The sequence below is a fragment of the Mycolicibacter algericus DSM 45454 genome (assembly GCF_002086455.1).
Lineage (GTDB): Bacteria > Actinomycetota > Actinomycetes > Mycobacteriales > Mycobacteriaceae > Mycobacterium > Mycobacterium algericum.
This window is the reverse complement of the sequence record NZ_MVHC01000011.1, coordinates 1-57671: the sequence shown is the minus strand read 5'-3', so window position 1 is coordinate 57671 and position 57671 is coordinate 1. Positions and strand designations below refer to the sequence as shown.

The window sequence follows — 57671 nt, the reverse complement described above, 5'->3', positions numbered from 1 at the left end:
GGATGCCCAGCGTGAACGCCGCGCAGATGATCGCCAGCGCCGCCGGGGTCAGCCTGCCGGAGATGATCGCCCGCTCCACCAGCACCCAGGTGATCAGCGCGCCGACCGCGATGATTCCTTCGGGCCGCAGGCCGTTGTTGAACGGCATCCACGCGGCCAGCAGCACCATTCCGGCCGCCCACAGCGCGGGCTTGCTGGCGGCCACCGCCGGGCCGAACCGGGGGAGCACCTCGCGGCTCAGCAGCAGCCAGCACACCAACCCGGCCACCAGATCCGGCAATCGGATCCAGATGCTGGCGTCGGAGACGTGCGTCATCAGCGCCAGCAGGTTGTAGTACCAGCCGAACGGGTCCTCCGGGCTGCCGAACCAGCGGAAGTAGTTGCTCATGTAGCCGGCGTGATCGGCCACCCGGGCCATGCCGAGGATGTAGCCGTCGTCAGAGGAGTTCGCGCCGATCACGTACCAGACCACGAAGCCGAGCACCACCGCGACGTCGGCCAGCGAGAAGAACCGCCACCGCGACGGGATCAGCCGGTGCATCCGGCGGCCGTCGAGCCGGTCGAGGCGCCACAGCGCCAGCACCGCGATCACGGTGGCCAGGATCGCCGCGAAGATCGCGGCTCGCTTCAAAGCCGTCGGCTGGGTGGAGAACCGAGTGTCGATGTCGGCGGTCAGCGAAAGACCTTCCGGCGCCGGGCCGCTCAGATCGGAGAACACCCCGACGATCTGCGGGCGCAGGTTCGGGTCCGCCCAGCCGTAACGTTGCGTGACCCCGCCGATGGTGGCGAAGGTGCCGTCGTGCGACGACGTGACCTCGATGTCGGTACAGCCGGGGCCTTCCACCTTGGCCCGCGGCGCGGTGGCCAGCACCACGTTGCGGTCGGTGACATCCACCCGCTTCTCGGTGACGGTGATGAACAGTCCGTTGAGTGCGGCGTCCTTACCCTTGGCCGGTGCGGTCGACAGCAGCGTGCCGCCCTCGGCGGGCAGCTCGCGCACCAGCGCGCACGGCGCCGTCACCGACATCGAGATCGGGGTCTGGGAGATCAGTGGCGCGGTGACGCTGTGCAACTCGCCGTGCTGCGGCCAGTTCAGCGTCGCGGTGGTCTGCACCACCGGCAGCAGCGGGGTGGCCACCGACAGCAGGAAGCCGACCAGGCCGGCGATGATCGCTACCAGGCGCGTGGTGCGAATACTCATGGCAGTGCTCGAATCGGTCCGGGCCGGCTCCAGCCGGTAACGGTCATGGTGCCCTGGTCGATGACGGCGTCGGGCGCGGTCTTGGCCGGGATCAGCCGGTGGTAGGCCTCTACCGCACCCCAGTCGCGATACCAGTCGTCGCGCAGGTAGGTCGGCACCGTGGTGGTCCACAGCATCGCCTGGGTGATCATGAACGGCCCGCCGTCCTCGGCGGACTGCCACAGGTTCGACGACGCCGCGGTCTGCTTGTGATCCGGCATGATCCGGTACTCGGGCAGCTCGGCGATGCCCAGGTGTTCGGCGAAGGGCCGTTGGCACGGGAAGTTCGCCGCGACCGCGATGTCCATCAGCACCGGGGTCTGTGATCCCATCAGCTCACCGATGGTCTGCACCACCGGCACCCGCGGCGGGGTGAACGCGATCCACTGTTCGGTGGACAGGTTCGGGTCATTGGCGACGATCCGCACGGTGTCGGTGCCCGGCGGCGCCCACGCCAGCGGGAAACGCAGGTTGCGCCAGGAGTTCTGCGGCCCGATGTCGATGGGCTCCACCTCGCCCAATGACGTGACGGCGCCGTCTTCGGCGGAGCTGCCCCATTCCAGTTTCAGCGGCTGGCCGTAGTCGAGCTTGCCGTCTTCGCCGTGCGACCAGATGGCGCCCGCGGCGCTGACGACGACGATCGGCGCCCGCTGCGGGCCGGGCTCGGGCAGCCGGTACCAGACCGACGTGGCGTGTGCGGCCACCTGCTCCTGGTACGACCCGAGCACCGGTGTGACGGCCGGGTCCAGGCCGAACGGCAGCGCCACCCGGGAACCGTTCACCCCGTCCGGGGCGTCGTCGGGAATCTTGCCGCCGGCGGTGCCCGCGGCGTCGCTCTGGTTGGCGCTGGGCTTGTTGGGGGAGGCGTCGGCGTTGGGCACACCGGGCTTGGCGATCACCGCCAGCGAGGTGAGGTCGTCGTCGACGGCGTTGGGGTCGAAACCGTACGGGTCGTCGCCGCCGAGCGGTCCCAGCTCGCCGTAGCTTTGCCCTGGGATCGGTTGCAGCAGACCGGCATTAGTGTCCGGTTCGGCCAGCACGTCATCGGCCATCCCGCAGGAGGACAGGCCGGAAAGGATAGCGTCGGCGTTGGCCCGCGCGGTGGTGTAGGCCGGGTAGCGGCCCGCGGCGGCCTTGGCCATCGAGCCGACCATCAGCAGCACCATCAGGCTCGAGACGACCAGCAGCGGCGTCGACGCCAGGATCCGGTTGCGCCGGGTGGGTGCCACCTCGGTGTGGCCGGCGTAGTCCAGCCGGAAGTGCTGCCAGCCGGCCAGCAGGCCGGTGGCGATCGAGGCCGCCAGGAACATCGACGTCACCGGGCGGCTGGCGATCACCGGCGGGATGTCGAACCACGGCACGCCGTAGCCGCCGACGTAGAACCAGCCGTTGACCCCCGAGGTCGCCCAGGCGACCAGGAACAGCAGCGCGGTCACATACAGCGTCATGTTGCGTCGGCTGTGCAGCCCGACGCGGGCGAAGGTGAAGGCGGTGACCGCGGCCAGCGCCCCGGCCAGCCCGGCGAACCCGCCGAACTGCACCGCCCACTTGGTCGGGGTGAACGTCAACAGCAGCAGGCCCACCGCCGTCGTCCCGATCAGCCGCCAGGCGGGCCCGCTGGCCACCCCGGCGATCCGGCCGCGCCGCAGCAGGATCACCAGCATGGCGAACATGCAGAACAGCAGCACCAGCACGGCGAACCGGCGGGTCATCGAGGCGTCGACGTTCTCCTCGACGGTCAAGAAGTAGTAGCGCAGGAACTCCTGATACCAGGCGATCGTCGGCCCGACCACGTATTTGATGCGGGCGGACTCGGCGACCGCGGCCAGCGTCTGCGACCGGCACACCACCACGGCGATGGTTGATGCCGCCGCGGTCAGCACCGCCAGCGGTGCGACAAGTCCGTCGAGAGTCCGGCGCTTGCGGATCACCGCTTCGATGGCCCGCGATCCGGTCAGCAGCGGAGCCAGCGCGATCAGCCCGTGCGGGGCCAGCGTGACGGTGAGGACGGCCACCAGGATCGCGCATGCGGTCGGCACCAGCCGGCGGGTGGCGATGGTGTGCTCCACCAGCACCCAGACCACCAGGGTGCCCAGCGCGATCAGCGGTTCGGGGCGCAGGCCGTTGTTGAACGGCAGCCAGGCCGCGGCGAACATCATCGCGGCGGTGAACACCGCGATTCGGTTGCCGGACAGCCGGCCCAGCCGCGGCAGAATCCGGCGGCTGATGATCAGCCAGCAGGCCATGCCGGCCAGCGTGGCGGGCAGCCGCATCCACACTCCGGCGGTGCTGAGGCTGCTCAGTTGGCCCAGCAGTGCCGGATACCAGTCGAAGGGGGCCTCGCTGGCGCCGAAGAACCGGTAGTAGTTGGCGACGTACCCGGCGTGCGCGACGTTGCGGGCCATCGTGAGGTTGTAGCCGTCGTCGCTGGAGATGGCGCCGATGACGTGCCACAGCGCCAGGGTGCCCAGCACGCCGATATCGGCCAGCCAGGTTATCGGGTTGGCCTTGAACCAGTGCCGCCAGCTGCGCGGGGTGCGGTGGGTGTGGCGGCGGTCCAAGACCGCCAGCGCGATGATCGACGCCAGCACCGCCAGCACACCCAGGGCCATCACGGCGGCCTTGAGCGTCGTCGGGTTGGTGATGAAGCGGGTGTCGACGGCGATGTGCGCGCTCAAGCCCGGCTCCGGGCCGATCTTGAGCTCGGTGAAGATGCCGCCGATCTGCGGCTTGTTCTCCGGCGGCAGGCTGCCGGACGCTCCCGGTATGCCGACGAATTCGGCGCCGACGTCACCGGGGTTGGCCCACAGGCGCAGTTGGCTGCAGTCGGCGATCTTGTCGCGGGGGGCGGCCGCGGCCACATGATCGCGGTAGGCGGCGAACACGGTGGTCTTGTTGGCCCGCACGAACAGGCCGTGCGCGGTGGCGTCGACGCCGCCGGCCGGCACGGTGGACAGCACCAGGCCACCCTTGGCCGGCAACGTGGCGATGGCCGAGCAGGGAATGGTGATGTCCAGGCCGCGTGGTGCTCCGGAGACCAGCGGGGCGGTGACGTCGGTGACGTGGCCTTGCGCGTCGACGCCCTGCGGCCAGGCGATGGTGGCGGTGGTCTGCCGGGCCGGGAGCAGCGGCGTGATGCCGCACAGCAACACGCCGGCGATGCCGGCGACCACCGCGATCAGCCGGGCGAGTCGATAGCGGGGCTGGTCCTTAGGCTGCGCGGAGGGGGAGGACACGAGCCTCGATGTTATGCGACCGGGGTCCCGAAGCCGGGGACCCCCGTCCCGCCCGTCGGGCGCGGAAGCACCTCACCGCCGCGCGGCCGGGAGATAACTGTCCATATGGTCCGGAGCCGCGACGGCAGGCAGGTCGGATCAAAGCTCGATCACCTGCAGCACCGCGTCCAAGCCGGCGAAGTCGGCGGGGTTGCGGGTTGCCAGTGCGGCGTTGTCGGCGACGGCGACGGCCGCGATCATCACATCGACCCGGCGCCTTCTGCCGGTCGTTCGCCCGGAGGCAGCGATGATCGCACACAGTTCGCGGTACACGTCCGCTTCACGCTGGGTGAACCCAACGCCCTCCCCGTAGGCGTGGCGTAACCGGGTGAGGTCCACCCGTGCCCGCGCGGCGATCTGCGGATCCGGGTGGGTCGTACCCTCACTGAATTCGGCGAAGGCAATTGCCGACACCAATAGTTGGTGGGTCCCGGGCGGAAGGCGCTCCCAATGCGGGCGTTGAATCAACAGATTCGTGTCGAGGTGGATCTTCACGGGCCGCCGACTCGACCGGATTGATCCCGGCCGCTTTCGACGAGTCGCAACATCTCGGCTTCGTAATGGTCTGGCCTGGGACTGTCATACAACCCCGAGGCCATGATCTGTTCGGGACTGGCGCCGGTACGTTCGGGGGCGGCGCGGGAGGGTTGCTCGGGCGACGGGTCCTGCTCCTTGACGATCACCACACCAGTGGCCGCGCCGTGGTTGGTGACCTGGAATGTCGTTCCCTTCGCCGCCGCGTCGATGACCCGCGAGGCGTTCTGTCGAAGTTCACGAATCCCCACCGACTCCACTTCCATGACGACAGGGTAGCACCGTTGTAGCTCATATGTAGCACATTGTGGGCCGAGGTGCCGCGCGGAGAAACCCAGAAACCGCCAGGAAACTCAGTGCCGCAGCGGCGCCGGGCTCCACAACCCGGACCGGACCGCCGTGCCCAGCTCCAGCTCAGCCGGTGTCGCCGCAGGGTAGTACGGCGTCAACTGCTGCAGCGCACCCCAGTCCCGGAACCAGTCGTGGTTCAGATAGCTGGGCACCGTGGTCGCGCGCACCAGCAGCTCGGTGATGCCCAGCGGGCCACCGCCGTTGTTGTCCATCACCGGCGAGTTCGCCTCGGCGCCGAAGCGGTCCGGCAGGATCCGCCACTTGGGTACCTCGGTCACCCCATTCTGGTGGCCGAACGGCCGCTGGCACGGGAACGCCAGGCCCACCAGCCAGTCCAGCAGCACCGGATCGGACGACCCGACCACCTCCTGCAGGCTGCGCAGCTGCGGAACGCGCGGCGGCGTCACCGCGATCCAGTGCTGCGGCGCCAGGTCGTCGTCGCGGACCACCAACCGGATCCGGGTGGCCTCGGCCGGGATCGCCGACATCGGCGTGCGCAGGTTGCGCCACGCTGGCACCGCCCCGATGTCACCGAAGTCGATGGTGCCGCCCGGCTTGTCGTTGGCGGCACCGGCGTCGGTGGCCCACTGCGCGGTCACCTCACCCCGGTCGAACCGGCCGGCGGCCGCCACCACCAGCAGCGGCCCGGCGTTCGCCCGGTCGGCGGGCAGCCGGTACCACGCCGAGCGCAGTTGCGCGGGCACCTGCACCCCGGGACGCCAGCTGCCCAGCACCGGCACCCGGGCCGGGTCCAGCTTGTAGGGCAGCCGGGCCCGCGAGCCGTTGATGCCCTCGCGGGCGGTGGTGCCACCTTCGGTGCCCGCTTCGCCGCTGGTCTCGGCGCCGGTCTGCGCGTCGTCGTCGGCCAGCCGGCCCAGCCCGGGCGGGCCGATCACCTGGTCGGCGGAGACGTCGGCGGGAATCCCGTTGGGCGCGAACCCGGCCGAGAACGTCGCGCCGAGTGCGTCGGCGACGGGCGTGTCGACCGGCTCGAGCATCCCGGCGTTGGGGTCCTGTTCCACCAGTACGTCATCGGCCAGCCCGCACGTCTTGCCGGAGCCCAGCACGGGAATGGCGGCCAGGTTCGACCGGCCCACCGTCCACGCCGGGTACTGGCCGAGCATCGACACCGTCAGCGACACCACCTGGAAGACAATCAGCGCCCAGGAGGCGATGGCCAGCGGGTAACCGGAGAGCGCCGCCCAGCGCGGCGGTCGGTCCTCGTCGTTGACGAAGTGGAACCACGCCGCGACCAGCAGCGCGAGCACCGTCAGCCCCACCCCCATGGTGGCGAACGCCAGATGCCACTTGGGGAATGCGTTGGACCACGGCACCCCGAAGTTGGAGACGTACCACCAGCCGTTGACGCTGGCGAACGACAGTGCGGTGATGAACAGCACCAGCGCGGTGAACAGCGTCCGGTTGCGCCGGGAATGCATCGCCGCGGCGCCCACCGCGACGGCGGCCAGCGCGCCCAGCGAACCTGCCAGCCCGGCGAATACCCCGAAGTGATGCGTCCACTTGGTGGGGGTGAACATCATCGCGATGAACGAGATGATGGTGATCCCGATGATGCGCCGGCTCGGCCCGGCCGCGGTGCCGGGAATCCGGCCCTTGCGCAACGCCATCGCCACGCTCACCGCCAGCGCGACACCGAGCGCCAGCACCGGGAACCGCCGGGCCACCGAGCCGTCCGGGGTGGCCAGGAACAACCGCTCGTAGCGGACGTGCTCCTCGAACCAGGCCAGGCTGGGCCCGACTGCGGACTTCAGCGTGCTGGCCTCGATCTCGCCGGCCAGCGTCTGGTCGCGGAAGATCACGATCGCGGTGATGCTGATCGCGGCGGCGATGGGTGCCAGCAGCGGCGCCAGCCCGAACTGTGCCGAGCGCCGGTGCAAGATGGTGCGCAGCGGCCCGATCGCCACCAACAGCGCGCCGATGGAGGCGATCCCGGTCGGCCCGGAGAACAGCGTCAGCGCGCCGATGATGCAGGCGACCGCCAGTGGCAGCAGCCGGCTGGTGGCCACCGCTCGTTCCACCGAGCACCAGGTCGCCAGGATGCCCAGCGCGATGATCGGCTCCGGGCGCAGCCCGTTGTTGAGCGGCAACCAGAACGCCAGGAACATGCCGGCCGCGGTCCAGGCCGCCGCCGTGCTGTGTTTGACGGCGTGGCCCAGCCGGGGCAGCACCTCACGGCTGATCAGCCACCAGCACGCCAGTGCCATGCCCAGCGTGGGCAGCCGCATCCAGATGCTGGTGGTCGACACTTGCGACCACACCGCCAGCAGGTCGTAGTACCAGCCGAATGGCGCCTCCGGGGTGCCGAACCAGCGGTAGAAGTTGGCCATATAGCCGGCGTGCTCGGAGATGCGCGCCATGGTCAGGATGTAGCCGTCGTCGCTGGTGTTGGCCCCGACGAAGTGCCACCACACCAATACGAGGGTGACGAGTGTGTCCAGCGGCGACATCGACCACCAGCGGGCCGGCAGGAACCGGCGGTGCCGGGTGCCGTCGGCGGTGTCCAGCACGTGCAGGGCGATCAGCGCGATGACCGTCAGCGCCACCCCGAGGAGCATCGCGGCCAGCTTCAGCGGGGTCGGTGCGCTGGAGAAGCGGGTGTCGACGGTGGCGGTGAAGTCCAGTCCGGCCGGCGCCGGCCCGGACAGATCGGTGTAGACGCCGACGATCTGCGGCCGGAAGTCATAGCCGCTGCGGGTTCCGGTCAGCGGCGAGCCGGGGTGCTCGGCGTTGGGGCCGTGCTTGAGGCCGACGAACTCGGCGGTGACGCGGTCGGCGTGCGCGGTGAACGTCAGCTGCTGGCAGTCGGGGCCGAGCACCTGCGACAGCGGCGCCACCACCACCGGCACGTTGCGCACCACCAGAACCAGGTCGTCGTTGACGCGTTCGATGAGCAGCCCGCGGTCGACGGCCTTGGGCGCCTGCTTGGGCACCGTGGACAGCAGCACGGTGTTGGTCTTGGTCAGGCCCGCGGCGGCCTGGCACGGCACGGTGATGTCCAGGTCGGTGGCCACGTAGCTGATCAGTGGGGCTTGCACGCTGGCCCACGCGCCGTTCTGCGGCCAGTTGAGTTCCGCGGTGGTCTGCTTGACCGGCAACAGCGGGGTGAGAATCGCCAGCAGGGTGCCCAGTACGCCGGCGACGACGGCGACGGCCCGAGCGATCCGGAAGTCGGCGCGCGTATCGGTCACGGACCTAGATGCTATCGGGGTGCTTTGCGGCCCCGCGGGGTGTGTCTGGCCGGGCAGACTTGGACTATGGAGACTGTCGAGTACCGCCCCGGCCGGCTGGCCGATTTGTTCGGTGAGCGCTCGCGGCGAACCGCGCTGCTGTGGCACGGCAAGCAGCCCGACGCCCGCACGGCGCTCCGGCCGCTCGCCGAACGGGTGGCCGCCCACGGCGTGCACGTGGTGGTGCCCGACTGGAATTCCCACCACGACGACGGCGGGCGCACAGATCTGCTGGCATCGGTGGGGTTCGCGCGGGAACGGGCCGACGACGCCGACGGCCTGATCCTGGTTGGGTGGTCGATGGGCGGCCTCGCGGCGGCCGGGCTGGCGCTTCACGCCGGCCGGTACGGCGCCGGCTTCTCCCACGTGGTCTGCCTGGCCGGCGCGTTCCTGGTTCCCGACCCGATCAGCGGCCAGCACCCGGTTGCCGCGCTGCCGGGCGGGCGGCGCTGCCCGATCACGTTGCTGCACGGCACAGCGGACGACGTTGTTCCGGTGACGGCGAGCCGCGAGTTCGCCGCTGCCCTGGCGCACCACCGGTGGCCGGTGGAGTTGGACGAGTTGTCCGCTGATCACGGGTCGATCGCCGGGGCCAGTTATGACCCCGAGGCCGACCGTTATGCGGCCGCCACCGACCGCCGCACGTTGGCGGTCGCCGCCGAGGTGGCCGAGCGCATCACCGCCGCACCGCCAGCACGAACGGGCCGATCTTCTCCACGCTGAATGCCGGGCCGTCGAACAGCGCCGCATCCAGTTCCACGGTGTAGCGCTTCACGTTGGGGTGGTTGGGATAGACGTCCTTGGCCAGCCGCAACGTGTAGGTGTCCCCGGCACCGGGCCGCAGCAGAAACACCGTCGGCGCCGGCCACGGCAGGTCGTCGAGGGCGCGGGTGAACTGCGCCGAGGTCTCCAGTTTCGACCACGCCTCGATCGCGGCGGCGCGCGCGGAGAACTGCGCCAGCGGGTTGGCGTAGTGGCTCGTCAGGCCCTGGAATCCCCAGTAGGGGTAGTAGGACAGGAAGCTGTAGTCGGCGGTGAGCACCACGATCTCGTCGCGCGCCTTGCCGGTGGCCTTGGTGATGGCGGCGTCAACCGCTTCGTAGTACTTCGCCGCGCCGGGCGGGCGCCGGTCGCCGCGCTGGCCGTGACCGTCGGTGTCGGTGTAGGCCACGGTGATGTCGGGGCGCAGTACCTCGGGGATGTCCTGGGTGAACGCCAGCGCCCCGGCCAGCCCGACGGCCGTGGCCACCGGATGAACCACCCGGTGCCAGCCGGTCGCGGCCTCGCCCAATGCCCGGGCGCCCTCGACGAAGCCGAAGACTCCGGCGGTGGCCAGCAGCACCGTCAGCGTCGGCTGCAGCCGGAAGCTCAGCAGTGTGGTGCGGGCCAGCGTCGACAACATCGACAGCAGCGACCAGGCGTAGACGCCGACGACGCCGATCGCCAGCGCCCCCGCCCGGGTGGAGCTGCGGGCTTTGACCACCAGCCATCCGGTGCCCAGCAAGCACAGCGCGCCGAGCAGGGTGAACTGCAGCATCGGGAAGCTCAGCTCGGCGCCGTCGCCGGGCAGGTAGTGCCGGGCGCTGCCGGTGTCGCTGGTCGGGTTGCCGGCGGCGCGCAGCAGATACGGCGTCCAGGTGATCGCCGCGATCGCCAGCGCGATCACACCGATCACCAGCAGCCGGACCAGCGGGCTCAGTGCCGCTTTGAGGCCGTCGCGGAGACGTGATGCGGCCAGCAGCAGCGCCATCAGCACCACGGTGAACGCGCTGTAGGCCACCAGCAGGGTGTAGAACGTGGCGGCGAAGCCCAGGAAGATCCCGGTGCCGGCGACCGCGCCCCAGCCTCGCCCGGTTGCCCCCAGGCCCGACCAGGCCAGGATCAGCACCGGCGGCAGCAACACGGTGATCATCGCCGCGTAGGGCTCCGGGGAGCTATAGGCCAGCGTGACCGCGGCGCCGGCGATGGTGGCGATCAGCGCGTACTCGAAGCGGATCAGCTTGTTCCACAGCACCAGCGCGACCGCGACCGCCACGGCCATCGAGGTGATCGCCCACGGCTTGTACATCTCCCAGCCCGGGGTGCCGGCCAGCGCCGCGGCCCGGCCGCCCAGCCAGAACCAGCCCGGCGGATAGAACGACGGCAGGCCCTGGTAGGTCATGTCGGCAAGCGCCGGACTGTCGGTGAAGCGGGTCAGGTATTCGGTGCGGAACTGCTGGTCCACCGAGATCCCGAACAGATACAGCTTGGTGGCGCCCAGCGGCATCGCCAGCGTCACCACCGAGAAGGCGCTGGTGAACACCACCGCCGCCAGCCACGCCAGGACCCGCCGGCCGCGCCGCCACAGCAGGCCGGCGCCGGCCAACCCGGCCAGGCAACCGACCTGCCCGACGGTGGTCAGCGCGTGCAGCTGGTTCGACGATGGGTACGCCGGCCACTCGACCCGGGCGATCGCCACCAGGGCGATGACCGCGACGACGACGGCGATGAGGCCCGCCAGGATCATCTGGCCGACGGTCGTGAGCGCGGTGCGCATCAGCGGCGGCCTGTCGAGTCGGCGGCGGCGGAGGGGGGGTGGCTGTTGCCCGCCTTTGAGCGACAGCGGGCGATCGCCTGGGGGTGGCAGCGCGCCGAGTGTGCGGTTTGGGCGCGATATGCCGGTGATTTCATGCCAAAACGCACACTCGGCGGGGGGCGGTGCGGCGTGGGCGGCATAGGGGAGGCGACCGGGATCAGATGGGCAGTCGGCGGAAGATCGCCCGCGGGACGTGGCGCAGCACCATCATGACGTAGCGGAAAGCCCCTGGCGCCCACACCAATTCCTTGCCCTTGGCGGCCGCGGTCACCGCCAGCTCGGCGACGTCCTCCTTGTCGACGGTTAAAGGGGCCTCCTTGACGTGCGCGGAGAAGCGGGTGCGCACCTGGCCGGGCCGGATCACCAAAACCCGAACCCCGTCGTCGCGCAGCGCCTCACCCAGACCGAGGTAGAAGCCGTCGAGCCCGGCCTTGGTGGAGCCGTAGACGAAGTTGGTGCGGCGCACCCGCTCACCGGCCACCGAGCTCATCGCGATGATCTGCCCGAAGCCCTGGGCGCCCATCTTGTTCGCCAGCAGCACACCGACCGAAACCGCTGCGGTGTAGTTGATCCCGGCGACCTGCACGGCCTTGGCCTGGTTGTGCCAGAGCTCCTCGGCGTCGGCGTCCATGCCGAACGCCACGATGGCGACGTCGATATCGATGGGGCTATCGCCGTCGCTGAAGGCGGCGTCGATCATCGCCGGGTGAGCGGCGGTGTCGAGGGCGTCGAAGTCGATCACCCGCACCGACTTGGCGCCGGCGGCCTCCATCGCGGCCACGGCGTCGTCGCGGCCGGGATCGCCCGGCAGGCAGGCCAGGATCACCTTCGCCGAGGCGTGGCGCAGGTAGCGCGCGCAGATCGCCAGCCCGATCTCGGACGTACCGCCGAGCAGCAGGATGGACTGGGGATTTCCGGTGGCGTCAAGCACCATCTACAGCAGCTCCAAACGTCGGGCCATGTCGGAGGCGAAGACCCCGTCGGGATCGACCTTGCGGCGCACCGCAATCCACTCGTCGATGCGCGGGTACATGGCATGGAAATTCTCCGCGGTGGTGCGGGAATCCTTGGCGGTGTAGAGCCGGCCGCCGAACTCCATCACCCGGCGGTCCAGCCCGTTGAGGAACTCATCGACCCCGGGCCGCATAGGGAAGTCCATGGCGACGTTCCAGCCGGCCATCGGGAAGCTCAGCGGCGCCTGGTTGCCGGGTCCGAACAGTTTGAACACGTTCAGCGCCGACGAGTGCCCGCTGGCCTGGATGTCGCGGATGATCGCCTTGAACTCCTCGACCGCCTCGGTGGGAACCAGGAACTGGTACTGGGCGAAACCCGCCGTGCCGTAGGCCCGATTCCATTCCCCCAGCAGGTCCAGCGGGTGGTAGAACTGCGTCAGGTTCTGCACCTTGCCGCGGTAGTGCCCGCCGCGCCGGTAGTACAGCTCGCCGATCACGCTGGCCGACAGCTTGTTCATCAGCCCGTTCGGGAAGATGTCAGGCACCGTCATCAGCTGCGGCGCGTCGAATTTCAGCGGGTCGCGGGCCAGCTTCTTGGGCAGCTCGTCGCGCCGCGCCAACCGGCCCCGGGTGATGGCCGCCCGGCCGAGCTTCGGCGGCGCGCTGACGGCGTCGAACCAGGCCGAGGAGTAGGTGTAGTCGGCCTCGCTGCCGTCGCTGTGGAAGGCGATGGTCTCTTCAAGAGTGGTGGTGTTGTCGCCGTCGTTGATGAAGTACGCGGTTTCGGTGGGGGTCATCGCGATGACGGCGCGCACGATGATCCCGGTCAGCCCGTTGCCGCCGACGGTGGCCCAGAACAACTCGGCCTCGGTGCCGTCTGGAGTCAGATGCCGCACGGAACCGTCGGCGGTCAGCAACTCCATGGACACCACATGGTTGCCGAAACTGCCCTCACTGTGGTGATTCTTGCCGTGGATGTCGCAGGCGATTGCGCCGCCGATGGTGACCTGGCGGGTGCCCGGCAGCACCGGTACCCACAGGCCGAACGGCAAGGCGGCCTTCATCAACTGGTCCAGGCTGACGCCGCCGTCGACGTCGACGACGCCGTCATCGGCGGAGATCGAGTGGATCCGGTTCAGCGCGGTCATGTCGACGACCAGGCCGCCGCCGTTCTGGGCGTTGTCGCCGTAGGAGCGACCCAGGCCGCGGGCGATCACGCCGCGCCGGTTTGCGAGGGATCCGTGATCGGATGCGCGCGCCACGGCTTTGGCGATGATCTCGACGTCCGGGGTGGACAGCACCTGCGCCACGCTCGGCGCGGTGCGGCCCCAACCCGTCAGCCGCCGCGTGGTCGTCTGCAACTCGGTGCTCAACATCGCAAGTGAGGGTACCGCCAACGCGCCCGCAAACCGGTTCCGCGTGACTAATCGGATGACTACCGTTACGATCGCGCAATGCCTGAGACTCCCCCCACAGATTCCGCCTCTTCGGCCAAGCCCGCCAAGCCCAAGACCGCGGGTTTTCCGAAAACTTCCACTTCGTCCTCGGGACTGTCGGTGCCGACGATCGCCGCTCTCGCGTTGTCGGTGCTCGCCATCGTGTTGGCCGTCTTCGGCTGGTTCTACCCGTCGACGGGCCAGAAATTCTCCGGCGATCAGCGCCAGGAAGCCAAGGGCAAGATCTGCGACGCGCAGGCCGTGGTGCGCCAAGGCACCCAGTTCAACACCAACCTGCAGAACCCGGTGCCCGGCGACCTGGCCGGTGACCTGGCGGTCGGCACCAACGCCCGGCTGTCGTTGTTCGCCGGCGGTGCGTTCCTGCACCAGCGCCTGGAGGCCAATCCGGCCACCCCGGATGACCTGTCCAAGGCCGTCGGCGACATGGCCGACACGCTGGAGGCGCTGAGCATCAACTACCTGGCCGGGCACTCGCCGGACGACTCGGTGCAGCAGCCGCTGCGCGACCAGCTGCGTGGTCAGATCGACGTGCTCGACAACCTCTGCCAGCCGGAGTAACCCCCTTCAGAATCCGTTATCCGATCTCAGCACCGGTTGCGCCAGTCGCGCAGCCGGTGCTGAGTCGTTTCCGGGGCAGCACGGGAGGTCCGCGGGCGATGGCAAGCTCAGCGGAGTTCGCGGACCTGAAAGTCGCTCCGCACCTTGCTGATCCGCTGGTAATCGCGGTCGCGATGCAAGACGCCGGCCCCGTGGTACAGCGCTGTCTCCGCGATGAACAAGTCGGGTAACGGCGTTCGATGCCACATCCCGCGATGATGGGCCAGATCACGCTGAAGGCGGCGAACCCGGTCGAAGATGTCGGCCGGTGCGGACAGCACCGGGTAGGCGTCACGAACCGCGGCGGACTGGCTGTCGTAGTCGGCGCCGGACCGCGCCGAGTACAGCCACTCGAGTTCGCTCATCTCACAGAGAGCCACGTCGGCCAGGTCGATATCGTCCGGCAACGCCGCACCGCCCACAAGCCGCACGTGCGCGCTCTTGTCGAGCAGCCAGAGGGTCATCGCCACGCCTGGTCAGCCAACAGCGCATCGGTGTCGACCTGCTTGCCCGCGCTCGCCAGGTGCTCGGTGATCCGTCGCCGCCGCTCGTCGGCCTCGCCCTGCGCCTCGGCTATCAGCCGGCGCAACGCTGATTCCACCGTGGATCGCAGCGTGCTGCCGGTCACCGACTGGGCCTTGCGCACCAGCTCCTCGTCGAGCTCGATTGTTGTCCGCTTCACTGCCATGCATACATATTAACAGTGCATAAGTACATAATATCGCGACCGCCCCGGGGATGGGCAGTCCGGGGCGGTAGCCGGGAACGGCGACAGCATCTGCTCGACGACGTCGTCAGAAACTTCGCCGTGTCCCAGCGGCAGTGGTGACCAAGGCGACAGCCCGGACGCCCAGGAAGACGCCCGCGGAGGCGCCCGTGATGGTGGATCTCTCGTGTACGTGAGTCCGTCAGCGTCTACCAGCACGAGCTCAGGCTGGACCCCCGCCCCCGTCGTTTTCTATGACGAGACTGAGTTTGTGTCGCCTACGTAAGCGCGATGGAGGACGTGGGATCGAACGGCCTGGAGCGGGACCGCAGCAACCGTGCCGTCCACGGCGCGGCGGCCCGCGGGGTCGAGCATCAAGGCCGGCGCATGCGTTCGAGCTGCGCTTTCCCGGCTGAAAGCAGTGACACCGTCGAACATGCATCCTGATTGCCGAAAAGAATCATTACCGCAGCTAAGTGAATGGCGAGCTTAGTTTCATGGCGCCGCCTGTCAAGCTGTGGCGTCAGAAAGCCTTTAGTGGGCTGTGCGTCTCGCGCTGTTCGGCTCGACGGAGCTGCAGAGATTTAGTCCACCTAACGTGTACTAAATTGTCGAACACGTCAATTAATTGGGATTGAGGTTGAGGCGGTGTTCAGCATCCGGGGCCGGCCGCCTGAGGCGGCAACGGACAGTGGGGCAGGCGAGTGTCGAAGTGCTAAAAAGCCGTTGACCTGCAGCATCAGCTCGCCAGAAGGTGCATCTGACACCCAGCGGGCAAGGGATCTTTTTCTGAGAATTAGGAAAGTTTCTAAGAAAGTTTGGCCGGCACGACAGTGCGGATTCAGGCCTATAAGGCCATGTTAACGCCCATTACCGGCGGGTAACTCGCGCCATTCCGGCTTTGTGCACCGGGGTTGACGCGACGAGAATTAGCGTTAACGTAGCCCCACACAGCGTTTGTTGTGCCGCCGCTATGTGCAAGCTAAGGGGAATCAGGTCATGTCTCGTCAACGTCAAAGTGTGTCCAAAGGTCGTCGTCGTAGCCGGGTGGTTGGTGCCGGCAGCGCCGTCGGTGCGTTCCTCGCGTTCGGGATGGCCCCGACCGCGGTCGCGCCGGCGCACGCCGACTTCGACGACGTGCTCATCGACCTGCTCGGTCAGGATCTGGGCGACGCCGTCGCCGGCTTGGGCGCCAACCTCGGGGATCAGGGCGCCTGGGAGGTGGTGTTGGACCCGACCAGTTGGTCGGCCTTCTTCGACGGCCTCGGCAGTCAGAGCACCTGGGACGCGGTGCTGGCCGATCTCGACCTGAACGCTGCCGGCTCGGCCGTGGCCGATCTGCCCGGTTCGGCCGCCGCCTTCAACTGGGGCGACATCAACTGGTTGATGCCGTTCGGCAACGGCCAGGACGGCACTGAAGCCCACCCGGATGGCTACGCCGGTGGGTGGATCTGGGGCAATGGTGGCGACGGTTGGACAGCTGACGGCACTGGTGACAGCGACGACGGTGGCGATGGTGGCCAGGCCGGCCTGTTCGGCGGCGACGGCGGTAACGGCGGCAACGGCTTCGAAGCAGGTGACGGCGGTGACGGCGGTGCCGCCGGACCGTTCTCCTGGTTCAGCTCCGGTGGTGACGGTGGCAATGGCGGTGACGCCGGAGGTAACGGTGGCAATGGCGGTGACGCCGCTACGTGGGGCTTCTTCAGCACCGCGGGCAACGGTGGTGACGGTGGCGCTGGTGCTATCGGTGCGGCTGGAGTCGCGGGCAGCACCCCCGGCGCGGACGGCACCAACGGTGGTACCGGTGGCAAGGGCGGCAACGGTGGTGCCGGTGGTAAGGGCTCGACGTTCTTCGGCGCCGGTGGTAAGGGCGGCGCGGCCGGTATCGGTGGCACCGGCGGCGAAGGTGGCGACGGCGCGGCCGGCACCGCCGGTGACGCGGACGACCCGGACGGCACGGCCGCTGGTGACGGTGGCGAAGGTGGTGCCGGTGGTGCCGCTGGTACCGCCGGTGTGGGCGGCGCGGGCGGTTGGTTCGCCAGCAACGGTGCTAGCGGTGCGACCGCTGTTCAGGGCGTCGGCGGTAACGGTGGTGAAGGCGGTGTTGGTGGTGCCGGTTATGACGCCGCCTCCGACGAGGACGCTTTGCCGGGCACCGATGGTGGCAATGGTGGTGCCGGCGGTGCTGGTGGTGCTGGCGGTGAGGGCTCCACGGACGGGACGCATGGCGTTGGCGGTATCGGTGGTGCCGGTGGTAGCGGCAGTGACGGCGCCAACGGCGACGTGGGCAAGGCGGGCACGGCGACCAGCACGACCGGTGGTGCCGGTGGCAATGGTGGCGATGGCGGCGACGCGGGCAAGGGTGGCGCCGGTGGTGACTCCGGTGGCGGCAACCACGCCGCCGACGGCGCCAACGGCAGTGCCGGTAAGGGCGGCAACGGTGGTACCGGTGGGCAGGGTTACGACGCCGCGACAGACCCCGATGCGGTGGCCGGTGCCCACGGTGGCGACGGCGGTGTCGGCGGCAACGCTGGCAAGGGCGGCCTAGAGGTTGACGGCAGCCATGCGGCTGCTGGTGCGGCCGGCGTCGGCGGTAACGGTGGTGACGGCGCGACCGGTGCTGCCGGTGACGTTGGCGCGCTGTTGTCCCCCAACGGCTCGGCCGGCGGTACCGGCGGTAACGGCGGCAACGGCGGCCAAGGCGGCCTCGAGGCCGATGGCACCACGCACGCCCAGCAGGGTGACGGCGGTAACGGTGGCACCGGTGGTGTCGGTGGCAACGCGTACAAGGACGTTAACGGCGACTTCGTCGGCAACGGTAAGAGCCCCGCACATGCCGACGCGTTCGGTGTGGGTGGTTCCGGTGGCACCGGTGGTAACGGTGGGACCGGCTTCCACGCCGGCACCGGTGGTGACGGTGGCGTCGGTGGCAAGGGCGTCTACGGCGGCACCGGCGGTAACGGCGGTACCGGTGGTGCGGTCGGCGGCGACCACGTCGGTGGTAACGGTGGTACCGGTGGTGCCGGTGGCGAGGGCTCCGGCCACGGCGGCTACGGCGGCCAGGGTGGCGCCGGCGCCAACGCGACGGGAACTGACACCGCCGGTAACGGTGGCGACGGTGGCGCCGGAGGTGACACCACCGGCGAGGGCAACACCGGTCCATACGGCACGCTGGCCGGTGGCCATGGCGGTAACGGTGGCGTCGGCGGTAGCTCCGAGGACGGCCGGGCCGGCGCCGGTGGTGACGGCGGCGACGGTGGGACCGGCGCGCCGGCTGACACCACCGACCTAATTGGCCTCGCCACCACTTTGACCACTGGTGGGTCGGGCGGCACCGGCGGTGACGGTGGGGCAACCGTCGACGGCACTGCCGGTGACGGTGGCACCGGTGGTGATGGTGGCGCCGGTAGCTTCACTGGCGGTCATGGTGGTGCGGGCGGTAACGGTGGCGCGGTGGCTACCGATGGTGAAGGCACTGCCGGCAACGGCGGCAATGGTGGTTCCGGTGCCGACGGTGGCGCCATCGGTGACGGCGCGACCGGCGGTAACGGCGGCGCCGGCGGTGCGGGCGCGGCTGCTGACGGTACGACCGCAGGCCAGGGCGGCGGTGGTGGTGGTGGCGGCGGCGGCGCCGGCATCATCGGCCTCAATGGCGGCACCGTCACCGACAACATCGCAACCGGTGGTGACGGCAGCGCCGGTGCTGCCGGTAGCACCAGTGGAGTCGGCAGCAACGGCTCCACCGGTGGCTCTGCAGGCATCGTGGCCCTTGGCCCCAACAGCAGCATCGCCCACAGCAGCGCAACCGGTGGTAGCGCCGGTGCCGGTGACGCAAACGGCGGCATCGGCGGTGACGGTGGCGCTGCGGGGATCGTGGCGCTCAACGGTGGTTCCGTCGGTTACGCGGACGCTGTCGGCAACACCGGCGGCAGCGGCACCAACGGCGGAACCGGCGGAATCGGTGGCGCGGGCAACATCGTTGCCGACAACGGCACGGTCACCGGTGACACCGACACGGGCACCAACAGCAGTGCTACCGGCGGTGTCGGTGGTGCCGGTATCGACGGTGGCCAGGGCGGTGCTGGTGGCTCCGGTGAGCTGACCGCCCAAGGGGGTGTCTCCTATGGTCAGGCCACCGGCGGCGGAGGTGCTACGGGCACCGGCGAGGACAGCCTCGGCGGCGCTGGCGGGGTGGGCTCCATCCAGGGCCTCAGTGGCGGCATCGCCCACGGCGTCGCTACCGGTGGTGACGGCGGGCAGGCCACCAACGCGGGTATCGGCGGCGGCGGAGGCAACGGCACCGTTGGCGCCACAGGAGTCGGGTCTAATGCCTTCGGAACCGGTCAGGGCGGCAACGGCGGTGCCGGCGACGGCGACATCGGCACCGGCGTCGGTGCGGTCGGAGGCACCGGCGCGGTGACAGTCATTAACGGCGGCATTGTGTCGGACAGCACCGCTACCGGGGGCAGCAGCGTCGGCGACCAGGCCGGCGGCGGGGCGACCGTGACGGCCAGCAATGGCGGGTCGATCACCGGCAGCTCCGCGACCGGCACCGACGCCAGCGACTCCGCGATCGGCGGCACGGCCAGCGTCACCGCGACCGACAACGGCAGCAGGGTGATCAACAGCCACGCGACCGGTGGTGCGGCGGGATCCGGGATCAACGACGACGAGGCAGGCGCCAACGGAACCGGGGGTGCCGGCGGCTACGGTGTGATCACGGCGGCCCAGGGTGGCACCGTCACCGACGCCACAGCCACCGGCGGTAACGGTGGTCACGGCACGAATGGTGGCGTCGCTGGTGCCGGAGGCGGCTCCGAGGTGACCGCAGGTATGGAAGTCGGCACCGGCGGTACTACGACCGGCGACGGTTTCGGTGGTAACGGCGGCGACGCCGACGGAAGTGGCAGCACCGGCGGCAACGGTGGTAATGGCAACCTTCAGTCCGGCTACGGAAAGTACAACCTCGGCGGTAATGACGGGTCGGTCGACGGGACCGCACACGGCGGTGACGGCGGCGACGGCCACGACGGTGGCCACGGCGGCGTCGGCGGCACCGGGAGTGTGATTGCTGGCGGAACCGGGGCCAAGGCCACCGGCGAGGCCTATGGCGGCAACGGTGGCAACGGCTACGACGGTGGCACCGGTGGCCGCGGCTACAGCGGCCAGGTGGGCGCTCTGAACGAGGGAGCCATCGCCGATGGCATCGCCAAGGCCGGTACCGCCGGTGACGGCACCGGCTTGACCACCTCCGGCGACAGTGTTGTCGGCGGTCAAGGTGGCTATGCCTATATGCAGGCCCTCGGTAAGGACTCCGAGATCTCCGGCAGCACCGTCACAGGTGGCCGCGGCGCGGATGGTCTTGATGGCGTCAACGGCAAGGTGGCTTCTGACACCGTTATGACGGCTCGGGGCGAGGGCGACACCATCATCAACAGCCACGCCACCGGCGGTGACAGCCTCGGTAACGCGCAGGGACCCGGCGCGGGAATCAGGGTCGACGGCGGTCACGTCATCGACAGCACCGTGACGGCGGGCCAGACCTCTGACACGGCCCTAGGCGGCTCGGGTCGCATCGATGTCACCGGTGGCGGTACCGTCACCGACACCCACGTCACAGGTGGTGACGGCGGTGCAGGCACCGGTAGGGGAGGTGGCGCCACCCTCACCGTCAAGGACGGCAGTGAGGTCTCCGGCACCACGGTGGACGGCGGCAATGGCAGCGACACGGCGAACGGCGGTTCGGCGAGCGTCACGGCAACCGGAACCGGCAGCGACGGAACGACCGGCAGCACAGTGACCGACAGTCACGCGAAGGGCGGCAACGCCGGCTTCGGTGACGACAATGGCGGCAAGGGCGGCGCCGGCGGAGCAGCCAATGTGACTGCGACGAACGGCAGCTCGGTGCACGATGCGACGGCCGAGGGTGGCGAAGGCGGAAGCGGCAACGACGGCGGCACCGGTGGTGCGGGCGGTGGGGCCGACGTCAAGGCAACCGGAGTCGACAGCGAGGCCACCGGCACCGCGACCGGCGGCACCGGCGGCACCGGTGACGCGGGCAAGGGTGGCCTTGGTGGGCTGGCGCAGGTTCTGGCGCTCGGGAACAACTCCACGGCCAGTGGTGAAGCTACCGGCGGTATCGGCGGTGACGGCATCGACGGCGGTACCGGTGGCAAGGGCGGCCTGGGCGATGTCATCGCCTTCAACGACGGCGGCGAGGCGTCGGGCACCAGCTTCGGTGGTGACGGCGGTGCCGGCCATGATGGCGGCATCGGCGGCATCGGCGGCCAGGGCCACATCTCGGTCGACACTGCCGGTACGGCCGGCGGGTCGGCCAGCGGTGAGACGCACGCGGGTAGTGGTGGCGATGGGTACGGCGCCAAGGGCGGCCAGGGTGGCATGGCCTGGGTGCAGAGCTACAACGCCCAAACTGCCACCGGGACCACTACCGGTGGTGAGGGTGGCGACGGTGGCGCCAACGGCGCCGACGGCAGCAAGGGCGGCGTCGGTGGCGCCGGCGGCATGGGCCTTGTCCAGAACGCCGCCAACGGCACCGCTACTGGCGGCAACGGTGGCAACGGCGGCACCGGCGGTACCGACAACGCGGTCGGTGGCAAGGGTGGCGACGGCGGCTTGGGCAGCATCAAGCACGGCGACGGGCTCACTGCCAAGGGCGGCAACGGCGGCAACGGCGGCAACGGCGGGACGCGCGTCAGCGGAACTCTCAACGGCGCTGGCGGGGCCGGTGGCGCCGGCGGCGCATCGGAAAATGCTGCCGAGGGCGGTACTGGCGGCAACGGCGGGAACGGCGGCAACGGCGGGACCGACGGATCGAAAGGCGCGGCCGGAGACCCCGGAACGCCTGTCTCGTAGCCAATCCGCTCCACCAACGCCTCGGCCCGGTCACATGACCGGGCCGAGGTGTTTTCAGTTCCAACGAGGCGCCCTTCGGGCGATATGGGAGAACGATTCACGACGGCACACTGGCCGTCACTGAGCTAGCACGAGCTTCCTGATGAACTGGTGCCCTCTGCTCGGCGCCCAGCCGCAGCGGTCCCTGAGGTCAGGTCCTCCCGTGAATGCTCCGGTACGACCGGCTTGTCGTGCCCGCCGGACAGCATCACCAAGATGGGCGACAGCAACTGAGGCTGTGGTGTCGCGATCAGCAACCCGGCGGGCAGCGGTCACAAGGTTTCCGCAGCTGCGGGGCGATAAACGGGGACGACCACGCGCCTCGCGCCGGTCTTGGCGGCAACGCCGGCTAACCCAACCCGGCAGTCACGTCGGCTTAATCCGAAGAGGACAGTTACTGAGAAACATTCATCATCTCATTAATTGATGTCGATCTCCCGCGGCCCTCGGCAGGCCTCAAAACCGCTGTTCGCGGCCTGATCAGGGGTCGGACGTCCGTGTCAGTGAACAACAGTTGACTGGCTCAGAATAGATGTTAACCTTTCTTTCTGAAGATCTTGCTATGCCGTCAATATGTATAGTTAAGGGGATGCCGCCATGGCCCGTCATCGTCAAAGTGGTTCCAAGGGGCGTCGCAGCAGCCGGGTGTTCGGCGCCGGGACGGCGATTGGAGCCTTCCTCGCCTTCGGCATGTCCCCGCTGGGAGTGCAGCCAGCGCACGCGGACTTCGACGACGTGCTCATCGACTTGTTCGGCGAGGGCCTGGGCGATGCCCTGACTACCCTGAGCGCCGACTGGGCTGATCAGGACGCTTGGCAGTTGGTGTTGGACCCGGTCAGTTGGTCGCCATTCTTCGACAATGTGGGTGACCCGGCCGTCTGGGATGTGATCCTGTCTGATCTGGATCTGAGCGGTGTCGGGGCGGCCAGTTTCGACCTGCCCGGTTCTGCGGCGTTCAGCTGGAACGAGATCAACTGGTGGATGCCGTTTGGCAACGGCGCCGATGGCACCGCGGAGAACCCAGACGGCGCGGCCGGCGGGTGGATCTTCGGCACCGGTGGTGCCGGTTGGGACGCCGACGGCACGGACGGCCTGATCGACGGTGGTGCCGGCGGTCAGGGTGGCCTGTTCGGTGGCGACGGTGGTGCCGGTGGGGACGGCTACCTCGGCGGTGATGGCGGTGCCGGTGGTGCTGCCGGCCTGTTCTCCTGGTTCAGCCACGGTGGCGCCGGTGGTGACGGCGGCGACGCGGTTACCGCCGGTGGCGCCGGTGGCACCGGTGGCATCGGTGGTGACGCCGCCCTGTGGGGTCTGTTCAGCACCGCCGGCGCCGGCGGCCAAGGCGGTGATGGTGTGGCCGGTGCCGCCGGTTTGGCCGGCATCCTGGCCCCGGATGGCAATGGCGGCGCCGGTGAGAACGGTGGCGCCGGTGGTAACGGTGGTGCCGGCGGCAGGGGTTCGTACCTGTTCGGCGCCGGCGGTAAGGGCGGCGCGGGCGGTAACGGCGGCGCCGGTGGTGCCGGTGGCGACGGCGAGGACGGCCTTAACGGCACCGGCGACGGTGCCGATGGAACCGACGCCGGTAACGGCGGCCAGGGCGGCAACGGCGGCGCTGCCGGTAAGGCGGGCGCCGGCGGCGCGGGCGGCTGGTTCATGGGTAGCGGCACCGCGGGCACCGCAGGTGCTCAGGGCGCCGGCGGGGTCGGCGGCGACGGCGGTGAAGGTGGTGACGGCAGCGACGGCGCGGACGGCGCCGACGGCACCGCCGACCACGTCGACGGCGCGGCGGGTCACGCCGGTGGGCAGGGCGGCAATGCCGGTCAGGCCGGCGCCGGCGGCCACGGCGCCGGCGGTCAGGCCGACAGCGGTACGGCCGGTACGGCCGGCAAGGGCGGCAGCGGTGGTACCGGCGGCAAGGGTTATGACGCGGCCTCCGACGATGATGCCGCCGCGGGTACCGCGGGCGGCAATGGCGGCGCCGGTGGCGACGCGGGCCTGGGTGGCTTGGAGGCTGATGGCACGACGCATGCGGCCGCGGGTGCGGCCGGCGTCGGCGGTGCCGGTGGTGACGGCAAGGACGGTGCTGCCGGGGAAGCGGGCACCGCAGTCGACCCCGACGGCACGGCCGGCACCAGCGGTGGCGCCGGCGGTAACGGCGGTCTGGGTGGCCTGGAGGCCAACGGGTCCCGGGCGGCCACGGGCGTCGGCGGTGACGGTGGCGCCGGCGGCAAGGGCGGCGCCGGCTATGACGCGGTCGCCGAGGGCGCGGCGGCAGGAGTCTCGGGTGGCAACGGTGGTGTCGGTGGCGATGGTGGTGTCGGTGGCACCGGATCGACCGCCGGTACCCATGGTGCTGGTGGTGTCGGCGGCAAGGGTGGTAGCGGCACTGATGGTGCCCACGGTGGTGGCGGTTCTCAGGGTGATGCCGCCAACCCTGATGGTGGGGCCGGTCAGGCCGGCGGCAACGGCGGTAACGCCGGTGTCGGTGGTTCGGGTGGTTCTTCGGGTAACGGAGTTTTCGCTGACAGCGGCGCCAGTGGCATCGCGGGCAAGGGCGGCAACGGCGGCGAAGGCGGCGATGGCTATGACGCCGCCGCTGATGCTTTGGCGCTTGCGGGTACGGCGGGCGGCAACGGTGGTGTCGGTGGGGATGCCGGCATCGGTGGTGTGGAGGCTGATGGCAGTCGGGCTGCGGCAGGGACGGCGGGTGTCGGCGGTAACGGTGGCGACGGTAAGGACGGCGCCGACGGTGTCCACGGCACGCAAGCTAACCCCGATGGTGGGGCCGGTCAGGCCGGTGGTGCCGGCGGTAACGGTGGCTTGGGCGGTCTGGAAGCCGACAACACCCGTGCGGCCGCTGGTGATGGCGGTGACGGTGGCGCCGGCGGTAAGGGTGGCGCCGGATATGACGGGTTGGCCGGAGTCGACCCCGGCGAGGCTGGCGAGCACGGCGGCAACGGTGGTGCTGGTGGCGCCGGTGGTGTCGGCGGCACGGGCGCCAATGCGGGTAGCCACGGCGCTGGTGGCGAAGGCGGTAACGGTGGCTCGGGTGGTGCCGGCGCTGCGGGTGCCGACGGTGTTGCCGGCACCGCGGCTCACGTGGATGGCACGGCGGGTCAGGCCGGCGGTGCCGGCGGTAACGCCGGTAAGGGTGGTGTCGGTGGCGACAACGGTGACGGCACCACCGCCGCGGCTGGCACCGACGGCTCGGCCGGTGTCGGTGGCAAGGGTGGTGCCGGTGGTCAGGGCTTCGACGGTGTAGACGGCTCCAACAGTGGCGTTGGGCGCATCGACGGCACCAACGGCGGCGCCGGCGGCGCCGGTGGCGATGGTGGCCTGGGCGGCCTGGAGACCGATGGCACCCGCGCGCTTCAGGGCGATGGTGGTGCCGGTGGCGCCGGCGGTAAGGGCGGCAACGGCGGCAACGGTGTCACCGGAGCTACCGCGGGCGCTGCCGGCACCAACGGTGGTGTCGGTGGCGACGGCGGTGTCGGTGGCGTCGGCGGCCAGGGCGCCAACGAGGGCGCAGACGGTTTCGGTGGTGTCGGTGGCAATGGCGGTAACGGTGGCGCCGGTGCGGCAGGCGCTGCCGGTGTTGACGGCACCGCCTCGCATGTGGATGGCACCGCCGGCGGCCACGGTGGCGCCGGTGGTAACGCCGGCAAGGCCGGTACCGGTGGCGCCAACGGCGATGGCCTCGGGAAAGCTGCCGACGGAACCGACGGCTCGGCCGGTGTCGGTGGTGCCGGTGGCCAGGGCGGCAAGGGCTTCCAGGGCGCCGACTCCACCACCGCGGGTGTGGCCGGCGGCAACGGTGGTGCCGGTGGTGCCGGTGGTGACGGTGGCCAGGGCGGCCTAGAGGTCGACAACACGCGTGCTGCTGATGGTGCGGGCGGCAATGGTGGTGCTGGTGGTTCTGGTGGTGACGGTTAAGACGGCCAGGACGGTGTCGACGCGGTCGAAGGCGCTGGTGTCGGTGCGGCTGGTGGTGCTGGTGAGTCGGGCACTAATGGTGGTAACGGTGGTGCCGGCGGTGCCGGTGGTTCGGGTTCGACGCAGGGCCAGCAGGGTGCTGGTGGAGCGGGTGGTAACGGTGGCTCCGGTGGTGACGGTGGTGACGGTGCTGATGGTGCTGAGGGCACACAAAGCCATGTCGATGGTTATGACGGTGGTGCTGGTGGTGCCGGTGGTAACGCCGGTAAGGGTGGTGTCGGTGGCCTCGGTGCGGGCGGCCAGGCTGCCAGCGGTGATGACGGCGCGGCTGGTGTCGGTGGTGACGGTGGTGTCGGTGGCGACGGCTTCGAAGGTGCCGACTCCACCACCGCGGGTGTGGCCGGCGGCAACGGCGGCAACGGTGGTACCGGTGGTGACGGCGGCCAGGGCGGCCTGGAGGCCGACAACACGCGTGCCGATGATGGTGTGGGCGGCAATGGTGGTGCCGGTGGTTCCGGTGGTGACGGTTACGACGGCCAGGACGGTGTCGACGCGGTCGAAGGCGCTGGTGTCGGTGCGGCTGGTGGTGCTGGTGAGTCGGGCACTAATGGTGGTAACGGTGGTGCCGGCGGTGCCGGTGGTTCGGGTTCGACGCAGGGCCAGCAGGGTGCTGGTGGAGCGGGTGGTAACGGTGGCTCCGGTGGCGCTGGTGGTGACGGTGCTGATGGTGCTGAGGGCACACAAAGCCATGTCGATGGTTATGACGGTGGTGCTGGTGGTGCCGGTGGTAACGCCGGTAAGGGTGGTGTCGGTGGCCTCGGTGCGGGCGGCCAGGCTGCCAGCGGTGATGACGGCGCGGCTGGTGTCGGTGGTGACGGTGGTGTCGGTGGCGACGGCTTCGAAGGTGCCGACTCCACCACCGCGGGTGTGGCCGGCGGCAACGGCGGCAACGGTGGTACCGGTGGTGACGGCGGCCAGGGCGGCCTGGAGGCCGACAACACGCGTGCCACCGATGGCGTCGGTGGTAACGGTGGCACCGGTGGTGCCGGTGGTGCGGGCTATGAGGGTCAGTCGGGCACCAACGCTGCCGAAGGTGCCGGTGACGGTGCTGTTGGTGGTGCTGGTGAGTCGGGCACCAATGGTGGTAACGGTGGTTCCGGTGGTGCCGGTGGCTCGGGTTCGACGGCTGGTGAGCAGGGCCTGGGCGGTGTCGGTGGTGCTGGTGGTTCCGGTGGCGCCGGTGGTCGGGGTGCTGATGGTGCTGATGGCACCGACACCCACCTCGACGGCTATGCCGGTGGCGCTGGTGGTGTCGGTGGTGATGCCGGCAAGGGCGGTGCCGGTGGTCTCGGCAAGGGCGGCGCGGCTGCCAGTGGTGATGACGGCACGGCCGGTATCGGTGGCGACGGTGGTGTCGGTGGCGACGGCTTCGAAGGTGCTGCCGGTGCGTTGGGTGTCGACGGCGGTAACGGCGGCAACGGCGGTACCGGTGGTGACGGCGGTAAGGGCGGTCTAGAGGTCGACAACACGCGTGCCACCGATGGCGTCGGTGGTAATGGTGGCACCGGTGGTGCCGGTGGTGCGGGCTATGAGGGTCAGTCGGGCACCGACGCGGTCGAAGGTGCTGGTGACGGTGCTGTTGGTGGTGCTGGTGAGTCGGGCACCAATGGTGGTAACGGTGGTTCCGGTGGTGCTGGCGGCTCGGGTTCCACGGCTGGTGAGCTGGGCCTGGGCGGTGTCGGTGGTGCTGGTGGTTCCGGTGGCGCCGGTGGTCGGGGTGCTGATGGTGCTGATGGCACCGACACCCACCTCGACGGCTATGCCGGTGGCGCTGGTGGTGTCGGTGGTGATGCCGGCAAGGGCGGTGCCGGTGGTCTCGGCAAGGGCGGCGCGGCTGCCAGTGGTGATGACGGCACGGCCGGTATCGGTGGCGACGGTGGTGTCGGTGGCGACGGCTTCGAAGGTGCTGCCGGTGCGTTGGGTGTCGACGGCGGTAACGGCGGCAACGGCGGTACCGGTGGTGACGGCGGTAAGGGCGGTCTAGAGGTCGACAACACGCGTGCCACCGATGGCGTCGGTGGTAATGGTGGCACCGGTGGTGCCGGTGGTGCGGGCTATGAGGGTCAGTCGGGCACCGACGCGGTCGAAGGTGCTGGTGACGGTGCTGTTGGTGGTGCTGGTGAGTCGGGCACCAATGGTGGTAACGGTGGTTCCGGTGGTGCTGGCGGCTCGGGTTCCACGGCTGGTGAGCTGGGCCTGGGCGGTGTCGGTGGTGCTGGTGGTTCCGGTGGTGCTGGTGGTCGGGGTGCTGATGGTGCTGATGGCACCGACACCCACCTCGATGGCTATGCCGGTGGCGCTGGTGGTGCCGGTGGTGATGCCGGCAAGGGCGGTGCCGGTGGGCTCGGTAAGGGCGGTACGGCTGACAGTGGTGATGACGGCACCGCCGGTATCGGTGGCGACGGCGGCCACGGTGGAACCGGCCACATCGGTGAGGCCGGTTCGTTGGGTGTCGACGGCGGTACCGGTGGTGACGGTGGCACCGGTGGTGATGGCGGTAAGGGCGGCCTAGAGATCGATGGGACCACGCGTGCCACCGATGGCGACGGTGGTGACGGTGGCACCGGTGGTGCCGGTGGTGCCGGCTACAACGGCCAAAACGGTGTCAATCCCGGCGATGCCGGTGAAGACGGCAGCGCTGGTGGCACCGGCGGCACCGGTGGTAACGGTGGTAGCAGCGGCACCGGCACCGGTGGTAACGCCGGTGATGGTGGCGCTGGTGGCGCGGCCGGCAATGGTGGCGACGGCGCGAATGGCGATGCCATCAACACAGAAGGCGGCAAGGGCGGCGACGGCGGCAACGTCGGTACCGGCGGCGAGGCCGGCCAGGTCGGCACCGGCGCGACCGCGGGTCAAACAGGTACGGATGGTGCCACGCCGACCACCGGCGGCAACGGCGGCAAGGGCGGCGACGGCTACAACGCAGCCACCGATCCAGGTGCTGTGCCGGGGACCGCGGGCGGTCACGGTGGCGCCGGTGGTAAGGGTGGCGACCACGGTAACGGCGGGGCCGGCGGCCACGGTGGTGACGGCGCCACCGGTCTGGCCGGCGATGCCGGTACCGACAGCAACACCGACGGCACTGAGGGTGGCGTAGGCGGCACCGGTGGTAACGGTGGTGCCGGTGGTGCCGGTGGCTCGATTGCAGGTGCCGGTGGCCACGGCGGTAATGCCGGTAGCGGTGGCACAGGCGGCGACGGTGGTCACGGCTACACCGCCCCGGCTGGCAGTGGTGAATCCGGCAGTGACGGCGGTAACGCTGGTGCCGGCGGCCTGGGAGGCAACGGTGGCGCGGGCGGCGCCAGCGCCAACGGCAACGCCGGTGATGGCGGCAACGCTGGCAACGGCGGCAGCGCGGGCACGGCCGGTGATGGCGGTGACGGCGCCGGTGGCGGCGGCACGAACACCGGTGGTGACGGCGGTGACGGTGGTAACGGCGCCGAAGGCGGTGCGGCCGGCAACGTCGGTCTGGCTGGCGCGGGTGCAGGTGGCAGTGATGGCGACGACGGCACTGCGGGCACCGGTAGCGGCGGCGGTAACGGCGGTCAAGGCGGCGACGGCGAGGGCTTCTACCTGGTCGGTCCTATCCCGGTCGGCCAGGCCGGCGGCAATGGTGGAGATGGCGGTACTGCCAGCTCGGTCGGTGATGGCGGCCGCGGCGGTGATGGCGGTGCGGGTGCTGCCTTTGAACCTGCTGTTGGTGGTGCGGGCGGCAATGGTGGCCGTGGTGGTGACGCCACCACCGGTAACGGTGGTGCCGGTGGTAACGGTGGTGAGGGTGCTGGTGGTTCGGACTCCCAGGCTCTTTTCCCCGCTGGTCCCGGTGGTCTCGGCGGCAATGGTGGTGCCGGCGGTGATGTGTCCGTGGAGGGCACCGGCGGTGCTGGTGGTGTTGGCGGTGCTGGTGGTGACGGCGGCGATGGGTCGGCGGTTGCGGCCGGTAACGCCGGTATCGAGGGTGCTCAAGCTGGTGATGGCGGCCATGGTGGCGCCGGCGGTCAGGGCGCGGGAACCGGCCACGGTGGTGCCGGCGGCCAAGGTGGTGCCGCCGGTAATGGTGGTCACGGTTCGGCCGGCGTGTCGGATGCCGACGGTGTCGGCCAGGACGGTGGCGACGGTGGTCGCGGTGGCAACGGCGGCTTGGGTGGTGGCGGCGGTGACGCGCTCGGCTCCGGTGATGGTGGTGCCGGCGGTGCCGGTGGTGCCGGCGGTAACGCTGGAAACGGCGGTGCGGGTTCGGATTCGACCGCGGCCGACGGTGATGGCGGCAAGGGTGGCAACGGTTCGTCGGGCGGAAACGGTGCCGGCGGTGGCGCCGGTGGCACCGCGTTCGGGACGGGCACCGGTGGCGCAGGTGGCGCCGGCGGCCACGCGGGGCAGAGCGGTTCCGGTGGCAACGGTGGTGACGGCACCGGAACCGGCGACGGTGGTCTCGGCGGCAACGCCGGTGGTACGAACAACCTCGGCGGCGGATCGGGCGGTGCCGGTGGTGATTCAGTCGATGGTGACGGTGGTGTCGGCGGTGCCGGTGGCAATGGCGGTGCCGCGGGTGCGGTGGCCGGCAACGGTGGGGATGCGACCGGTACCGGTAATGGCGGCCACGGTGGCTGGGGCGGCGTAGGCGGCTGGGGTGGTGTCGGCGGTGCCGGCGGTGATGCGTTGGGTGCCACGGGCAATGGTGGTGCCGGCGGTAGCGGCGGTGATGGTGGCAACACCACCGCCGTTGGCGGCAACGGCGGCAACGGCGGCCTGAGCGGCAACGGCGGCCAGGGCGGCGTCGGCGGCTGGGGCGGCGTGGGCCGCGAAGGCGGCGCCGGTGGCAGCGCGGCCGGCTCGGGCAACGGTGGTCAAGGCGGTGACGGTGGTGACGGCGGCACGAACAGTGACGGCGGCCAGGGCGGCAACGGTGGCGATGCGCTGCCGGGTCAGGCCGCGGGTAACGGCGGCGCCGGCGGGCAGGGCTCCGGTGGTGAGCCCGTCACGTGGGCGCCGGGGGGCTACCAGTACGGCCAAGGTGGTGACGGCGGCGCCGGCGGTAGCTCGGCCACCGGCACCGACGGTGTCAGCGGCGATGGTGGCCAGGGCGCTACCGGCAGCAACGGCGGTAACGGCGGTAACGGCGGTACGGGCTGGACCGCCCCGGCCGGCAGCGGCCAGTCCGGCACTGATGGCGGTAACGCCGGTGCCGGTGGCGCCGGTGGTGACGGCGCTGTGGGCGGTGCCAGCGCCACCGGTACCGCGGGCGACGGCGGTGACGCCGGTAACGGTGGTAACGCCGGTACCGCGGGCGACGGTGGTGACGGTGCCGGCGGCGGCGGCGGTGACGTCGCGGGCGATGGCGGTAACGGCGGTAACGGCGCCGAGGGCGGTGCGGCTGGTGCCGTTGGCCTGGCCGGTACGGGTACCGGTGGCAGCGACGGCAACGCCGGCAGCGCGGGCACGTCCAGTGACGGCGGTACCGGCGGCCAGGGTGGTGACGGCGACGGCATTGGCAGCGGCGCGCTGATCGCCCAGTCCGGTGGCACCGGTGGTACCGGCGGCACCGGTGGCGCGGCGGCCGATGGCGGTGCGGCCGGCAACGGCGGTGACGGCGGAGCCGGCGGTAAGGGCGCCAGCATCGGCACCGGCGCGATCGGTGGGTCCGGCGGATCCGGCGGCGGCGGCGCCGTGAGCGATGCCACCGGCCCGGGCTTCGGCGGTGCCGGCGGTGGCGGGGGCGGTGGCGCCTATGTGGGCGGCACCAACGGCGGTACCGCCACCGGAACCGCAACCGGCGCCGACGGCGGCAACGGTGGCGCGGGAACCACCACCGCGGCCGGCGGTCACGGTGGAACTGGCGGCGCTGCGACGATCCACGCCGACGGTGCGGGCAGCAGCATCACCGACGGCACGGTCAACGGTGGCGCCGCCGGCGACGGCGGTCTCAACGGTGTCGTCGGCCACGACGGTGCCGACAACGCGATGACTGCCAGCGACGGCGGCACCATCGCCAACACCACGGTCCAAAGCGGTCAAGACAGCGACACCGCCTCTGGTGGCGGTGCCTCGCTGGCGGTCACCAACGGTGGCAGTGTCGCCGACAGCACCGTGACCGGCGGCAACGCCGGTGACGGTTTCGACGGCGGCGCGGCGACGGCCATTGTCGACGGGACCGGCAGCGCGATCATCAGGACCACGGTTACCGGCGGCGACGGCGGTGCAGGTGGTGTTGGGGGCGCAGCGAGCGTGTCAGCGACCGCCGGCGGGTTGGTCTCCGACAGCGATGCCACTGGCGGTAACGCCAGCGACACCGCCGCCGGCGGTGACGCGATCATGTACGCCGACGGCACCGGCAGCTCGGTGACCGACAGCTCTGCCACCGGCGGTAATGCCGGTGCGGGTGATGCTGATGGTGGTACCGGCGGTGTCGGTGGTAGCGCAACGGTCGAGGCCAACTCGGGTGGCCAGGTTGACAACGCCATTGTCAGCGGTGGTGCCGGTGGTGCCGGCGACACCGGTGGCACGGGTGGTGCCGGCGGCGTCGGCTATGCGAGCGCAGAGCAGGGCGGCGTCGTTCATGACGCGACGGTCACCGGGGCTAGTGGCGGTACCGGTAGCGATGGCGGCGTTGGCGGTAAGGGTGGTGCCGGGTTGGTCTATGCCGGGCAGGAAGGCTTCGGGACCGGCGGCGACGCGTCCGGCACGGCGATCGGTGGGGTCGGTGGCAATGCCACAGGTGCCGACAGTGTCGGCGGTGCCGGTGGTTCGGGCGGTATCCAGGCGGCCTGGAGTGACGGACAACCCGGTGGTTTGGGCGGAAACGGCGGTACCGCCTCCGGTCATGCGACCGGCGGTGCCGGCGGTAACGCGACCGGCGGTGGTACTGGCGGGCTGGGCCGTGGCGGTTCCATCCTGGCTGGCGGTGCTGGTGCTGAAGCGCAGGGCATTGCGGTCGGTGGTTCCGGTGGCGATGGCCTCAATGGCGGTACCGGCGGCAACGGTCAGGGTGGTCAGGTCTCGGCGCTGGCCGATGGTGCCACTGCCACCGGCAACCAGGCCTATGGCGGCAATGCCGGCACCGGTGACGGTGTGGGCAGCAAGGGTGGTGACGGCGCGATCGGCTGGGTCCGGGCGTTGGGTGAGAACTCCACGGTTACCGGTAGCACGTCGATTGGTGGTGATGGCGGTACCGGCAGTGATGGTCTGACTGGTGGTGATGGTCACCAGGCTTACGTGCAGACCAATTCGGCCAACAGCACCATTGAGGACAGTTCCTCGACCGGTGGCCGGGGTGGTGACAGTGCTGATGGTGTCAACGGCACCCGGGGTGGCCGGGCCACGATCTTCGCGGGCGCCGACGGCGGCAACCCCGGCAGCGGTGGTGACTACATCAGTGGCAGCCACGCCGTCGGCGGTAACTCCGGCGCCGGGAATGCGGGCGGTTGGGGCACTATCAGTGCCACCAACGGCGGCGAGGTCATCGACACGACTGTCCACGGTGGTGATGGCAGTGGGGGTGCCGCTACGGGCGGTACTGCCAGCGTCGTCGCCGATGGTGGTGTGGTGGAGAACAGCACGCTCACCGGTGGTGACGGTGGCGCCGCCGGAACCGACACTGGTGCCGGAGGCAAGGGTGGTACCGCTAGCATCACGGTCGGAGCAGGCAGCACTGTCTCTGACGCCGAGGTCACCGGTGGTGCCGGTGGTAGCGGTGGTGAGGACCTCGCCGGTGGTGGTGCGGGCGGTGCGGGCGGCAACGCTGCCATCACGGCCCTTAACGGTGGTAGCGCGAGCGGTACGGCAGAGGGCGGTAAGGGCGGCGACGGCGGTGTCGGTACCGGTGGTGCTGGCGGCAAGGCGACCGTTTCGGCCGACGGAAGCGGCAGTAAGGCCAGTGGTTCTGCAGCCGGCGGGCAGGGTGGCAGCGGTGCTCTCGGTAACGGCAAGGCCGGCAGTGAGGGCACACTGACCGCCACCGACGGTGGTGTGATCACCGACAGCAGCGCCACCGCGGGCGACAGCGTCAACGGTGTGGCCGGTGGTGCGGCCAGTGTCAGCGCTGACGGCACCGGCAGTTCGGTGACTGACAGTTCTGCGACCGGTGGTAAGGCCGGCGCTGGTGATGCCAATGGTGGCACGGGTGGTGCTGGTGGTGCTGCCAGTGTCTGGGCGCAGGAGGGTGGCGCGGTCACTGATGGTCATGCCATTGGTGGTGCTGGTAACAGCGGCAGCACCGGTGGTAGTGGTGGTGCTGGTGGTGCGGCTCGTGTTGCGGCGGGTGGCGCTGACACCACTGCTGAGGGCACGGCCCAGGGCGGTGACGGTGGTGTTGGTGAGCTCGGCGGTAAGGCGGGTGCTGGTGGTGATGCCTTCGTTGATGCCGGTGTCACCAATGAGGGTGTGATCGTCGGTAACGGTGAGCACACCTCTGGTAACGCCACTGGTGGTGACGGTGGTGCTGCGGATGGCTCCGGTGCGACCGGCGGTAACGGTGGTGTGGCGATCGTGCGGGCTTCTGATGGCTCGATCGGTGTCGCCGGTGACTCGAGTCTGGCTCAGGCCGCCGGCGGTGACGGTGGTGCGGGTCAGAACGGCGGTCAGGGTGGTGCCGGTGGTGCCGGTTACACCTTTGTCACCAACGGTGGCACGGTGACCGACGACAACGGGGCGGCCACTATTGCCCAGGGCGGCCAAGGTGGTGCTGGTGTCGATGGCGGCAAGGGTGGTAGCGGCAGCTTCGCGCAGGTGACTGCGGGCCAGGACGGGACTGCCTACGGTCAGTCCACGGCTGGTAATGGTGGTGTGGGTACCGGCGCGGGCAGCACGGGTGGTAACGGTGGCAGCGCCAACGTCGAAGGGGCCTGGAATGGTTCCGGTGGTACTGCGCACGGTGTTGCCACCGGTGGTCACGGCGGCAACGGTGGTGATGCGACCGGTGCGGGTACGGGCGGCAAGGGTGGTGGCGGCAGTGTGGTCGCCCGCGGCGATGGCGCCGAGGCCAGTGGTGCTGGCCACGGCGGCAACGGTGGCAACGGCTACGACGGCGGCACGGGCGGCAACGGCTTCAGCGGCCAGGTCGCGGCGTTGAACGACCATGCCACGGCGAATGGCATCGCGACTGCCGGTACCGGTGGTGACGCCACCGGTGCGGGGGCTGTGGGTGGTCAGGGTGGTTACACCTACATCCAGGCCAATGGGGAAGGTTCGACCATCTTGGGTAGCACCGCTACCGGTGGTGACGGTGGTGCTGGGGTTCCTGGGGCTAACGGCAGGGTGGCCTCGGACACGGTGATCAACGCCCAGGGTGCCAACGACTCCATCACCAACAGTCACGTCACCGGAGGTAACAGTGCCGGTACCCAGCAGGGGCCTGGGGCGCGGATCACCACCGATGGTGGTCATGTCGCTGACAGCTCGGTGACCGCTGGGCAGAGCACCGACACCACGCTGGGTGGTTCGGGCAGCCTGACCGTGACCGGCGGCGGCAATGTCGCTGATGCTCACCTCACCGGTGGTAACGCCGGTACGGGCACCGGCAAGGGTGGTGGTGCCACCGTCACGGTTACTGGCGGTACTGTCAACGGTCTTGATGTTGATGGTGGCCACGGTGGTGTCAACGGGGCCGGCGGCAGCGCCACCGCGACCGTCGGGACGGACAGCTCCGTGGCTACCAGCTCGGTCACCGGTGGTGACGGCGGTGCCGGCGGTGCCGGTGGTGCGGCCTCCCTGATCGCCACCGACGGCTCCCACATCGAGGACACCCACGTGACCGGTGGTGAAGGCTCCGACACCGCTGTTGGTGGTGCGGCCAGTGTCATGGCGGGCGGGACACTGCCGTCGCTGGCGGACAACGGCACGGCTGACCGGTTGGGTGGCGACGTCACCAATGTGACCGTGACGGGCGGTGCCGCTGGTGTTGGCGATGGCAATGGCGGTGTTGGTGGTGCTGGTGGTGCCGCGCAGGTGGTGGCTCAGCTGGATGGCACGGTCTCCGACGCTGAGGCGGCCGGTGGTGTCGGTGGTAACGGTGCTGACGGCGGCCAGGGTGGTGCCGGTGGTACAGCCGAGCTGTGGACCCTCTACCAGGACAACACGCACACGGCCCATTTGGGTGGCGACGTGACTGGTAAGGCCACCGGTGGTGACGGTGGTAACGGCACCGGTGACAACAGCCTTGGTGGTGCGGGTGGTTCGTCGCGGATTGCTACGGGGTCTTACTACCAAGACGGTGGTTCGGCTGGTGGTACCGCGACTGGCGGTAACGGCGGTGACGCCACCTCTGATGGGAGCAATGGTGGGACCGGTGGTGCCGGTGCTGGTGCGCGGATTTACGGTGCCGGTATCGGGGCTGTGGTTGATCCGACCAGCGTGGTGACCGGCGGTAACGGTGGTGACGGACTCGATGGTGGTGTCGGCGGTGGGTTTGTCTTCCACGCGCAGGTCGCCGCGTTCGGTGAGGGCGCCCAGGCTGGTGGTACAGCCATCAACGGTAACGGTGGCGACGGCATCGGGGTGGGTAGCACCGGTGGTATCGGTGGTGACGCGCAGATCCGTGCCGACATGCAGGGCGGCGGCGGTGGCAGTGTCACCGGTGTGACCCAGGGCGGTAACGGCGGTCAGGGCAGCGACGGTCTTGCTGGTGGTGCCGGTGGTACCGGTCGGATCAGTTCCGGCGGCTACGGCGGCACCATCGACAACGGGTCTGCGACCGGCGGTAACGGCGGTGACAGTGCCAACGGTCTTAACGGCGGCGCCGGCGGTGAGGGCCGGATCGGGCACACCAGCAACGGCCCTGATGTGAACGACACCGGCATGCACGTCACCGACAGCAGCGCGGTCGGCGGCAACGGTGCCGCTGGTCACGCAGGTGGAAGCGGCGTCGTGCAGGCCACCAACGGCGGTGCCATCAGCGACAGCACCGCGACCGGTCAGCACAGTACCGACACGGCCACCGGTGGTTCGGCCAGCGTCACTGCTGACGGCGCAAACAGCTCTGTCACCGACAGCTCTGCCACTGGTGGTAAGGCCGGCGCGGGAGACGCCAACGGCGGCACCGGTGGTGCCGGTGGTAATGCCGATGTCACGGCGACCTATGGCGGCGCCGTCGATCACGGCACGGCGATCGCCGGTGGCGGTGGCCAGGGCATCAACGGTGGCACCGGTGGTGCTGGCGGTGACGGCAGTGTCCAGGCGGCCGGTGCGAACAGCTCGGTCACCGATGGCACCGCCACCGGTGGTACCGGTGGTAAGGGCGAAGACGGCGGTACCGGCGGTGCTGGTGCGTGGGCCAGTGTGACGGCGGGTATCGACCAGAACAACGACAACCTGCCCAATAACACGGTGTCCGGCAGCGATGCCACCGGTGGCACCGGCGGTGACGGTATCGGCTTGGACAGCACCGGTGGTGCTGGCGGTTTCGCCGCCGTCCAGGGCGGAAACGGCAACGAGGTTGTCGACAGCACCGCTACCGGCGGGGCCGGTGGTGAAGGCACCCTCGGCGGCAACGGCGGCGCGGGCGGTGGAGGCCAGATCCTCTCGTTGAGTCAGGGCGTCGTGACCGACGGCATCGCGAAGGGTGGTGCCGGAGGTGCGGGCACCGACGGCGCCACCGGTGGTGCCGGTGGTGTGGGCCAGGTTGTGGGCTGGGCGCCGGACGGCAACGGGAGCGGCGAGGCGACCGGTGGTGCTGGTGGGGCCGGTAACGGCGGCGACGGTGGCGCCGGTGGTGTCGCTTCGATCTACGGCTACGCCAGCACCGTAAATGGTGTGGCGGTCGGTGGTAGCGGCGGCGACGGCGGCCTCAACGATGCCCTGGGCGGCGTCGGTGGCCAGGGTGGTGCGGGTGCTCGTGCCGACATCCGGGCTGATGGGGGCGGCGACGTCAGTGGGACCGCAAAGGCTGGTTCCGGCGGTGACGGCGGCGACGCCGTCGACGGCATCGACGGCGCCGCCGGTGGCGACGGTGGCCGGGCTTACCTCGGCGGTGCGATGGCCAGCGGTCAGTTGGTCACGCACGGCAGCGCCGGCACCATTACCGGTGAGGTGACCGGCGGCGACGGTGGCGAGGGCGGTGCGGGCGCGCCGTCGGCGGTCGGCGGTGCGGGCGGTACGGCCAGCATCGAGGCCTTCTCCAAGACCAGCTCGGCCGACGCCACCGCAACAGGCGGCGAGGGTGGTGCCGGCGGCGAGGCCGGCGGCGGCAACGCCGGCGGTGCGGGTGGTGCCGGCGGCAATGCCAACATCACCGCCGACACTGGTGGCTCGATCACCAGCACCGACACCGGTAGCAGCGCAACCGGTGGTGCCGGTGGTGCCGGCGGAGCCGGCTCGGCCACCGGCGCCGGAGGGACGGGCGGTGCTGGTGGCACGGCGACGATGTCGGCCTCCGACGACGGTTCCATCAACGACGGCCAGGTTGTCGGGGGTGACGGTATTAACGGCGGGCCCAACGGCTTCGACGGTGGTGCCGGCGCCGATAACTCGCTGATCGTCAGTGGTTCCGGGAGCGGTGTCACCGACACGATCATCACCAGCGGTCAGAACACGGCCAATTTCGCCGGCGGCGCGGCTACGGCCAACGTGAGCGACGGCGGCATCATCACCGGCAGCACGATCACCGGCGGCAATGCCAGCGAGACTGCTGCCGGCGGTTCGGCGAGCCTGACTGCCAGTGGGGCGGGCAGCACCATCTCTGGTAGTTCGGCGACCGGCGGTAACGCCGGGGAGGGTGACGACAACGGCGGCGTCGGGGGCACCGGAGGCGATGCCACCGTCACCGCGACGAATGGCAGCACGATTACCGATGCCCATGCCATCGGTGGTGAGGGCGGTACCGGAACCGACGGCGGCGCCGGCGGCGTCGGCGGGCAGAGCGTTGTCCAGGCAACCGGATCGACCAGTACCGCCACTGGCACCGCGACCGCGGGCAAGGGCGGCGCCGGTGATGGCATCGACAGCATCGGTGGCGACGGCGGGAAAGCCTGGCTCGGTGCTCTTTCGGCAGGCAGCCATGTGGCGGGCACCGCCACCGCCGGAAACGGCGGCGAAGGCCTGGCCGGCGGTGAAGGCGGCGACGGCGGCCAAGGAATCCTGCTGACCCACTCCCTCGCTGCGGGCAGCACGGCCGGTGACGGAGGGACCGAAGCCATCGGCGGCGTGGGTGGCACCGGCACCGGCGACGGCAGTGTCGGCGGCAAGGGCGGCGACGGCAATATCGGCACGTACGGCAACGGCGACGGCACCGTCACCGGCACCGCCAAGGGTGGCAACGGCGGTGACGCCAGCAACGGCGGCCAGGGTGGTAGCGGCGGCCAGGGGCACCTTTCGACCGAGGTCCCGGGCTCCACGGCATCGGGCACCGGAATCGGCGGCAACGGCGGCGCCGGCGATGGCGGCAAGGGCGGCGCCGGCGGCATGGGCTGGGTCCAAGCCGGCGGCAGTGGTAGTGGCTCCGGCGGAACCGCCAGCGGCATCGGGATCGGCGGCAACGGCGGTAACAGCGGCGATGGCGTTGACGGAACCGGCGGTGCCGGTGGTGACGGCGGTCAGGGCCTCGTCCAGGGCTACGACGGCACCACTTCCGACGGCAGCGCCACCGGTGGTAACGGTGGCAATGGCGGTGCCGGCGGCGTCGACGGCGCGGTCGGCGGCAAGGGTGGCGATGGTGGGCTGGGCAGCATCAAGCACGGTGATGGGCTCAGTGGCACCGGTGGTAACGGTGGTGTCGGCGGTGGCGGCGGCACCTACGTCGACGCGACCAACACTGGCGCCGGTGGCGCCGGTGGTGCCGGCGGCGCCTCGGCCAACGCCCCCGCCGGCGGTACGGCCGGCAACGGTGGGAACGGCGGTGACGGCCAGGCCGACGGAACGCCCGGCGAGGCCGGCACCCCCGGTACGGACGCCCCGTAGCGAATCCGCACCACAACCCACCGCGGCCCGGTCTTTCGACCGGGCCGCGGTGGCGTTTGGGCCCATCGCTGCTCCGAATGGGCTCGTCTCCGCCTCGATGAAGATATGTTTATGCTGAGAATTTCTCGATTGCTGTGCACCGGTCTTCGTCGCCGCTTTGGGGTGGCGAGGCGCGGCGTCGCGAAGATTTTGGCGGAAACATAGCAGCTCAACATAGGTACTTAGTGGAACCAAGTAATCCGTGTTCGGCGCGGGTGCAAGCGACGCCTGGCGCTGTCCGATTATCCGGATGACCGTGCACTAATTCGCGGGGACTTGACTGAGCGCAAACGGTCATTAACGTAAGCGACAAGTTAGCGACGGTTCCGCACCGTCGCAGTCCCAGGGGGCGGCATGCGGTCTCGCCGCCCGGGTGCGTCCGAAGGCCACGCCCCGGTTCACCGACGGGCTTCGCGGGCTGACGTCAACGGTCCCCTGCGCGGGGGGTGCAGGGGACCGTTGACGTTTCAGCGCACGCGGAAGAACACCGGATCCCAAACGCATCGTCAGCCCGGGACGACCTCGAACCGGGTCCGGCCGTGCATGCGGTAGACCTGGAAGTCGGCATCGAGGGTGAAGATCCGCCGGTCGCCACGCTCTTCGGCCAGTGCGACCAGTGTGGCGTCGGCCAGATCCATCGGCCGGTCAGCGTATTTGACCATCAATGCCGCAGCGCGTTCGATCACCGCCGGTGACAGTTCGGCCAGCACCAGTCGCCGGCTGGTCAGAAGTTTCCACAGTGCCTGTTGGCCCGGCGAGCCGCCGGCCCGCCCGAGCAGATACATCGCCTCGGTGAACGCCGGCCAGGTGGTGACCAGCGGCAGGCGCAGGCCCCGCAGGGTCAGCACGCACGTTTCGTGGTCGGCCTCGTCGGCGTCGATGAGCGCGATCAGCGGACCCGCGTCGGTGAGCGTCACCGGCTGCGTTGTCGGTCCGTGAGGGCCTCGGTGAACGCCTCACCAGTCCGACGGGCACGACCGCCGCCACCGTTGACGGCCCCGATCACGTCGGCGAAGCCTTCAACGGTGTCGGTGTTGAGCACCTCGTCGGCCCGCGCGGTGGCAGCCCGCCGGATGAACTCGGACAGCGACTCGCCTGCGACCGACGCCGCGCGCTGCAGCCGGTTCTCCAGATCGGGACTCAGCCGCAGCGTCTTCATGCGATCCAGGGTATCGCGCATTGGCATCAGCGTGATACGTCTCGTCCTGGTCTCGCTCGCCACGGATCAACGAGACCGGTAGACCTGGGAGCGATGCCCGACCCTGGTGGTCACGATCTGCCCTCGCTGCTCGTCGAGCATGTACAGCACACGGTAGTCACCGCGCCGTGCGGACCACTGGTCCTCGACGTTCCGGCCTCGGCTTCTTGGCGGGCTGTCGCGATGTCCTCATGTCTGCCGGGTTGGGCCTGCCAATGCAGCGGTTCTTCCAGCGCCTCGAGGTCATCCACGGACATCAGCACCGCCGCCGGCTTGCCGTGCCGGCTTAACGCACCCGAAAGATCAGCGTCCGCTGCACGACGAAGTTGATGACCGTCGCGGTGCCCTGCGCGATCACGAACGCCACCGGCAGCGCCCACCGCTGATAGTCCAGCAGCTCCAGCACCAGATGGTTGATCCCCACCTGCACGGCGAACGTCAAGGCGTACAACACCATCACCGCCACGAACCGGCCGGTGTGCGCCGAGGACTGAAACGTCCAACGCCGGTTGATCAGGTACGCGGTGATGGTGCCGGCCACGAAGCTGCATGCCTTGGCCAGGTCGACTTTGACGCCGAAACCCAGGTACAGCAGCAGGTACAACCCGAAGTCCACCACCGCCGACAGCGCCCCGGTGATCAGGAAGCGCCACACCTGGGTGGACAGGTGCAGATGACTGGGCTGCGTCGTCTCGGCCACCCGGGAAGCTTAATCGGCCGTCCTACGCTGAAGAGATGTCCGGCTCGCCGATCACCGCCATCGAGGCCATTCCGCTGCGCATCCCGCTCAAACCGGACCTGCCCGGCGCGGCGCTGTGGGGCGAACGGGTGACGGCCGCGGACTCGCTGCTGGTCAAAGTCACCACCGACGACGGCATCGTCGGCTGGGGCGAGGCGTTCGGGCTCTACGGCACGGCGCTGGCGGCCCACGCGCTCGACGAACTCGTCACACCGTTGTGCCTGGCCCGCGACGCCGCCGACATCACGGCGCTGAGCGACCACGTCCAACGCAAGCTGCACGTGTTCGGCCGCGGCGGGGCGATCACCTACGCGCTGTCTGCGGTCGACATCGCACTGTGGGATATCGCCGGCAAGCGTGCCGGGCTGCCGGTCTCGACGCTGCTCGGCGGCGGCGACGGCCGGGCCATGCCCTGCTACGCCAGCCTGGCCTGCTACACCGAGCCGGACCGGGTCCGCGCCGCGGTGCGTCGCGTCGTCGATGACGGGTTCACCGCGATCAAGCTGCACGAATCCGAGTTGCCGGCGATAGCGGCGGCCCGTGATGAGGCCGGGCCGGCCATAGCGCTGATCGTCGATGCTGGCTGTGCCTGGACGCTTGACCAAGCCCGTGCCGTCGCTCCCGACCTGCACGCGGTGAACATGTTGTTCCTGGAAGAGCCGCTGTGGCCGCCGGAGAACTTCGACGGGCTGGCCGAACTGCGCCGCAGCACCGCTCTACCGATTGCCTCCGGTGAGAACATAGGCACCACAATGGAATTCGAGCGGCTCCTGGATGCCGGTGCGGTGGACTTCGTGCAGCCCAGCCCGGCCAAAGTGGGCGGAATCACCGAGCTACGCAAGGTCTTTGCGCTCGCCGAAGCCCGCGATGTGGCGGTGATGACGCATTCCTTCTACGACGGTCCCGGACTGCTCGCCGCGATCCAGACCGCTGCTGCGCTGGGCGGCGCCGGCGCGATGATCGAGTGGCGCTGGTTCGACCTGGAGGCCTCGATCTACGGCGACGCGCTGACGATGACGGAGGGCCGGGTCACCGTGCCGGATGGGTCCGGGCTGGGCCTCGATCCGGATCCCGACGTCATCAGTGCCTACCGGTTCGGAGTGTGAGTAGCAGCTGATTACGCTGGCCGCAGCTATCACAAGTCGAGGTGCAGTCGCAGCGCCTCGTCGAGTTGGGTGAGTTCGATCGCCGGGAGGCGGCCGATTCGCCGTTGCAGACGTTCGACGGCAACCGACCTGATCTGTTCGGCTTGTGCTTTCGAATCGACGGCCAGGCCGGTGGAGGTGGCCGGCAACAGCACCTGGAACGGGTAGACAGTAGCGGTGTTGCTGGTCACCGGGACGACGGTCACCACGCCGCGACCGAGTCGGCCGGCCGTTGCATTGGCCCGGTCGTTGCTGACGACGACGGCCGGGCGGTACTTGTTCGCTTCGCTTCCGCGGGTCGGGTCAAAGTCGACCTGCCAGATGTCACCGCGGCGCATCGACGGCCCCGTCGTCGGTGGCCCGGTCCCAAACCTGATCCTCACCGTCGGCCGACCACTGCGCCCAAGCGTCGGCGTAGTCGTCTTCGAGGGTGGGGTAGCGCAGCATCCGAATCGCATGCTGGACGGCCGCCGAACGGGACGGCAAACCCGTGCGTTGCGCGTAGGCGTCCAGAGCCTCGACATCCTCGGCGGAAAGACTGATACTCAACTTCATACCACGATGCTACTCAGGTATGACCGCCCGCTACACCCAGTAGGCCACCCGCGCCCGGAACTGGCGCAGCACCAGCGCGGCCACCGACCAGCCGACCACGGTCAGCACCAGCACCACCCCCCAGTGCCGCAGCGGCTGGGCCGCCCCCAGCAGCGGGGCGCGCACGATCTCCAGATAGTGCATCAGCGGGTTGAACTCGATCACCGTCATCCAGCGCGACGCCCCCTGGGCGCGCAGCGTGTCGTAGTTCCAGATGATCGGCGTCATCAGGAACAGCAGCTGCACTACCGAGAACAGCAGCGGGGAGATGTCGCGGTAGCGGGTGGCCAGAATCCCGAAGCACAGCGACACCCACACGCAGTTCAGTGCGATCACCAGTAGCGCCGGGATCACCGAAAGATCCGCCCACGACCAGGGTTTGGGGAAGATCAGTGCGATCGGGATGTAGATGACGATGTTGTGGGCGAACAGGATCATCTGCCGCCACACCAGCCGGTAGACGTGCACGCTCAACGGCGTCGGCAGCTGTTTGATCAACCCCTCGTTGGCCACGAACACGTCGGCGCCCTCCAGGATGGCGGCGTTGAGCAGGTTCCACACGATCAGCCCCAGCGTCACGTACGGCAGGTGCACCGCCAGGTCGAGGTGGAACAGCTTGGAGTACAACCCGCCCATCGCCACCGCGGTGGTGGCGGTGCCGATGGTGATCCAGAACGGGCCCAGCACGCTGCGCCGGTAGCGCTGCTTGATGTCCTGCCAGCCCAGGTGCAGCCACAGCTCGTGGCGACGGAATCCGTCGGTCAGATCGGCCCGCGCCCGTGCGAAGGTGCGCGACTCGCCCGCTATATCGGTGAAACTCATTGCTGCCCCTTGGGTTTGGCGAACTGCTCCCGGCGCCCCAGTCGGCGCAGCCGGGCCCACTCGGCCAGGCCTGCCATGTCCCAGCGGCGTGACACCAGGAAGAACCAGCCGAACCGCAGCCACTCCTGGACCAGCAGTCGGCGCATGCCGGGCTGGGCCATCAGGTAGCCGCGGTTGCGGTAGGTGAAATAGCGCTTCACCGCGTTGTCCGGGTACTGGGTGTGCATCCGGCCGCCCAGGATCGGCTTGAACTCCGCTGAGCCGCACGGATGCAGGTAGGCCGCGGTCAGGCAGGTGCCGAACGCCAGACCGGAGCGCACCAGCCGGCGGTGCACCTCCACTTCGTCGCCGCGCATGAACAACCGCAGGTCGGGCACCCCCACCGCATCGAGTGCATCGGCGGTGAACAGCGCGCCGTTGAACAGCGAGGCGATCCCCGGCAGCAGATCGCCTCCGCCGCTGCGCAATTCGCTGACCTCGCGTCGCCACACCAGTCCGCGCCGCAGCGGGAACGCCAGCCGGGAGGGGTCATCGATGTTGCACACCATCGGCGACACCTCCGCCAGTCGGTGCTGTGAAGCGCACGCCAGCAGCGCGGCCAGCACACCGGAATCGGCCGGCCGTCCGTCGTCGTCGGCCAGCCACACCCAATCCGCGCCGGCCGCCAGCGCGTGCAGGATGCCCAGCGCGAAACCGCCTGCGCCCCCGAGGTTTCGCCGCGACCCGAGATACGTGCACGGCACCGGCTGTCCGGCCACCAGGTCGCGCACCGCGGTGTCACCGGAGGCGAAGTCGTTGTCGACGACGATCACGTGGTCCGGCGCCCGGGTCTGGCTCACCAGCGCTTTGAGGGATTCGGCCAGCTGCTCGACGCGGCGGTGGGTGACCACCACGGCGTAGACGGTCTGACTCACGCCTGATCCCGCGTTTCGGCCAGCACCTCACGCACGTGCCGGGCGGCGTCGGGACCCTCATAGGCGCCGACCACTTCCTCGATTCCGCCGGTCATCTTCACGGTGCCGTGGTCGATCCACATCGCGGTCTTGCACAGCCGGGCCAGAAACTCGTTGGAATGGCTGGCGAACACCAGGATTCCGGAGCGCTCCACCAGCTTCTGCAGCCGGGTCTGGGCCTTCTTCAAGAACTCGGCGTCCACCGCCCCGATGCCCTCATCCAACAGCAGGATCTCCGGGTCGATGCTGGTGACCACGCCCATCGCCAGCCGCACCCGCATCCCGGTGGAGTAGGTGCGCAGCGGCATCGCCAGATAGTCGCCCAGCTCGGTGAATTCGGCGATCTCGTCGACCTTGGCGGCCATCTGCTTGCGGGTCTGACCTAGGAACAGCCCGCGGATGATGATGTTCTCGTAGCCGGAGATCTCCGGGTCCATGCCCACGCCCAGGTCGAACACCGGAGCCACCCGGCCGACCACGGTTGCCGAGCCCCGGGTGGGCTCATAGATGCCCGAAAGTAGCCGCAGCAGTGTGGATTTGCCGGCGCCGTTATGCCCGACCAGACCCACGCGGTCCCCGAGCGACAGTGACATGGTGATGTCGCGCAGTGCCTCGACCACCACCACATTGGAGTTGTTGCGCCCGATCGCCCCGCCTGCCTTGCCGAGGAACGCCTTCTTCAACGACCGCGACTTGGCGTCGAAGATGGGGAATTCCACCCACGCGTCACGGGTCTCGATATGAGGGTCGGTGGCAGACAAGGTGCGCTACAGGTATTGACCGGAACCGGTGTGGCCGTGTCCGCTGTGTCCGGGACCGCCGGCGGTGGGGCCGGGCGGCAGCGCGCCGTGGCGCATCTGCTCCAGCTGCGCACGGGCGGCCATCTGCTGGGCGAACAGCGCGGTCTGGATACCGTGGAACAGCCCCTCCAGCCAGCCGACCAGCTGGGCTTGGGCGATCCGCAGCTCGGCGTCAGACGGGGTGGCGTCCTCGCGCAGCGGCAGCGTCAGCCGGTCCAGCTCCTCGCGCAGCTCGGGGGCCAGGCCGTCTTCGAGTTCACGAATAGAAGCTGCGTGAACCTCACGCAACCGGACCCGGCTGGCCTCATCCAGCGGAGCCGAGCGCACCTCCTCGAGCAACTGTTTGATCATCGTGCCGATCCGCATCACCTTGGCGGGCTGCTCGATCAGGTCGGTCAGCGACGGCTCGTCGTCGTCATCGTCGTCCCCGGCGGGTGCACCGCCGGCGGCCAGCAGCCGCGGGTCGGCGCCGCTGATGATCTCGATGTCGTCTGAGCCGTCTGCGCTGCTACTACCGGTGCTCAACGCCCCTCGCCTCCCTGCCATTCATAGATGCTGGCACCGCCATTGTCGTAGATCTTGGCCCACGACCGCGATTTCTCCAGAGACACTAGTCCGTCGGGCAGCGAGAACCCGCGCACCGTCGGGCTGCTGATCAGCACGTAGCGAATGTTCAGGGCGCGCACGGCCGCGGCCACCCGCGGGTCGGTGTCGGCGTCGTCGGCGTAGGCCCAGAAGACGAACCGGTGCGGGCCCGGACCCTGCTGCTGCGGGTAGTCGTAGTGCGTCCACAGCGGGTGCAGGTCGGCGACGGCGTACATCCAGGCGCTGCCGTCGACGTTGGCGTTGCCGATCACGCTGTCGCGGGCCCCGGGCAGCTCCGCCAGGTGAGCGAACGCCTCCAGGTCGCGGGCGTCGACCATCACCGAGTCGTACTTGTCGCCGATCAGAAACGCGTGCCGCGGCAGGTAGTGCCAGGCCAGCCCCACCGTCGCTACAACTACCGCCGAGCAGACGCAAAAGCCCCCAAATCGGGGCCATTTAGGGGGCTTTGGCGTCTGCTCGGCCAAGAAGGTGACCAGCCACCCCAGACCCACCCCGGCCATCGGGATCAGCAGCAGCGTCATCGCCGCCATGATCCGGCGCGGGTCGCTGTAGAACAGGTCGGTGAAACGGCCGATCACGGCGCCGGCCGGGCCGCCCAGCGGAGCCGAGGACTGCACCACCCCCACCACCAGCACCGCCCACAGCGCCAGCGGCCACCACACCTTCTTGTAGAGCAGCAGCCCCGCCCCGACCGCGGTCAGCCCCACCAGCGTGTACTGCACCGGGAAGTCGTTGAGGTGGCGGGTGTGCAACAACAGCGCGTCGCGCAGCCCCGACTTGCGACCCTCATGGGTCAGGAACGAATGCCCGGCGATGATGTCGGCCTGCTCGCGCACGCTGAGCAGTTGCGGCAACAACAGCAGCCCGGTCGGCACCAGGACAGCGGCCAGCGCCAGGGTGTCGCGCCGCTTGCCCCGCAACGGATTCCACAGCGCCCCGTCGAAGGGGCCAAGCCACCAGGCCGCCAGCAGCAACACCGTCACCACGCCCCCGGTCAGGTGCACCGAGAACACCCCGACCAGCGCCAGCACCGCCACGCCGATCCGATCGCGATGGGTGCGAACCCCCGTGACCAGCGCAAAAGCCGGCACCACCAGCCCGTAGGCCACCAGGTTGGGCATGGCCGCAGTGCCGAACTCGACATAGGGCAGCGCCGTGAACGACGCCGACAACGCGCCGGCGGTAGCCGCCGAAAGCGCAAGCCGGCGCGTGCTCAACATGCGCTGCAGCAGGTTCCAGGTGAGCAGCGCGGCGCTGATCGGGAACAGCCACACCGAGGCGGCCAGCCCGGCCAGCGTGTAGCCGGTGGTGGGCGCCGCGCCGGTCAATTGGCACAGCACCGCGGTCAGCGCGTGGAACGCCGACGGGTAATAGAGCTGAGCGTGGGTCTCGACGTTGCGCAGTTCGCCCATGTGGGTGGGCGAGGCCTGCCCGGTGTCGAGGATGAAGCGGACGGTGTTGGCGTGCCAGACCGCATCCCAGGTGCTGGGAATGCTCTGCCAATCCGGCAGGCCGCGCACCGCCGCCCAGCCGATCAGCAGCATGCCCAGCAACACCCCGGCGGCCACGGTGAGCATCGGCCCCACGGCGGTCCCCGGCGCCGCCACATGAATGCCGGGCCGGCGGTCCAGCAACCCCCGAACACCGCGCGCCAGGCCGGCCAGCAGCGCCCCGACCACCACCAGCGCGGCCAGCGCGGTGCCGGCGTTCCACGGGATCCCGAGCGCACCGAACGGCACGATGGCCAGCCCGACCACCCCGTAGGTCAGCGCCGGGCCGACCGTCACCGCCAGCGGCCACGTCAGTCGCGACCCGGCGGCGATGAGTGCTCCCGGTGCGACCAGCAGCAGTAGCGCGGCAACCATTCCGAACCCCAGAAGCACTGCACTAGTATGTCTGCCAAGGTGACACGGTTCAGCGCTGCGGGGGAGCTATCCCGTTACCCGATACTTTCGCCGATCACCCGATCTTGAGAAGTTCTAAGGTGGCTGACATGGCCTATGACGTCGCCCGGGTGCGTGGACTGCACCCGACGCTCGGTGACGGATGGGTGCATTTCGACGCGCCGACGGGCATGTTGATCCCGGACTCGGTGGCGACCACGGTTTCGACCGCTTTCCGGGGATCGCTGGCCACGTCGACGGGTCCGCATCCGGCCGCCCGACGCAGTGCCGCGGTGCTGGTCGCCGCGCGCCAGGCCGTCGCCGACCTGGTGGGCGCCGATCCCGCCGGGGTGGTGCTGGGGCCGGATCGCGCGGTGCTGCTGAGCGCGCTGGCCGATGCGGCGTCGTCGCGGGTGAGCCTGGGCTACGAGACGCTGGTCAGCCGGCTCGATGACGAGGCCAACATCGCCCCGTGGGTGCGCGCCGCCAACCGCTACGGCGCCAAACTCAAATGGGCCGAGGTGGACATCGAGACCGGGGAGCTGCCGGGCTGGCAGTGGGAGAACCTGATCACCCCGTCGACCCGGCTGGTGGCGGTCAGCTCGGCGTCGGGGGTGCTGGGCACGGTCACCGATCTACGGCCCGTCACCAAGTTGATCCACGACGTCGGTGGGGTGGCCGTGGTCGACCATTGCGCGGCGGCGCCGTACCAGTTGCTCGACATCAACGACGTCGAGGCCGACGTGGTGGCCCTCAACGCGGCCCGCTGGGGCGGCCCGCCCGTGGGGGCGCTGGTCTTCCGCGACCCGGCGCTGATCGACACGTTCGGGTCGGTGTCGTTGAACCCGCACGCCGTCGGCGCGGCGCGGCTGGAGGTCGGGCTGCATCAGTTCGGGCTGCTGGCGGGCCTGGTGGCCAGCGTCGAATACCTGGCCTCGCTCGACGAGTCCGCCCGGGGCAGCCGGCCCGAGCGGCTGGCGGTCTCGATGCAGTCGGCCGGGGCGTATCTGCATCGGCTGTTCGACTACCTGGTCGGCTCGCTGCGGTCGCTGCCGCTGGTGATGATGATCGGCCAGCCCGAGGTCCGGATTCCGGTGGTCAGCTTCGCGGTGCGCAATGTGACCGCCGAGCGGGTGGTGCAGCGGTTGGCCGACAACGGCGTGCTGGCGATCGCCAACGCCGGGGCGCGGGTGCTGGACGTGATCGGGGTCAACGACATCGGCGGAGCGGTCACCGTGGGGCTGAGCCACTACTCGACGACCTCGGAAGTCGACCAGTTGGTGCGCGCGCTGGCATCGTTGGGCTGACCGAGGCTCCGGTCCCCTTCGCCCCGCTACGCTGTGGGCCGATACCCCCAAGCACTTCCTAAGGCAGATCAGACGATGGCAGAACCGACGACTTCCCTGGCCCCCTTGGCGCTGGACACGCTGGTCGACCTGTTGCAGCAGCAGGCTGCGCGGTTGCAAGACACGCCCGCATTCATCTTCTGCCCGGAGGGCGACACCGAAGAAGCCCGGATCACCTACCGGGAACTGGACAGCCGGGCCCGTTCCATCGCGGTGGACCTGCAACGCCAGGGTGCCGCCGGCGAGCGGGTGCTGGTGCTCTGCCGGCCGGGGGTGGACAGCGTGGCCGGGCTGTTCGGCTGTTTCTACGCCGGCGCCGTCGCGGTCCCGGTCGACGAGCACTGGCCGATCCGGCGGATCGAGACCGTCGTCCCCGAGGCGGATGCGCGTTTCGCGCTGGCCACGGCCAAGACCCAGGCAAAAATGAAGGCCGCCGTGGACGGCCTCAGCGCCGGGCCGAAGCTGAGCTGGCTGGCCATGGACGAGGTCGAGGACGACGGCCCCGACTGGGAACTGCAGGGCATCGGTGCCGACAGTCTGGCCATGATCCAGTACACGTCGGGCTCCACCGGGATACCGAAGGGTTGCGTGCTGACTCATCGCAACTACGTGAGCAACCTCGAGATCATGCGCTGGGCACTGAACCCGCCCGACGATGCTCCGGTGCTCAACAGCCCGATCAGCGGGGTGTCCTGGCTGCCGCAGTACCACGACATGGGATTCGTCGGGGGCATCCTCGGCACCATCTACGGCGGCCGCACCACGGTGTTGATGTCGCCGAGTGCGTTCCTGATGCGCCCCATCCGGTGGCTGCAGGCGATCTCGCGCTTCCAGGCCACGATCACGGCCGCACCCAACTTCGCCTACGAGGCCTGCGTCAAACGCAGCACCCCCGAACAGCGCGCCGCACTGGATCTGTCGAGCCTGTCGATCGCGGTGGTCGGCGCCGGGCCGATCAGCTCCGAGACGTTGCGGTCCTTCACCGAGACGTTCGCGCCGGCCGGTTTCAGGGCCGAGGCCTTCATTCCGGCCTACGGTCTGGCCGAGGCGACCCTGGGTGTGACGGGGATGTCCGATTCGCCGGTGCCAGTGGTCCGGCACTTCGACCGGACCTCGCTCGGTGAGGACCGGGTCGTGGAGGTGCCCGACGACTCCGGCGGTTCAGCGAGGCTCGACGAAGGAGAGGCGAAGCTGGGACCGCCGCATGACCCCGCCGGGGCGCTGTCCCTGGTGGCCTGCGGCGCCAAAGCCGAGACGCAGGAAGTGCTGATCGTCGACCCCGAGACGCGCGTGCGCCGCGGCGACGACGAAGTCGGCGAGATCTGGGTCGCCGGACCCAGCGTCGGGGTGGGCTACTGGGGGCGCCCCGAGGAGACCGAGTACGCGTTCGACGCGCACCTGGCCGACACCGGGGAAGGCCCCTACCTGCGCAGCGGCGACTTGGGATTCTTCCGGGACGGTGAGCTGTATGTCACCGGGCGGTGCAAGGACCTGATGACGATCGGCGGCTACAGCCACTATCCCAACGACATCGAGCTGACCGTGCAGGATTGCCACCCGGCACTGATGCCCGGCCGCGGTGCGGTGTTCCAGCTACCGACCGAGCGCTACGCCCCCGAGTACCTGGTCGTGGTGCAGGAGGTCCACCACCACGAGGCCGCCGGGGTCGATCTGGACGGCCTGATCGAATCGATCCGCGCCGCGATCCGCGCCCACCACGGGGTCGACGCGCAGGCGGTGGTGCTGCTCAAGCCGATGCGGATCCCGACCACCACCAGCGGCAAGATTCAGCGCGGCGCCTGCCGCGATCAGTACGTTGCCGGTGAGTTGGTGGCGCTGGCCCAGTGGGCCGAGCCCCGGCCGGAGAACAAGGCCCAGGGGGTCAAGGGTGCGCTGATGGCCGGCCTGGGGCGGCTCGTCGCCGCTAATCTGGGGCAGCGGGTCGAGGGCTCGGATCAGCCGGGCCGGTCCTGACGGGCAGTCCTGCGGGGGCGACGACGCCCTGAGATTGCTCGTCGATGTTCCCCGACGGTGTCCTCGATACCGTTGCGTTATTAGTCGGTGTCGCGGATCGCTACCAGGTGCTCCAGCTGTTTGCCATGAAAAGCTCTTCGGCGCAGTGGAACCCGAGATCGCCGGTGCGCAGGAAAGTCGACCTTTGCCGAGGTTGGCCGCCGCCGCTTTGACGGTGCGTTCGGTCTGCTGCGGCTGCATCCAATAGTGCTGCGCGACACCGGAAACCGTTGCTTGGATCGCGCCGCCGGGTCGGCCTGCACGCGAGGCGGGTCTCTGGGCGCCTGCGGAAGACCGCGCTGTCATGCCAGGGGATTCGGCGGCAGGCCATGACATGTTTGTGGACTTTGCTCGACCCTGACATGTTTCCGATGAGCGCGGTGTCATCCGGGTTGATATCCGGCGCAACCCATTCGGCGGCCCGCGAGTCGGTGACCTGATCGAGGCTGGACGACTGCAGTGACGGGCCTCACCGGCCGGGCGCAGGCGGAAACCGACTTCGTCGTCGGCGTAACGGTGCGCCGGTTGCTTGCGCTGGCCTCAGGTTTGCTGCGCTCAACCCTGGGCCCCGCCTCAGCGGGCTGACGCATCTCCGAATCAGCATTAACTAAACCTAAGAACTACATTTTCGGCTGGTCGGATGTATCGTCGCCTCAGGCGTACAGGCGTCCTCACTGACGGACGATCTATCGCGATACGTGGCGATACGGGGCGTTTTTCGAACGATTCTCATTAGAAAACTTCCGCGTCGACAAACCCAAAAACTCATGTAAAGTTCAGCAACGTCCATGATCAGTTCCCTAGGAGAGCATGATGCAGCTGGCGCTACGCCCGTACGTCACCCCCGGCGTCGCCATTGCGGGTGCCGCCTTGATCGCCGTCAATACGGCGGTCCCGCTTACTGCCCTGCAGTCGGCTCCCGCGCCGCGGCAGCAGCTCGACAACGTCGTGCACTATCCCGTGCAGCTCACGGCGGACTTCTTCGGCCCTTATGTCGACCTCTTCAACAACACCGCCGCGAACCTGGTGGCGATGGGGACCGACAACGGCTGGGGCAACATGCTCGAGCAGATCTTCAGTGACCCCAGCTCGCTGTCGCGGCTGCCCGAGGTGTTCGACTTCCTGACCAGCCTGATGCCTCAGATCAGCGGCGAAGACCCGCTCATGGTCCTGCTCTCGCCGATCCTGACCATCGGCATGGGCATCATCGGTCCGATGATCACGGTCAACGACGCGTGGCAGGACATCCTCAACCAGATTTTCAACCCGAGCGACCCGCTGGACCCGTTCGCGGCGATCTTCACCGCGGCGCCGCGACTGCTCGACGCATTCCTCAACGGCACCAGCACCATTGGTGCGCTCGGTATCGACGTCCCCGCCTTCAACGGGATCCTGGTCGCCGGCCAGAACCTGGTCATCGACATGACCGCGGGCGATCTGGTCGACGAGCTGAACATCGGTGATGAGACCATCGCCGGCCTGCTCGACCAGATCGGGATCGGCACCATGCCGGTGGCGGGCATGTTGACCGGCCTGTTGGACAGCCTGGGCATGGGCGATCAGACCCCCGTCGACGTGCTCGACTCGCTCGGTTTGGCTGACCTCGAGGTCGCCGGCGTGTTGACGACCGTTCTCGACGCCGTGGGCATCGGCAACCCGACCATTGCTGAGCTCATGGACCAGCTGGGCATCGGGGACGTGCAGGTCGCTGACCTCGTGATCGACTTGACCCACGCGCTCGGATTCGAGAACCCGACGGTCGTCGACATCGCCGACAGCGTCGGTGTGGCCGACCTCAAGCTGGCCGACCTCGGCATGACCGTGTTCAACGCGCTGGGCATCGGTGACCCGACCGTCAACGAGTTGCTCGGCGACCTCGGCGCCGACGACCTGACGTTGAACGGACTGCTGCACACCGCGGTCGACGCGCTCGGCCTGGGCGGCACCACGGCGGGGGGCCTGCTCGACGCGGTCGGCATCGGCGCCCAGAGCACCCACGAGTTCTTCGGCTCGCTGCTCGACGGCCTGGGCCTGGGCAACCAGACCATCATGGACCTGCTGAGCCAGGCCGGCCTCGCCGACGCCGACGTGGCCCAGTTGGCCGTTGCCGTGCTGGGCGAATCGGGCAACGTAACGGTTGCCGACGTCATGGGCTTCGCGGGCTTCGGCACCGTCACGGTCGGGGACATCACCGACCTGATGGGCATCACCAACATGTCGGTGGGCGACATCGTCGGAAACCTGGAGCCCTACACCGGCGTTCTCACGATCAACGACATGCTCGCCGCCACCGGCATGACCCCGCTGGACAAGGGTGGTGACGCCCTGCTGACCGATTCCCTGGCGAGCATGACCATCGCCTCCGTCATGGGCGACCAGTTGAACGATCCGCTCATTTCGATGCTCGGCGACATGGGCACCGCCACGCTGGCCGACATGATCCAAGAGAACTTCTCGATGACCCTCGGTCAGATGCTCGCCGACTCGGGCATGGCCGACCAGACCCTGCTCGAGCTGTTGCTGGCGGGAATGCCCGACCAGCCACTCTCGGAGCTGCTCGGTCCGCTGGGCGCCACCACGCTTTCCGACCTGATCAACCAGCTGGTCCCGGCCGACCAGACCATCGCCGACATGCTCGACCAGGCGGGCATCGGCAACCAGCACATCAGCGAACTCCTCAACCAGTTCCTCGGTGACCAGACCGTGGCCGGCGCGCTCGACGACGGCGGCCTGGGCAGCATGCACCTCGACGACATCATCAGCCAGGCGCTGGGTCCGCAGAGCCTCAACGAGATGCTCAACGAATTCGGCCTCGGCGGGCAGTCGCTGGGCGACCTGTTCGACCAGTTCTTGGGCAGCATGACCATCGGTGACGCGCTCATCGACGCCGGCCTGGGAACGCAGACCCTCAACGAGCTGATCGACTCGATGTTCGGCGATTCGACGGTGAGCTCGCTGCTCGGCGACTTCGGCACTCAGACCGTCGACGAACTGCTCGCGTCGATGGGCCTGGGTGACCTCACCCTCATCAATGCGCAGATCGGCGAGTTCTTCGGCTCGATGTCCTACTGGCTCGACGGCCTAGGGGACCAGATCGCGGAGATCCTCGGTGCTTAAGCGACCCCAAGACTCTGGAACTTCCGTCCGGGAGGGCATCATGCAGCAAACACTTCGTCCCTACGTCACCACCGGCTTGGCGATTGTCGGGGTGGGCCTCGTCGCCGCACCGCCGGTGACGTCACAGCTGCCGCAACTGCAGCGTGAGATCGCCGCCGTGCAGCAGCGGTCCGTCGCCCTGACCGCCGACGGCGACTTCTTCTCGCCGTGGACGGACCTGTTCAACAACACCGCGGCCAACCTGCAGGCGTTGAACCAGAACTCGGTCGACATGTGGGGGCTGCTGGTCCACGTCTTCACCAACCCGACGCAAGCGATTTCCGGCATCCCGGATGTCATCAACATCTTCACCAATCCGCTGCCCGGCATCGACGTGCAGGCCTTCCCCTTCCCGGTCGATATCGACCTGCAGCTGCCGCTGTGGTTGAACTCGCTGCTCACCGGCATGGGGCCGATGATGGCCGTCTTCGCCGCGATGCAGCAGCTGATGCAGCAGATCCTCGACTTCACCGACCCGATGGGGGCGCTGTCGGCGCTGGTCGGCGCGCCGGCGACGCTGCTTGACGCGTTCTTGAACGGCCACGAGAGCCTGGACATCGCGGGCTTCAGCCTCCCGCTGTTCAATGGCCTCCTCACCCCGGCTCAGCCCGGACTGAGCCTCGATGTCGGCGGTGTCGTCGACATGACCGGCCTCGGCGACACCACCATCACCGACCTGCTGAGCCAGGCCGGCATCGGAGACACGCCGCTGGACACCTTGATCATCGATCTGCTCGACCAGGTCGGTTACGGCCACATGACGCCGGTGGATCTGCTCGACGAGTTCGGGGTCGGCACCGAGACCCTGTCCAACCTGCTGATCGGCCTGTTCAACGAGGCGGGCATCGGCAACCCGACGATCGCCGAGCTGCTGACCGACCTCGGCGGTATCAGCCCGGATGACTCGATCGCGAGCCTGCTGATCGCCCTGCTCAACTCCCCGGAAATCGGGATCGGCAACCCCACTCTCTCCGAGTTCATCCTGGACCTGGTGGGCGGCGACAACGCAACCGTGGGCGGCCTGATCAAGGACCTGCTCGGCGCCCAGGGCAGCGAATCCCTCGCCAGCCTGGTTGACCCGTCGTGGACCGTCGGCGGTTTGTTGACCGACTCGCTGGGCGACCCTCCGCTGACCGAGCTCTTCGAGCAGCTGGGCCTCGGCGGCATCACGGTCGGCGAGCTGACCGGCATGTTCGGCGAATACGGCGAGCAAACATTGATCGACCTGCTCAACGACGGTTTCATGCCGGGAATGACGGGCGACTCCGAGCTGATGGACGTGCTGCTCTCGATGTTCCCGCCCGGTGCTACTTTGGCCGATTTGATGGGGGATTACGGCTTCACGACCCTCGGCCAAATGCTGGAGGAAATGCCGATCGGCGAGAACGACATGGGTTACGACCCCACCACTCCGGTGACCGATGTCGGGCTCGTGGACTTGATGTACACGCTTCCCAGCCCAGAACCGGGCTACCCGAACCTGGCCGAAACGCCGCTGGGTGTTCTCGCCCCCGATCAGGCCTCCCTTCTCGAGAAGGCCGGCAACCCGACGCTGGGCGCGGTGATGGGTCCCAACACCGTCGGCGAAGTCGTGCAGAACATGGGCCTCTACGACGTCAACGTGTTCACTCTGCTCGGCGCCATGAACCTCGACGACTACGAGCTGGCGACGCTGTTCGAGGGCCTGGGCGACCTGACCGGCAATGTCACCGTGGAGGAGTTCTTAACCGCCTGGGATTTCAACCCGACGTTGACCGAGCTCATGACGAACGTCTTCGGCGGGCTCGGCTTGACCGACACCACCCTGTTGTCGCTGTTCTCGGACTGGGGGATGGACAGCGTCAGCCTGGGCGGCCTTATCGACAGCCTCGGCTTGAACGATCTCTACATCCAGGCGATGCTCAACAACCTCGGCCTGAACAACATCGACCTGGATATGTTCATCGACCGACTCGGGTTGAGCGACATCTATATCGCCAACCTGCTCAACGGCCTGGGTATGGGCGACCAGCACCTCGACGACTTCATCAACGAACTGCTCGGCACTACGTCGATCGGCAGCATGCTGGGCGGCCTGGGCCTCGACGAGGTCTATCTGGACGACTTCATCACCGACGTGATGACCAGCCTGCTCGGCGACCCGACGCTGAGCACGTTCCTGGGCTGGTTGGGCCTGGACAACTATGACCTGGACACCATCGTCGCCAACCTCGGCCTCGGTGATGTAACGATCAACTCGCTGCTCACCGACCTCGGCTTCGGCGACCTCGACATCAACGGCCTGATCGATGGCATGGGTCTTTCCGACCTGGGCATCCTCAACTTCGACAGCGACTTCTTCGGGATGTTGCCGCTGTGGCTGAACGATATTCCGCAACAGATAGCCGAAGCGTTGGGCTTCTACGGCTGACCCGCGACAACCAATCCCGATGTTCCAGAACCGATAGACAACCAGAGCCAGGACAACTGTGGGCCGCACAGATAGGAAATCCCAAATGACTGACAAGCAGCACCGTGAAGAGCGTCGTGGTTTGACCGGCGCGGTCGGCCGACGGAGCCGCCGGGTGGCGGCCGCCGGTAGTGCGGTGGGGGCGTTTTTGGCGTTTGGGATGGCGCCGTTGGCGGCTGCGCCGGTGGCCAAGGCTGATG

The 57671-nt window shown here is 69.3% G+C and carries 31 protein-coding genes and 2 pseudogenes (1 of these 33 running past the window's edge); 10 read left to right on the top strand and 23 right to left on the bottom strand.

Annotated elements, in window-relative coordinates:
* The 5 genes from BST10_RS12475 to BST10_RS12455 all read right to left on the bottom strand — a co-directional run.
* Window positions 1–1201: the beginning of an arabinosyltransferase domain-containing protein gene (locus BST10_RS12475; RefSeq protein WP_083038037.1), read on the bottom strand. 1958 nt of this gene lie to the left of the window's left edge; only the first 1201 of its 3159 coding nucleotides appear in the window; its start codon is at window positions 1199–1201; its stop codon lies beyond the left edge, outside the window.
* Window positions 1198–4476: an arabinosyltransferase domain-containing protein gene (locus tag BST10_RS12470; RefSeq protein ID WP_083038035.1), complete on the bottom strand. Its 3279-nt coding sequence runs from the start codon at window positions 4474–4476 to the stop codon at window positions 1198–1200. The genes BST10_RS12475 and BST10_RS12470 overlap by 4 nt, the downstream gene beginning before the upstream one ends.
* Window positions 4477–4614: 138 nt before the next feature.
* Window positions 4615–5010 carry a PIN domain-containing protein gene (locus BST10_RS12465; RefSeq protein WP_083038033.1) on the bottom strand — a complete coding sequence of 132 codons (396 nt, stop codon included), beginning with the start codon at window positions 5008–5010 and terminating at the stop codon, window positions 4615–4617.
* Window positions 5007–5315, bottom strand: a complete 309-nt coding sequence (locus BST10_RS12460) for a type II toxin-antitoxin system Phd/YefM family antitoxin (RefSeq protein ID WP_083038031.1) — start codon at window positions 5313–5315, stop codon at window positions 5007–5009. The genes BST10_RS12465 and BST10_RS12460 overlap by 4 nt, the downstream gene beginning before the upstream one ends.
* 87 nt (window positions 5316–5402) lie before the next feature.
* Window positions 5403–8624 (bottom strand): arabinosyltransferase domain-containing protein, encoded by a 3222-nt coding sequence (locus BST10_RS12455; RefSeq protein ID WP_371869233.1) that lies wholly within the window; start codon window positions 8622–8624, stop codon window positions 5403–5405.
* A 51-nt stretch (window positions 8625–8675) separates the two neighbouring features.
* On the opposite strand from BST10_RS12455, the gene BST10_RS12450 reads away from it, so the two are divergent.
* Window positions 8676–9371: an alpha/beta fold hydrolase gene (locus BST10_RS12450; protein ID WP_083038027.1), complete on the top strand. Its 696-nt coding sequence runs from the start codon at window positions 8676–8678 to the stop codon at window positions 9369–9371.
* On the opposite strand, the gene BST10_RS12445 is transcribed toward BST10_RS12450, so the two are convergent.
* From BST10_RS12445 to dprE1, 3 genes are all read right to left on the bottom strand, one after another.
* A complete protein-coding gene (locus BST10_RS12445) occupies window positions 9325–11184 on the bottom strand; it encodes a galactan 5-O-arabinofuranosyltransferase (protein WP_083038025.1) in 1860 nt (619 codons plus the stop codon). The genes BST10_RS12450 and BST10_RS12445 overlap by 47 nt on opposite strands.
* Before the next feature lie 196 nt (window positions 11185–11380).
* Window positions 11381–12157 (bottom strand): decaprenylphospho-beta-D-erythro-pentofuranosid-2-ulose 2-reductase, encoded by a 777-nt coding sequence (dprE2, locus tag BST10_RS12440; RefSeq protein ID WP_083038023.1) that lies wholly within the window; start codon window positions 12155–12157, stop codon window positions 11381–11383.
* Complete coding sequence (dprE1, locus tag BST10_RS12435) at window positions 12158–13552, bottom strand: decaprenylphosphoryl-beta-D-ribose oxidase (protein ID WP_083038021.1); 1395 nt, start codon at window positions 13550–13552, stop codon at window positions 12158–12160. It abuts the gene before it with no gap.
* A gap of 78 nt (window positions 13553–13630) precedes the next feature.
* On the opposite strand from dprE1, the gene BST10_RS12430 reads away from it, so the two are divergent.
* Window positions 13631–14191: a hypothetical protein gene (locus tag BST10_RS12430; protein WP_234807354.1), complete on the top strand. Its 561-nt coding sequence runs from the start codon at window positions 13631–13633 to the stop codon at window positions 14189–14191.
* A 107-nt stretch (window positions 14192–14298) separates the two neighbouring features.
* Here BST10_RS12430 and BST10_RS12425 read toward each other — a convergent pair whose 3' ends face one another.
* Together BST10_RS12425 and BST10_RS12420 are read right to left on the bottom strand one after the other, a co-directional pair.
* Window positions 14299–14694 (bottom strand): PIN domain-containing protein, encoded by a 396-nt coding sequence (locus tag BST10_RS12425; protein ID WP_083038112.1) that lies wholly within the window; start codon window positions 14692–14694, stop codon window positions 14299–14301.
* A complete protein-coding gene (locus tag BST10_RS12420; RefSeq protein WP_205277439.1) occupies window positions 14691–14918 on the bottom strand; it encodes a type II toxin-antitoxin system VapB family antitoxin in 228 nt (75 codons plus the stop codon). Before BST10_RS12420 ends, BST10_RS12425 begins: the two co-directional genes overlap by 4 nt.
* Window positions 14919–15956: 1038 nt before the next feature.
* Between BST10_RS12420 and BST10_RS23310 the strand changes: the two genes are divergently transcribed.
* Window positions 15957–21809 (top strand): beta strand repeat-containing protein, encoded by a 5853-nt coding sequence (locus BST10_RS23310; protein ID WP_163762386.1) that lies wholly within the window; start codon window positions 15957–15959, stop codon window positions 21807–21809.
* Window positions 21810–22445: 636 nt separating this feature from the next.
* A complete protein-coding gene (locus tag BST10_RS24175) occupies window positions 22446–25781 on the top strand; it encodes a PE family protein (RefSeq protein ID WP_207567905.1) in 3336 nt (1111 codons plus the stop codon).
* Here BST10_RS24175 and BST10_RS23300 read toward each other — a convergent pair.
* Entirely contained in the window at window positions 25704–26000 is a 297-nt protein-coding gene (locus BST10_RS23300) for a hypothetical protein (protein WP_165757198.1), read from the bottom strand. The genes BST10_RS24175 and BST10_RS23300 overlap by 78 nt on opposite strands.
* A 177-nt stretch (window positions 26001–26177) precedes the next feature.
* Between BST10_RS23300 and BST10_RS23295 the strand changes: the two genes are divergently transcribed.
* Window positions 26178–39728 (top strand): hypothetical protein, encoded by a 13551-nt coding sequence (locus BST10_RS23295; protein ID WP_165757197.1) that lies wholly within the window; start codon window positions 26178–26180, stop codon window positions 39726–39728.
* A gap of 545 nt (window positions 39729–40273) precedes the next feature.
* Here BST10_RS23295 and BST10_RS12355 read toward each other — a convergent pair.
* The 5 genes and pseudogenes from BST10_RS12355 to BST10_RS12340 all read right to left on the bottom strand — a co-directional run bounded on the left by BST10_RS12355 (window position 40274) and on the right by BST10_RS12340 (window position 41665).
* Entirely contained in the window at window positions 40274–40684 is a 411-nt protein-coding gene (locus BST10_RS12355; protein WP_083038013.1) for a type II toxin-antitoxin system VapC family toxin, read from the bottom strand.
* The gene (locus tag BST10_RS12350) at window positions 40681–40926 is read right to left on the bottom strand and encodes a type II toxin -antitoxin system TacA 1-like antitoxin (RefSeq protein ID WP_163762384.1); all 246 of its coding nucleotides are present in this window, start codon (window positions 40924–40926) and stop codon (window positions 40681–40683) included. Before BST10_RS12350 ends, BST10_RS12355 begins: the two co-directional genes overlap by 4 nt.
* 66 nt (window positions 40927–40992) lie before the next feature.
* Window positions 40993–41121: pseudogene (locus BST10_RS24345) on the bottom strand (type II toxin-antitoxin system RelE family toxin); the annotation flags it as partial.
* A 59-nt stretch (window positions 41122–41180) separates the two neighbouring features.
* Window positions 41181–41240: pseudogene (locus tag BST10_RS24340) on the bottom strand (hypothetical protein); the annotation flags it as partial.
* A gap of 11 nt (window positions 41241–41251) precedes the next feature.
* Window positions 41252–41665, bottom strand: coding sequence for a GtrA family protein (locus BST10_RS12340; protein WP_083038009.1), 414 nt, complete (start codon window positions 41663–41665; stop codon window positions 41252–41254).
* Window positions 41666–41700: 35 nt separating this feature from the next.
* On the opposite strand from BST10_RS12340, the gene BST10_RS12335 reads away from it, so the two are divergent.
* Window positions 41701–42810, top strand: coding sequence for a mandelate racemase/muconate lactonizing enzyme family protein (locus BST10_RS12335; protein WP_083038008.1), 1110 nt, complete (start codon window positions 41701–41703; stop codon window positions 42808–42810).
* Window positions 42811–42839: 29 nt separating this feature from the next.
* Here BST10_RS12335 and BST10_RS12330 read toward each other — a convergent pair whose 3' ends face one another.
* The 7 genes from BST10_RS12330 to BST10_RS12300 are packed head-to-tail and all read right to left on the bottom strand — an operon-like array spanning window position 42840 to window position 48507.
* Complete coding sequence (locus BST10_RS12330) at window positions 42840–43187, bottom strand: type II toxin-antitoxin system PemK/MazF family toxin (protein ID WP_013831006.1); 348 nt, start codon at window positions 43185–43187, stop codon at window positions 42840–42842.
* Window positions 43174–43404 (bottom strand): ribbon-helix-helix domain-containing protein, encoded by a 231-nt coding sequence (locus BST10_RS12325; protein ID WP_013831005.1) that lies wholly within the window; start codon window positions 43402–43404, stop codon window positions 43174–43176. The genes BST10_RS12330 and BST10_RS12325 overlap by 14 nt, the downstream gene beginning before the upstream one ends.
* Window positions 43405–43434: 30 nt before the next feature.
* A complete protein-coding gene (gene wzm / locus BST10_RS12320; protein ID WP_083038006.1) occupies window positions 43435–44265 on the bottom strand; it encodes a galactan export ABC transporter permease subunit Wzm/RfbD in 831 nt (276 codons plus the stop codon).
* Window positions 44262–45179 carry a galactofuranosyltransferase GlfT1 gene (gene glfT1, locus BST10_RS12315; protein WP_083038004.1) on the bottom strand — a complete coding sequence of 306 codons (918 nt, stop codon included), beginning with the start codon at window positions 45177–45179 and terminating at the stop codon, window positions 44262–44264. Before glfT1 ends, wzm begins: the two co-directional genes overlap by 4 nt.
* Window positions 45176–45979 (bottom strand): galactan export ABC transporter ATP-binding subunit Wzt/RfbE, encoded by an 804-nt coding sequence (gene wzt, locus BST10_RS12310; RefSeq protein WP_083038002.1) that lies wholly within the window; start codon window positions 45977–45979, stop codon window positions 45176–45178. The genes glfT1 and wzt overlap by 4 nt, the downstream gene beginning before the upstream one ends.
* A gap of 6 nt (window positions 45980–45985) precedes the next feature.
* Window positions 45986–46564 (bottom strand): bacterial proteasome activator family protein, encoded by a 579-nt coding sequence (locus tag BST10_RS12305; protein WP_083038000.1) that lies wholly within the window; start codon window positions 46562–46564, stop codon window positions 45986–45988.
* A complete protein-coding gene (locus BST10_RS12300; protein ID WP_083037999.1) occupies window positions 46540–48507 on the bottom strand; it encodes a DUF6541 family protein in 1968 nt (655 codons plus the stop codon). The genes BST10_RS12305 and BST10_RS12300 overlap by 25 nt, the downstream gene beginning before the upstream one ends.
* Window positions 48508–48617: 110 nt before the next feature.
* On the opposite strand from BST10_RS12300, the gene BST10_RS12295 reads away from it, so the two are divergent.
* From BST10_RS12295 to BST10_RS12280, 4 genes are all read left to right on the top strand, one after another.
* Window positions 48618–49814, top strand: coding sequence for a cysteine desulfurase-like protein (locus BST10_RS12295; RefSeq protein WP_083037998.1), 1197 nt, complete (start codon window positions 48618–48620; stop codon window positions 49812–49814).
* Window positions 49815–49889: 75 nt separating this feature from the next.
* Window positions 49890–51827 carry a fatty acyl-AMP ligase gene (locus tag BST10_RS12290; protein ID WP_235673657.1) on the top strand — a complete coding sequence of 646 codons (1938 nt, stop codon included), beginning with the start codon at window positions 49890–49892 and terminating at the stop codon, window positions 51825–51827.
* A gap of 852 nt (window positions 51828–52679) precedes the next feature.
* On the top strand, window positions 52680–54983 hold the full coding sequence (locus tag BST10_RS12285; RefSeq protein ID WP_083038109.1) for a hypothetical protein: 2304 nt from the start codon (window positions 52680–52682) through the stop codon (window positions 54981–54983).
* Between the two features lie 40 nt (window positions 54984–55023).
* A complete protein-coding gene (locus BST10_RS12280) occupies window positions 55024–57432 on the top strand; it encodes a hypothetical protein (protein ID WP_083037997.1) in 2409 nt (802 codons plus the stop codon).
* The last annotated feature ends 239 nt before the right edge of the window (window positions 57433–57671 follow it).

Excerpts from the sequence above, each read along its gene's own strand:
- BST10_RS12295 (WP_083037998.1), top strand. The coding sequence starts at position 48,618 with ATGGCCTATGACGTCGCCCGGGTGCGTGGACTGCACCCGACGCTCGGT.
- BST10_RS12280 (WP_083037997.1), top strand. The coding sequence starts at position 55,024 with ATGCAGCAAACACTTCGTCCCTACGTCACCACCGGCTTGGCGATTGTC.
- dprE1 (WP_083038021.1), bottom strand. The coding sequence starts at position 13,552 with ATGTTGAGCACCGAGTTGCAGACGACCACGCGGCGGCTGACGGGTTGG.
- BST10_RS12335 (WP_083038008.1), top strand. The coding sequence starts at position 41,701 with ATGTCCGGCTCGCCGATCACCGCCATCGAGGCCATTCCGCTGCGCATC.
- BST10_RS12420 (WP_205277439.1), bottom strand. The coding sequence starts at position 14,918 with ATGGCAGTGAAGCGGACAACAATCGAGCTCGACGAGGAGCTGGTGCGC.
- BST10_RS12330 (WP_013831006.1), bottom strand. The coding sequence starts at position 43,187 with ATGCGCCGCGGTGACATCTGGCAGGTCGACTTTGACCCGACCCGCGGA.
- dprE2 (WP_083038023.1), bottom strand. The coding sequence starts at position 12,157 with ATGGTGCTTGACGCCACCGGAAATCCCCAGTCCATCCTGCTGCTCGGC.
- BST10_RS12445 (WP_083038025.1), bottom strand. The coding sequence starts at position 11,184 with ATGCGCACCGCGCTCACGACCGTCGGCCAGATGATCCTGGCGGGCCTC.
- BST10_RS12325 (WP_013831005.1), bottom strand. The coding sequence starts at position 43,404 with ATGAAGTTGAGTATCAGTCTTTCCGCCGAGGATGTCGAGGCTCTGGAC.
- BST10_RS12350 (WP_163762384.1), bottom strand. The coding sequence starts at position 40,926 with ATGAAGACGCTGCGGCTGAGTCCCGATCTGGAGAACCGGCTGCAGCGC.
- BST10_RS12430 (WP_234807354.1), top strand. The coding sequence starts at position 13,631 with ATGCCTGAGACTCCCCCCACAGATTCCGCCTCTTCGGCCAAGCCCGCC.
- wzm (WP_083038006.1), bottom strand. The coding sequence starts at position 44,265 with ATGAGTTTCACCGATATAGCGGGCGAGTCGCGCACCTTCGCACGGGCG.
- BST10_RS12305 (WP_083038000.1), bottom strand. The coding sequence starts at position 46,564 with ATGGCAGGGAGGCGAGGGGCGTTGAGCACCGGTAGTAGCAGCGCAGAC.
- BST10_RS12285 (WP_083038109.1), top strand. The coding sequence starts at position 52,680 with ATGCAGCTGGCGCTACGCCCGTACGTCACCCCCGGCGTCGCCATTGCG.
- BST10_RS12290 (WP_235673657.1), top strand. The coding sequence starts at position 49,890 with ATGGCAGAACCGACGACTTCCCTGGCCCCCTTGGCGCTGGACACGCTG.
- BST10_RS24175 (WP_207567905.1), top strand. The coding sequence starts at position 22,446 with ATGGCCCGTCATCGTCAAAGTGGTTCCAAGGGGCGTCGCAGCAGCCGG.
- BST10_RS23300 (WP_165757198.1), bottom strand. The coding sequence starts at position 26,000 with ATGGCTTTGTGTGCCCTCAGCACCATCAGCACCGTCACCACCGTCACC.
- BST10_RS12450 (WP_083038027.1), top strand. The coding sequence starts at position 8,676 with ATGGAGACTGTCGAGTACCGCCCCGGCCGGCTGGCCGATTTGTTCGGT.
- BST10_RS12425 (WP_083038112.1), bottom strand. The coding sequence starts at position 14,694 with ATGACCCTCTGGCTGCTCGACAAGAGCGCGCACGTGCGGCTTGTGGGC.
- BST10_RS12460 (WP_083038031.1), bottom strand. The coding sequence starts at position 5,315 with ATGGAAGTGGAGTCGGTGGGGATTCGTGAACTTCGACAGAACGCCTCG.